We start from the raw sequence: 56,347 nt of genomic DNA on the forward strand, positions 1-56,347 counted from the left end.
ACCCCCACCTTCCCCAAAAACTTTTTATGGGGGGATGTTTGATTGGTCCTGTCGCCGTTTTCATGCGGCTTGGTCAATTGCTTCAGAAAAGTTGTCGCTCTCGACTTTAGAAAATGCGGCCCCGCTTCGGGGCCGCTGGCGAGTTGATTGTTGGATTTTGGGGTGCCGGGCCGGTCGCGGCTTCCGCGAGTGGCCCGGCACCCCAAAATCCAACAACCATTCTCTCTACGCCCACGCCCACCAACCCAACCCGCCCCCGCGTGCCTAACCCCATACCGGGGGGTCCGGGGGGATCATCCCCCAGACCCCACCAGGGCAGAGCCCTGGTGGGGTCTGGGGCAAAGCCCCAGCCGCCGGAGGCACCTACCGCGTAATTTCACCAAATAAATCGTCTGCCGCACAACGCCAGAGGTCGAAGGCGTGTCTGCCGTGCAGATAGAGGCGTATTTCGGCCACTGCCCCGGCCATAAGCGCCTCGGCCATGGTGCCAAGGGCGATGGGCGCGGCCAGTTCCACGGGATAGCCGTAGACGCCGGTGGACACGGCCGGGAAGGCGATGGTGGAAAGGTTGTTCTCTGCGGCCCGGGCCAGGGAGGCGGCATAGGCCGAGCGCAGGGCTTCGGGTTCGCCCTGATTGCCGCCGCGCCAGATGGGGCCGACGGTGTGGATGATAAAGCGGGCGGGCAGCTCAAAGCCGGGGGTGATGACGGCCCCGCCGGCCGGCAGGTGGCCGATTTGGGCGATAATTTCGCGGCAGGCGGCGGGCAGTTTTGGTCCGGCGGCGCGGTGGATGGCTCCGTCCACGCCGCCGCCGCCGGCCAGGGCGGCATTGGCGGCGTTGACGATGGCGTCGGCGTCGTCAAGGGTGATATCGCCTTCAATGAGGCGCAGCGTTCCGGGGCCGAGGGCGAAGCTGGCGGATTGGGGCATGGGGGCCTCCAAAGGGCGGCTAGGGAAGGGCGGCGGTTGGTCCCATGATGCACAGACCGGTATTGGGCTGGGTGAAGGCGGTCCGGGCGGCGTCGGCCACGTCGGCCACGGTCACGGCATCCAGGGCGGCGGCGGTTTCCTCGATGGGAATGTGGCGATGAAACAGCAAAATGTTGCGAGCCAGCCGCATCATGCGGTTTTCGGTGGATTCCGCGCCAAGATAGAGCAGCCCTTTTAGGTGCTCGCGGGTGTGGTCGAGTTCCTCGGCGGCCACGGCTCCGTCGGCCACGGCGGCCAGTTCGGCGGCGACGACTTTGAGGAGTTCGCCGGTGCGCTCCGGGTCCACGGCGGCCTGGATTTCCAGCAGTCCGGTGTCGGCCAGGCCGTTGACGCCGGCGTAGATGGAATAGGCCAGCCCGCGTTTTTCGCGCACTTCCTGAAACAGGCGCGAGGACATGTTGCCGCCAAGCAGCGTGGCCAGCAGCGTGTGGATGAAGCGGTCGGGGCTGGAGTTGCCCACGGACGGGTAGGCCAGGATGACGTGGTTTTGTTCCCAATCGCGGCGCAGGGCGATTTTGGGCGGCGTGTAGAGGCCGGCCGGCTTGGTCGGTGTGCTGGTTACGGCGGCAAGCGAGCCGAAGGCGGCGTCGGCCAGATCGGTGAGCGCCGCATGGTCGATGGCACCGGCGGCCACTACGGTTATGGCATCGGGGCGGTAGTGGCTGCGTCGCCACTGGGCCAGGGAGGCGGCTGTGACGGCGGAGACCGAGGCCGGCGTGCCGGTGATGGAATGGGCCAGGGCGGCGTTTTCCCAGGCAGCGGCCCAGAAATCCTCGTGGACCTTTTCTTCGGGCGTTTCCTCGACCATGGAAATTTCTTGCAGGATAACGGCCTGTTCGCGGCCGAGTTCCTCGGGGTCGATAAGCGGATTGAGGACGATATCGCTTAAGATATCAAAGGCGCGGGCCAGATGGGCGTCCATGACCCGGATATAAAAACAGGTGGCCTCACGGGAGGTAAAGGCGTTGGACAGGCCGCCCAGGGTGTCGAGTTCCTTGGCAATGGTCAGGGCGTCGCGCCGGGTGGTGCCTTTAAAGGCCATGTGCTCCATAAGGTGGGCCATGCCTTCCTGGCCCGGGGCTTCGTGGCGCGAGCCGGCTTCGATCCACAGGCCAAGGCTGATGGTCTTGGACTCGGGCATGCGTTCGGTGACGACGCGTACGCCGTTTGGCAGGCGGGTGACGCGGGAGTGGCTGTCAAATTCGGTAGTTTGGCGCATGGCCTGGGGCTACGGGGCTTTGGACGCGGCGTCAAGAGCGGCGGCATACTTGCGATATAGGCCCCGCATCTGGTGATAGGTCAGACCAAGAAGTGCGGCCGCCTTGCGCTGATTGCCACCGGCCCGGACCAGGGCACCGGCCAGCAGATCAATCTCGAACGCGGCGACGGCTTCGGTCCAGGTGAGGGGAATAGGAGAAGAAAGAGAAGATGCCTCTGGCGGCCGGGGGGGATAATCCCCCCCGGACCCCCTTGAAGGGAAAAAGTGGGTTGGGGGGAGGGGAGTAGAAGAGAAGAGAGAAGAGGCCTCCGGCGGCCGGGGGGATGATCCCCCCGGACCCCCCGAATGGGAGAAGTGGGGTAAGGGGAGGGGGGCGTGGGGGTGGGCGAAGGGGTCGAGGGTGATGTGGTCGATGCGGGCGGTGGTGGTATGGAGCACGGCGCGTTCGACGACGGTTTTGAGTTCACGGATGTTGCCGGGCCAGGGGTGGGCGGCGAGGGCGGCCTGGGCGGCGTCGGAGAAGGTGGGCGGCTCGGGGCGGCCGATGGCGGCGGCAAAACGGGCGGCAAAGCGTTCGGCCAGATAGGGGATATCGCCGTGGCGGTGGCGCAGCGGCGGGGCGAACAGCACGGAAAAGGCCAGCCGGTCAAGCAGATCGGGCAGCAGGCGGCCACGGCGCACCAGTTCGCGGGGATCGACGTTGACGGCGGCAACGATGCGCACATCCACGGCCACGGGCTGGCTGGCCCCCACCCTGTCGATGGACCCGTATTCCACGGCCCGCAGGAGCTTGCCCTGCACAGCCACGGGCGCGGCTTGGAGTTCGTCGAGAAACAGCGTGCCGCCATCAGCGGTTTCAAAGCGTCCGGGGCGGCGTTTAAGCGCTCCGGTGAATGCTCCGGCTTCGTGGCCGAAGAGTTCGGCTTCGATGAGTGTTCGCGGCAGGGCGGCCAGATTGACCGGCACATAGGGGCCTTCCCAGCGTGGGGAATGGTAGTGCAGGCGCGCGGCGGCCAGCTCCTTGCCGGTGCCGCGTTCGCCGATAAGCAGCGCCGGCCGGTCAACGACTGCGGCGCGGCCGACGTCTTCCATAAAGCCGAGGAAGGCGTCGGACTGTCCGAGTGCTTCGGCGAGCCAGGGTGCGTCGGGTGCCATGGCGAATTTGACCTCTCTTGCAGCGGAATATGCCAATAGTTGGCGCAATGCGCAACGATAACCCGGCCACTCTGCGCCAACCACCTAAAATAACACCGTCTCTTATTTGGCACGCTCTCTGCTTTACTGGCCGGCATGGCCGCACAGTCTGCGGCACGGAGGAACGCCATGGGAATTTTCAGCCGCTTCAGAGACATCATCCATTCCAACATCAACGCCATGCTCGACAAGGCTGAAGAGCCGGAAAAGCTCATTCGGCTCATGATCCAGGAGATGGAGGAGACGCTGGTCGAACTCAAGGCCGATTGCGCCCGCACCATGGCCCAGGCCGCCAAGATCGCCCGCGAACACGGCGCGCTGGCCGAACGGGCCGGGCGGTGGGGGCAAAAGGCCGAATTGGCCGTGGACAAGGGCCGCGAGGATCTGGCCCGGGAAGCGCTTTTGGAAAAGCGCGACATTGAAGCCCGGGCCGATGTTGTGGCCGGGGAATTGGCCGCCGTGGAAGGGCTGGTCGCAGCCTGCCGCGACGACATCGCCACCCTGGAGGACAAGCTCGTTTCGGCCAAGGAACGCCAGCGCACCTTGCTGGCCCGCCATCTGCGCGCCACCGGCAAAAAGCGCATGCGCGAAGACGTCTCCCGGGTCGATTCCGCCGACGCCCTGCGCCGTTTCGAGGAATTTGAAAACCGCATCGAGCGTATGGAAGCCGAAGCCGAACTGGCCGGAACCGCGACCTCGCGCCGCCCGGCCCAGGGCGACAGCCTGGACGCCCGCTTTGACCGCCTGGCCGCCGACGACGACGTCGAACGCGAACTGGCTCGTATAAAGGCCAAGCGGGTTGGCTAAGGGGCGCACGGGGGCGCGAGAGAGAAGAAGGCAGAAGAGTCTCCGGCGGCCAAAGGGGTGACCCCTTTGGAATCCCTCCTGGAAGGCAAGGGGTTAAGGGGGAACGGCGTTGCTCCGGCCGCCGGGGTGAGCACAAGCCCCGGCTCCTCCAAAACGGTTGCGGTGACGGCGTTGCCGCCGTCCCGGCCAAGCGAGACAATGATAAGGACGCAACGTGTTGGAACCTACCCTCTATATCGGCCACGTGCCGGGCATCATCAAAGTGCTGCTGGTGGTCGTGGCCATTGTCGCCCTTTACGAACTGCGCCGCCGCGACACCCGCAGCCGCAGCGCCGAGGACGCCGAGGCTCTGGCTGTCCTGGAAGACGTCCAAAAGACGCTGGTCCGGCTGGAAGAACGGATGGACAATCTGGAAACCCTGCTGCCGGGCACGTCCGGCCCAAACAGGGGGGCTGCCCGGCGTTCGGGCAGCCCGGGCGCGTCTGATCGGGATTCCCGGCATCCCGGGAGTTATGGCGCCAACGATACACAACCCCCGCAGTCGGGATATCCCGGCAAGAGAGGCCAATAATGAGACAGAGCGAAACGACTTCTTCCGGCCGACGGCTGTACCGTTCGCGTCGGGGACTGGTCCTGGGCGTATGCCGGGGACTGGCCGGTTACCTGGGCCTGCCGGTGCTGGTGGTGCGGGCTTTTACGGTGGTGTTGTGCGTGGCCACGGGCTGGGTGGGCGTGCTGGGCTATCTGGCCGGTGCTCTGCTTATGCGGTTGGAGCCGGTCGATGGCGAGACCTCCGGGCGTCTGCACCGCGCAGTGGGCAAGCTGTCCCGCCGGGCCAGGGATCTTGACGCACGCATCGCCCAGGTTGAATCCCATGTAACTTCGCGGGAATATGATTTTGACCGGCGTCTGCGGCGGTCGTGAAGCCGTCACGGCCCAGGATATTGTGATGATAGGAACTAAAAAGTAAGGAGAGGCGTTGATAATAGGGTATAAAATAGTGAAAAAAAGAACGAGCATGGACAGGAACGGCAGACGAAATCCAGAGGTGGCACTGCAAGGGCGTGTCGCTGAAAAGGTGTTGGCGCTGGCGGTTGTACCCCGGATCGAAGCCGCTAGAGGGCTTTGCGACGGGAAATAATAAAACAACGCCAGGTAAAAAAGCGGATGAATCCCGCAACATCTTCTGCAACAGAACAGATACATGCTTGTAAAATCCTGCTGCAAAGGCGGTCAATGTTCATGTAACAAGAGATAGTGTGGGGAATAATTACACAGTTAAACTGACACTTGCGTCCTTTGTGCGGTGTTGTTAGACAGACAGATACCAATAAGGCCACCCCTGCCGTGAGGCAGGTCCGGAAAGCCACGGGTCTCGGACGTTTGTCCCGAGACAGCCGGGCCGCTGGGCAACACCGAGGGGGACGTCATGCGGGTTTCCATCTCGACCAAAGTCATGACCTTGGTCATTGCTTCAGTCGTCGCGACCGTGGCCATCATCCAGTGCGTTGCCTTTAGCAGCGTGCGCAACGGATACAAGGCCATTACCAGCCAGGCTGTCCGCAGTTATCTCAATGTGTTCAATCGCCAAGTTGGGGACTACAAGGACACCTATCTGGACATGGCCCGCACCCAGGCGTCGCGGCCAACCATTGTTGACGCCATCCTGGCCGGCAATGCCGACCGCCTGCGCGAATTGGGACAAATGGTTCTGTCCGGCGGCAAAGTCGATCTGGTCGTTTTCACCGACGCCAAGGCCACGGTGGTCGCCCGGGCGCATACGGACAAGGCCGGGGACAACATCGGCAACCAGGAAGGCATCAAACGCGCCCTGGCCGGGGAGTCCGTCAGCCTGTTCGAGCCCGGCAACACCGTGGGTTTCTCCCTGCGCGCCTACGCTCCGGTCAAAAAAGACGGCGTCGTCGTCGGTGTGGTCATCATCGGCCAGGACGTGGCCAACAATACCGCCCTGGTGGACAGCGTCAAAAGGGATCTCGGGGCCGAGGCCACGATATTTTTCGGCGACACCCGCGTTTCCACCTCCCTTCTGATCGATGGCAAACGGGCCGTTGGCACCAAACTCGACAATCAGGCCATCCTGGAAGCCGTCCTGCGGCAGGGGAAAACCTTTTTTGGTGAAAACCGCATTTTTGGCCGCGAATTTCGCACCGCCTACGAACCGCTTAAAAACGGCGAAACCATCGTAGGCATGGTGTTTATCGGCCTGGACATCACCGAAGCCCTGGCCGCTCGCGACGCAATCATTTTGCAGATCGGGCTGGCTGGCCTGGGCAGCATGGTCGTCTTTGCCGTTCTGTCCTGGCTGTTTGCGCGTGTGCTGACCAGACCGCTTTTGGCCTGCATGGCGTTCGCCCGGGCCGTGTCCAAGGGGGAAACCAACCAGGTCCTGGACGTCTCCCGCAAGGACGAAACCGGCGTCCTGGCCAAGGCGCTTACGGCCATGGCCGGCGACATCCGCTGCCGTATGGATGAAGTGGCCCAGGCCAAGGAACTGGCCGAGGAAGAGGCCCAGCGCGCCCGGGCCGAGGCGGCCAAGGCCGACGAAGCCTGCCGGATGGCCGAAAATGCCAAGGTCGAGGGCATGATCCATGCGGCCGGGCGCATCGAGAGCGTGGTCGAGGCGGTGACTGCCTCGTCTGAGCAGCTGGCCGCCCAGATCGAACAATCCAGCCGGGGGGCCGAGGACCAGTCAAAGCAGGTGGCCGAAGCCGCCGGTTCCATGGATCAGCTCAATTCCACCGTGTTGGAGGTGGCCAAGAACGCCTCCCAGGCCGCCGATTCCGCCGACGCCGCCCGCACCAAGGCCGAGGAAGGGGCGGCCGTGGTCGATGCCGTGGTCAAGGGCATCGCCACCGTGGCCGATCAGGCCCGCACGCTCAAAGACGACATGGGCGCGCTTGGGCAAAAGGCCGAAGGCATCGGGGCCATCATGGACGTTATTTCCGATATCGCCGACCAGACCAATCTGCTGGCCTTGAATGCTGCCATTGAAGCCGCCCGGGCCGGCGATGCCGGGCGCGGGTTTGCCGTGGTTGCCGACGAAGTGCGCAAGCTGGCCGAAAAGACCATGGCCGCCACCAAGGAAGTCGGCGCGGCCATCAAGGGCATCCAGGACGGCACCCAGCAAAATGTGGCCGGATTTGACAAGGCCGTGCAAAACGTCGAGGCCGCCACCACCATGGCCCGCCGCTCCGGCGAAGCCCTGACAGCCATCGTCGGACTTGTCGAAGTCGTGGCCGATCAGGTACGCTCCATTGCAACTGCGGCCGAGGAACAGTCCGCTGCGGCCGAAGAGATCGGTCGCACCGTGGATCGCATCAACCGTATTTCCGGCGAAACCGCCCAGGCCATGCACGCGTCTGCCGACGCCGTGGACAGTCTGGCCGGGCAGGCCAAGAATCTGCACGGGCTTGTGCTCGACATGCAAAACGAGGGGTCGGGAAAAGCCCTTGCCTGATCCCGTCCCAAAGGACGCACATGATGGGATTTCTTTCGGTTCTGGTCACGGCCGGGGCCACGCTGATCGGCCTGATCATCCTTGGTGTCATCTTATTGCTTGGCGTGCGCCTGGTGCGGCCAGCCGCGCCGTCTGTGCGTGGCAATGATCCCGAAGAAGCCCAACTTCTCCAAGAAATCCACCGCAGCCTGGGCCGCCTGGAAGCCCGGGTCGAGACCTTGGAAGCCCTGGTCCTGGATTCCCGGGCCAAGGGAGACGGGCCATGCGACACCTAAGCGAACTCGATTGGCAAAAGCTCTACCGCTCGCGCTCCGGCATGGTTCTGGGCGTGTGCAAAGGGCTGGCAACCTTTCTCGACGTGCCCACCGGGGCCGTGCGTCTGGCCGTGGTCGCCCTGGCCCCGTTTACCGGCCTGTGGCCCATGATCGCCGCCTATTTGATCGCCGGTTTCGTCATCAAGCCTGAACCCGTGCTGGCCCCGGATTCCGACGAGGAGCGCGCCTTTTACGACGACTACGTGGCCTCGCGTACAAACGCCCTGGCCCGGGTCAAGCGCCGTTTCGAGCAGCTTGAGCGCCGGGTGCGCCGCCTGGAAGACCACGTCACCTCCCGCGAATACGACTTCGACCGCCGCCTGCACCGGTCCTGACCACGCTTGCCCCGGCGCAACCATCGGGAGCGCCGGGGCAAGCCCCCAACCGCGCCCGAGCGCGCCCCCCCTGATCCCTCGGCAAATTGCCTGCCACCGCTCCCAAGCGCACCCCAAACGCAACAAAGCCGGGCGCAGGGGACTCTCCCCGCGCCCGGCCGCAGTAATCACAGTGACCGGCCGGCTACCAGCGTCCCGGCATCTGCGCCAGCCAACTTTCCGGGACATGCTCCCGGAAATCCTTGCCCACCTGCCACAGCTTGGTCAGGCGTCCTTCGATGACGATGGCCCGGGGCTTGGGCCGCAAGGCCCGGAAGTGCCGGGGCAGTTGGAAGCGGTTGTTTTTTGACAGGACCACGTCAAGTTCGGCATCGCGGTCGCGCACCACCAGGGCTTCCGGGAAAAAAATGGTCTTTTTAAGGCGCGGCGACAAAGCCGAAAACAGCGCCGCATGAATCTGGCTGAACGGTTCGGCCGACAGCCGGGCCTTGGGAGCCGGCACATTCTCGTTGCCTACAAAAGCCAGCTGGCCGTCCGGCAAACCGGCATACAGCGCCGGTTCACGGGCATCGGCCACGATCACTTCGCCAATGCCCAGCGATTGGAGCAGTTCTCCCGTGCGCGCGCCGAGGACAGGATCAAGCTCCACCCCGATCAGCCGCGTGCGGGCCGCGCCGTTGCGCTTGGCCTGAAACCAGGCCGCCGCCAAAATGATGCCGCTACCCGTGCCCAGATCCAATCCCAGAAACGGGTCTTGCACCATATCCGGCGGCAAGGGCCGGTTGGCCACGGACCGGAAAATATGAGCCGTTCGCGGCAGATCGGCCAGCATCCGCATGGGAAAAGCGCTGTACGCGCCAGCCAGGGGCAGGTCCTGTTCCGCCGATTCTTCGCTCCACAAGTCGTAAAACTGGCCCAGCAGCGTGCTGATTTCCGCCAGCTTCACCGCATGATCCTGGGAGCCTGGATAGAGGCAAGCGTGGAAATACTTGAGTAAAAAGCTTAAGATATCGGCGTCGGCCATGGGCGTGGCCGGATTGGCCAGACGCTCGAAATCCGCCCGCAACGAACCGGTTCGATAGAGTTCCCGGGCAATAATGGTTTCCTGGCGACCGCCGGCCGGGATAACCTTGCGCGACGAAGTGGATGCGGCGTCAATGGGTCGCGTCATGAGCGCTCCTTCCTGAAATAATCGGTCCGAGCCCGACGGAAAAAAAAGCCGGGTCAGCGTAACCTATGCAGAATTAATGCCGTCGTTGCCGCCCTCGCCCGACCAGCGCCGCCCAACCCGTTGCAAACGCCTGTAAAATGACGTCTCCCCCGCCTGGGCACCCAGGCCCGATCCCCTGGCCGCCAACCAGTTGAGAAGCACTCTAAAAAAGCGTACTCGACCCGGCGTGCTCAACCATACCTTCCTGCACCTTCCCGGCCTTGGCCCGTCCACCGAACGCCGCCTGTGGGCCGCCGGCATCCTGACCTGGGACGATTTCCTCAATGCCCCGCAACCGCCCCTGGCTTCCGTCAAAGTCCCCCTGTGGCGCGACGAACTGCTCGCCTCCAAAGAGCGCCTGGACGCCGCAGACGCCGACTGGTTCGCCAGCCGCCTGCCCCCGGCCGAAGCCTGGCGGCTGTTCTACGATTTTCGCGACCAGCTCGCCTGCGTTGATATCGAAACCGACGGCACGCCCCAAAACGAAGTCACTGCCGTGGCCTTCTACGACGGCATAAATTGCGCCCGCACCTACGCCCACGGCAAAAATCTTCACGATTTCGTGGCCGATATCACCGCCAGCAAAGTCCTCGTCACCTTCAACGGCCGCTGCTTCGACGCGCCCATCCTCACCTCCCACCTCGGTGCCAGACTCCCCAAAGCCCATATCGATCTGCGAAACGTCTTATGCGGCATCGGCGTCAAAGGGGGCCTTAAAAAATGCGAGGAACGCTACGGCGTGGATCGCGGCGATCTGACCGGAGCCGATGGCTACCTGGCCGTACTCCTGTGGCGCGAATACGCCCGCCACGGCCACCCGGCCGTCCTGGAAACACTTCTCGCCTACAACGCCGCCGATGTCCTGGCCCTGCCCGTGCTGCTGGCCCACGCCATAAACGAACTGGTCGGCAAAACCCCCTTTGCCGCAACACACAGCCTGCCCATCCCCGCCCCCGGCGACAATCCGCACCGCCCCGATGCCGACGTGCTGCGCCGCGTCTGGCACGAACGCCGCCCCGGCGGCGGCTGGGGACGCTAGGGAAGAGAAGACTGGGGCGTTGCCCCAGACCCCACCAGGAGAGGCTCTGCCTCTGCCTTACCCTCTCCGCCGGGGGGATGATCCCCCCGGACCCCCCGATTGGGGCGCAGGGTATGGACGGGGGAAGGGGCTGCTGCGGGGGTGGGAGCGGGTGAAGATTCTGGGGCGCGTGAGCGCTGGCGGCTGCGCCGCATGGTTGGTCGCAATTGGGGCCGCCGACACTCCCCGCGAAGCGCGGGGAGCACGGCGGCCCCAATTGCGACCAACCGGTTCGCCCGGGAAAAGCAAAAGACAGGCTCGCTATTACAAAGCATATTCTCACGAACAAGCTTGAATTCACTTCAGAAAATGCGGCCCTCCGGGCCGCTGGCGCGCTGGGGTCTGGGATTTGGCGGTTGGTTCCGGTCGGCTTCCGGCCGGAACCAACCGCCAAATCCCAGACCCCATCTCCTGCCCGCACCCGCACCCGTCAACCAACCCAGTCGCCACCCGCTTGCCACACCCCATCGCAGGGGTCCGGGGGGATCATCCCCCCGGTGGGGTTCGGGGCAAAGCCCCGATTCTCTTTCCTTCCTTCCGTCACACACTCACTCTCCAACCACATACGCTCCCTGATAAAACGCCTCGCGCTCCATCCCGTCCGTGCCCTCCAGAAACCGCACCCGCTGGGCTGGGATCAGGCAGCTGGCAGCGTCGATGGGTGAGCCGAGGTTGCTGCGGTCGACGGGTGTTGGCGGCTGGTGCAGCGGCGAATCGCGGGCGATGACGCGCCAGCAGGGGCTGTGTTGGTAGACGGGCAGGCAGTGGGCGGTATTGGCGGTGGCGATGTAGCGCGGCGACCAGGTGTGGTCCTGGGCCGTGGGGTTTAGGAAATGGAGTTCGGGCAGATCGCTGACGAGGCGGGCGGTAAACAGGGGTGGGGCGGGTTTCTGGAGCACCTGCGGCGGTTGGCCCGGATCAGCCAGGGCTTTGGGGCCGAGCCAGTCCAGGAAAGCTTCGGGGTCGGTCCCAAGGGGAGTTTGCACGAACCAGGGACCGATGGTGTGGGTGGCGAGGGGCGTTTGGCGGTAGCTGGCTCCGGCCTGGATTTTTTGGGCCAGGGCCAGATCGGCGGCGGTGTCGATATCGATGGTTTCCGGCAGTCCGATATCGAGGCGGTATTCGCGTTCGCCCAGGCGGTAGCCCAGGTACATGGCGTGGCAGTTCGGGGTTTCGCGCCGCCAGAGCATGTAGCTGGTGGAGGAAAACCGCAGCAGATTGGGGAAGCCGGCAAAGACCGGGGCATAGCCGCCGTCGGTCGGATAATAGTAGTCGCGGTCCCAGTATTGTTCGGGGCGAACGGCCTGGACGCGCAGGGGGTAGCCGGTGTGGATGGCGGCGGCGGCTTCGCGCAGGCGGTCGCAGCGGCGAAAGGGGAAGGTGGGCATAAAAAGGCCGCACCAGTCAAGATCGGGGCGATTGTCCTGGTAGTGCTCGGCCACCTGGGTCAGGGGGGAGTCGTCGCCGGCCAGGGAGTCTGGGCGCATAAGGACCGAGACGCTGGACCCCGGGTAGCGGCTGCGCACAAGCCCGGCCACGACCGGACTTTCGGTGGACACGGTGACATCGCAAAAAACACCGCTTTCAAGCAGCACGTCCAGCGTCCAGCAGAGCAGCGGCTTGCCGGCCAGTTCGGTGATGTTTTTGCCGGGCAGGCGTTTGGACCCCATCCGGGCCGGGACCAGGGCTCCGATACGCATGATTTACGACTCCTTGGACGGGCAGAAAAAAGGCCGATGGCGGGTGAGGCTTTGGTGGACCTCGCGCAGGTACTGGTCGCGGCAAAGGATGGCCCGGTTGCTGCCGTGCTGCCGGTAGCCGCCGAGCAGTCGGTCGATGGTGACCAGCGGGGTGTGTTTAAAAAACCGCAGCCACAGGTCAAAGTCGCCGGCCAGGGGAAAATCCGGGTCAAAGGCGGCCCCGGCGGCCTGCCACAGTTCACGACTGAAAAAGGTGCTCTCCTGCTGGATAAAGGCCCGGAAATCGCCGCCGTAGAAGATCTCCGGGGTCCAGCGGGGCAGATCCGGGCGCACCCAGGTGACCTGGCCTGCCGCGTCGTAGGCGGTGGGGCGGCCGGTGAGCCAGCGGGTGTCGGGAGCGGCCAGGAAGGCATCGGCGATTTTAAAAAGCGCCTGGGGATGGAGCAGATCGTCGGCGTTGAGCCAGCCCAAAAGGGTGGCCGGGGCAGCGGCGGGGGCGGCAAAGCCTTCGGCCACGGCCGGGTAGTGGCCGGCGTCGGGCCGGCTGCGCCAGGCGCTTAGATGGTGCGAAACCCTGCGGATAAGGCGCTGGGAGCCGTCGGAACTGCCGCCGTCGAGGACCAGATAGGACAGGGCCGGGTAGTTTTGCGACAGGACGCTGTCCAGGGCGGCGGCCAGAAACGGGGCCTGATTGAGTGACGGCGTAACGAGGCACATGGCCGGCAAGGGCTGGCGCAAAAGGATTTCGGGCAGCCCCAGGCTGCGGGTGGCGTCGCGGGCCAGATGGACGGCCGGGGCATGGCCGGGAGCCTCGGGCAGATCCGGCGGCAGTTCTTGGGCGGTGAAAAAGAGATTCCAGGAAAAGGCCCGGCCGAAGGCGGCAAAGGGGACGCCGGTGACCGGCAGCCAGTTGCGCTCATAGGCGGCCTGGGACAGGTGGTGCCAGTCGGGATCGGCGGCAATTTCGTGAAATGGAATCAGTTCGTCGCGCCGGCCGAGCCGGGCCAGCAGATAGGGCAGAAAGCCGCAGGTCCAGGGGCCGTCCGGTCTGGCCACCACGTCGAACAGATGCAGATGCAAACCCCCGGGCCGGGCCAGCCGGGCCAGATCGGCCGTCAGGTCGCGCCAGCCGTCCGGGTCGTCGGGCACATTCTCCAGGGCTGAGACCGAAAAGACGGCGTCAAAGGAGGCGTTGGCCAAGGCGCTGGAAAATTCCCCCAGGGCGGCCCGCACCAGCCGGCCGGGGTATTCGGCCGGGGCGCTGGTGGGGCCGCTGCCGCAGCCGGCCAGGGGATCGAGGTTGGTATAGTCAAAGCGTGCGGCCAGGGCGTGGCCCAGGCGCGCGACGCCGCCGCCGATTTCCAGCACCCTGGCCCCGTCGGGCAGGGAGGCCGTGAGCACCTGCCAGGCGAGCAGATGCTGGTAGTATTTGAGATCAGCCAGGCCGGCGTCGCGAAAGGCCAGCGGCGGCGGCGGGGTAAACGCGGCAAAATGGCTTTTGCGGGAAGTGCGCCAAGGGAGAAAGTCCCGGCCCGAGGCAAAGGGCGGGCCTGGGTGGCCGGTTGCCGCCAGATGGCGCTGGCGGCGGGCCAGATTGACGGCTTCGGGCAGGGCGGCGGCGAAAAAGCGGGTTGCCGGCCGATCCAGGGACAAGGCCGGCTGGCGGCGCACGCTCCCGGGGTCGCGCAGGAGCCGCTCATAGGCTTCGACGTAAAAGGCCACCCGGGTCTTGGCGCTCCAATGGGCGTGCAGCCAGTCCCGCCCGGCCCAGCCGACAGCGGCGGCAGCGGCGGGATCGTCCAACAGCGCCGCAATGGCCGCACCGGCATCTTCCAGACGCACATTGACAAAGGGGCAGCGGGACGTGCCGGCAAAGGCGGCCAGCAGTTCCAGGCAGCGGCCGTCGAGAAAGGACAGGGTCGGTTTGGCCATGGCCAGCCCTTCCAGGCCGGTCAGGTGGTAGCTGCCGCTGGCCAGATCGTCGATGACGAGTCTGGCCCGGCGTTTGCGGGCCAGAGCCTGGGCCAGGGGCAGGCCGCAGACGCAGTCGCGGGCCAGGGTGTGCTTTTGGGCGAGGTCCGCCAACAGGGCCAGGGTTTCCGGCGCGCCCTTGGTGTTCCAGCGATCCTCAAAAGCTCCGGTGGCCTTGGTGTGGCTGAAAAAGACGTCCACGGTCGGGGGGCCGTCGCCGGGCTGGTAGTCGGCTTCGTCTTCGGGCACGAAATTGGGCACCACCAGGGCGTTGGGATAGAGCCGCTCGGGATATTGGGCGATGACCAGGGCGGGCAGGGGGTCGGCCAGCAGTTCGGCCACGGGGATACCCATGGTCCCGGCCACCAGTTCGGGGGTGCTGTGGAACTGGCGCACGACGGCCGCCCCCCGGCGGGCCAGGGCAGCAAAATCGATGGGGGCAAAGGCTGTGGAGCCAAGGCCCAGATAGTTGTGCAGATGGATGATATCGGCGGCCTCGGCCAGGGCCTGGGCCAGTTCGGGGGTTTCGTCAAAGACCACGTCCTGGCCGAAAAGGCCGAAGCGGCTGGCATCCACCAGCCGGGCTTCGATGCCGGCGTGGCGGGTGAGCGCGCGCACCAGACGCACGGGCATGCCGGCCAGCGGGGTGCGCGAAAAATGGACGACGCGAAGGGCGCGGCTCATGGAATGATCCCGGGATCAGGCACATGGATGCCGTGTTGCAGCAGGGCGGCGCGCAGCCGTCCGGCCGGGTCGGCCTGGGCCAGCCGGCGGGAGAAGCGGTCGAGCTGCCCCTGGGCGGCGGCGGCTTCGGCGGCGATGATGGCTTCCTCGATGCCGGGCTCGCGGCGAAAGGCGTGCAGATTGGTCAGCCCCAGTTCCAGGCCCAGCGACCAGTCGTTGCGGCGATACAGCGACAGGGTGGACAGCAAACCCACCCGCTCGGCCTGGGTTCCGGGCCGGCGGCGCAGCACAGCCGCCAGCCGGCGGTCGGCTTCCAGGGCGTCGGGGCGCAGGAGTTTGGCTGCCTGCAAACATTCCACTGCGTTTTCAGGCACATGTTGATCCGGGTCAAAGACCATCCCCGGAGCCCCGCCGTGGCCTTTGCCCTCCAGGGCGGCGGCGAAAAAGACCAGATAGTCGTAATGGGTATCCAGCCGGGCGGCCCGGGTCTTGCCGGCCGCGCCCACATAGGCGGCGTAGGCCCGTCTGGCCCCTTCCAGGTCGTTGAGGCGGCAGCAGGCCAGACAGGCGGCGGCAGCGGTCTGGACGTCGCCGGCCAGTTCTGGTCGGCCCAGGCACAGGCCGGCCAGATGGGCCAGGGCCGGCCGCTGGCCTGTCTGGCCGGCCAGACGGAGCATGGCGGCCGCCACGGCCGGGGTGATGGGTGCCCCTGCCAGCCGTTCCCAGACAGCGGCCTGGGGCAGGGCCATCTGGTCGCTGCGAAAAAGTGCAAAGAGGGTGAGTGCCGTGGCAGCGGCAGCGTCCGGCCCGGTGGCCGGACTGCCCGGGGCGTTGGCGGCCTGCCCGGCCAGGGCCAGCAGGGCGGCGGCGCGGTGCTCGGCCAGATGGCGTTGCCCCACGGCGGCGTGGGCGGCCTGGGCCATTTTTTCGATGACCCCGGGATGGGCGGCGGCAAAGGCCAGCTGTCCGTCGAGTTCGAGCACGTCGTCGTAATAAAGGGCTTCGCGGTCCGGGACGAACAGTTCGGCCACGCCCTCGGGGGTGCGTTCGGACAGCGGCAGGCAGCCGCTGCCGGCGGCCTCGAACAGGCGCTGGTTGACTTCGCCGGCGATACACTCGTTGGGGGCGAGGCGGGCGTCGTCGTACACGGCGGCCATGGCCTCGCCGTAGGCTGCCTGGCTGGGGACGAGGCCGTAAGCGGCCAGATGGTCGGCAAACCACTGGCGGCGGCGGCGGTTGGGGGTGAGGCGCCCGACAAAGGCCAGGGTGTTGCGGCGGCGGGCAAAGGGAATAAAGGGGCGCTTGTGGCCGTGCCAGGTGATCCAGGCGGTGTGCGCGGCTCCGGAGGCGGCAAAGGCTTGCGTCAGTTGCGGCTGGGTGCTGGCTGTGGCCGTGAACTGGCAGGCGTAGTGGCGCTGCCAGAAGAAGTTGAGATGGGGGTCGCAGGCCCAAAAAATCGTGGGGCAGGGGGCGGCGTCGATATCGGTGAGGATAAAGCGCTTGCCCAGGTGTTCCTGGTGGATGACGCAGTCGGGCGGTTCGGGCAGATCGGCCAGCAGGCTTGGCAGGCTGGCCGTGCCGGCGGGCGGGTCAAGGGACGTGACTGTCAGGCCAAGGCCGGCAAAAGCCCCGGCCAGGGAACAGTGAATGAGGCAAATGGTGCGTATCCGGGTGGCCATGGGCAGGCTGGGGGTGCTTTTTCCGCACAAGGGCTAACGAACCGGCGCAAAACCACCGGGCGTCGCCAGGGGGCTTACGGCTGGGGCGGCTGCGACAGGCCGGAACAGCCGGCTGCCGGGGTTAGACCGTGACCACGGCGTTTTCGCAATCGCCAAAGGGGCTGAAGGCGTATTTGTCGGCCTCAGGGTCGCTGATCCAGATTTCTCCGTTGATCAGGTAGCGGAATTGGTATTCGCGGCCTGTGTCCAGATCGAGGGTGGCGGTGAAGGAACCGTCTTTTTGCCGGCGCATGGGGGCGGCGTGGATATCCCAATCGTTAAATTCGCCAACGAGATGCACGCTGCCGGCACCCTTGGCCTGATCTTTGGTCAGGGTGAAGGACACTTTGCAGATGGGTTTGCTTTTGAGCGGCTTTTTCTTCAGCGACATATCCCCTCCTTGTTGTTACGGCCCAAAACGACGTTGGCGTTCGGTGGTCGTCCGGCGCATTTCAGAGTGATACCCACAAAATATCCCCTCTTTGCGGCGTTGTAAAATCATTTATTGGATAAAATGCCCTGCTGCGTCGGGGTTAGAGCACCCCTTCCTTGAGCAGGGTTTCCTGCATGGCCGAAAGGTTGAGCGGCTTGGTAAAAAAGCAGGTGACGTTGCCCCGGAAAAACGAGGTGGCCACGTTTTTCACGTCGTCGTGGCAGGTGATCATGACCGCCTTGGCCTCGCTGCCGGGCGGCGTGCCGCGCTCGCGTTCGATGGCCCGGATGGCGGTCAGGGCGGCCTGGCCGTCCATGACCGGCATCTGGATATCCATAAAGATCACCGAATAGGGGTCGCCATTATCCAGGGCCTGGGTGAAAAGGTCCAGCCCGTCGCGGCCGTTTTCGGCGCAGGTGCAGTGGCCGTACTTGGCCAGGGTCGCCTCCAGGGTCAGCCGGGAGAGTTTGTCGTCGTCCACGATGAGAATTTTCATGCGGGTTCCCCTTTGCATTGGCCCAGCGGCGTGGGTGCAGCCTCTGGTGTTGCCAAAAAAGGATACCCGAGGCAAGGGCGGCGGCCCGGGTGGCGACCCGAATCAGGGCTGGGGCGAGGCCGAGAGACTGGATTTTTTCGGCGCAGAACCCTAGTATGCGCCTCGGCCCGGCCGTCCCCGCTTGCGGAGGCGGCCCTAACCTGCGTGCAAACGGACGTGGCGTATGCGATCATTGTTTTTTAAGGTGGCGGTTGTGCCGCTGACCATTTTTTTCAGCAGCCTGTGCTGGCTGTTCGCCCGGGTGGGACAGCACGGCCGTTTCGCCCATCAGGTGGAATGTCTGTGGGGGAAAAGCCTGGTCTGGGCGGCCGGGGTGCGGATCGAGGCCGACCTGTCGGCCCTTGATCCCAAGGCCACGTATATTTTCATGGCCAACCACCAGAGCAACCTGGACATCCCGATCCTGTTTGCCGCCCTTAAGGGCTACAATTTTCGTTTTCTGGCCAAGGAGAGCCTGTTTGCCATCCCGGTGTTCGGCCCGGCCCTGCGCCGCATGGGCCATGTGGCCATTGACCGGGGCAACCGGCGCAAGGCCATGGAATCGATTGACGCGGCCGTCAATCTGGTGTCCGGCGGCGTTGGCCTGCTGGTCTTTCCCGAAGGCACGCGGTCCATGGATTTTACCAAGATCCAGGAATTCAAGACCGGTGGCATGATTGTGGCGCTCAAATGCCAGGCCATGGTCGCGCCGGTCATTGTGTCCGGTTCCGGCAACGTTTTGGCCAAGCACGGTCGGCGTCTGACGCCCGGCGTGGTGCGGATACGGGCCTTGCCGCCCTTTGATGCGGCCGCCGCCTATACGCTCAAACAGCGTGAAGCCTTTAAAAATGATCTTTGGGACCGCATGGACGCGGCCTATCAGGAGATGCGCTCATGAATTCGTCCTCCGCCGTGACCCTCTATCCCTTGGGCGGCCTCGGCGAAATCGGGCTCAACTGCATGGCCCTGGTGTCTGGCGATTCCATGATCGTCATCGACTGCGGCCTGATGTTTCCCGACGACTCCCTGTTCGGTATCGACGTGGTCATCCCGCGTTTCGATTTTATTTTGCAAAATCGCGACAAACTCAAAGGCATCATCCTCACCCACGGGCACGAGGACCACATCGGCGCGCTGCCCTGGCTCATGCGCTCCTGCGACGCGCCTTTGTACGGCTCGAAGTTCACCCTGGCCCTGGCCGGCAAGAAGCTCGAAGAGCATAATCTTAAGGAATTCACCCGCTGCGAGCCGGTGGTCGCTGGCGACGTGCTGACGCTGGGCGCGTTTCGCGTCACGTTTTTTCCGGTCTGCCACTCCATCGTCCACGGGTTCGCCTTGGGCATTGAAACCCCGGCCGGACGCATCGTGCACACCGGTGATTTCAAGATCGACCGCAATCCCCTCGACGGCCACGCCACGGATCTCCCCGCCATCAAGGCCTTTGCCGCGCCCGGGGCCATGCTGCTGCTGTCCGATTCCACCAATGCCGAGCGCGAAGGCTTTGCCCTGACCGAGCGCGAGATCAAGGCGGCTCTGGGCGACATTTTCGCCGACGCGACCGGGCGCATTGTGGTGACGCTTTTTTCCAGCCACATCCAGCGCATGCAGGAAATCTTCGACCTGGCCGAGGCCACCGGGCGCAAGGTGGCGGTGTCGGGCAAAAGCCTTTTCACCAACATCGAGATAGCCCGCAATCTGGGGCTGTTGCGGGTGCCGCCGGGAACCGAGGCCAGCCTGGACGAGCTGCCGGGCCTGCCCGACCATCAGGTCGTGCTGCTGGTCACCGGCTCCCAGGGCGAGCCCCTTTCGGCCCTGTCCCGGCTGGCCTATGGCGAACACCGGCAGGTGCGCATCCAAAAGGGCGACACCGTCTTATTGTCGTCGCGCTTTATTCCCGGCAACATCCGGGCCATCACCAAGCTGATCAACCGCTTGTATAAGCTCGGGGCCGAAGTGCTGTATGAGCGGGTCCAGGCCATCCATGCCTCGGGACATGCCCATGCCGAGGAACTGCGGCTTATGCTCAAAACCGTTGCGCCCAAGTTTTTCATCCCGGTGCACGGCGAATACCGGCATCTGGTCAAGCACTCCCGCATCGCGGTGTCCTGCGGCGTGGCCCCGGAGCGGGCGCTGGTCATCGAAGACGGCCAGCCCGTGACTTTTTCCGGGGGGCTCATCCGGTTGGAGGACACCATCCCGGTCGAGCACATCTATGTGGACGGCAAGGGCGTGGGCGATGTCGGGGTGACGGTGCTCAAGGAGCGCCAGCTGCTGGCCGGCGAGGGGCTGGTCATTGTGGTCATGGTGGTGGACGAAAAATCCGGCGAACTCACCTTTGGCCCCAACATCCTGTCCAAGGGTTTTGTCTTTGAGCAGCATTACAGCCATGTGCTGGAAGACGCCAAGTGCATCGTGCTGGACATCTTTGAAAACGTGCCCCCGGGCCAGTCCGATCTGCTCAAGGAGCGCATCCGCTCCGCCTTGCGACGGTTTTTCCGCAAGATCCTCGAACGTGACCCGGTGGTTGTCCCCCTGGTCATCACCCTGTAGGGGCCGTTCCATGAAGGTGCTTCGGGTGCGTCACGGCGACGCAACCTTTTATGCCCAATTGTCGGTGGAAGACAGCACCGTGCGCTGTCTCGACCGCGCCCTGGGCCTGGTCGATCCCCTGCCCCTGGCGACGGTGGCCGTGCTGCCGCCGGTGACCCCGTCCAAGGTGGTCTGCGCGGCCGGCAATTTTCGCAGCCGCCTGCGGGAACTGGGCCGGGACGCAACTGATGCCCCCTTGCTCTTTTTAAAACCGCCCTCGGCCGTCATCGGTTCCGGGCAGGCCATCGTGCAGCCCAGGGCCGCCACACGGCTGGAGGCCGAGGCCGAACTGGCCATTGTCATCGGCCGCCTCTGTCGCAACGTGGCCCCGGGCGACGTTGCCAAGCATCTTTTCGGCTATGCCTGCGCCGCCGATGTCACGGCCGCGGATCTGCGCACCCAGGACGAGACTCTCGGGCGGGCCAAGGGATTTGACACCTTTGCGCCCATCGGGCCGTGGATCGAAACCGGCGTGGAGGATGCCTCGGCCCTGGGCCTGCGCCTGCTCGTCAACGGCCGCCGCGTCCAGGACGGGAACACCGGCGACATGGTGGTTTCGCCCTTTGCCCTGGTCAGCTATGTCTCGACGATCATGACGCTTTTGCCGGGCGACGTGATCCTCTCCGGTTCTCCGGCCGGGCCGGGTCACATCGCCCCGGGCGACGAGGTGCGCATCGAGATCGACGGGGTGGGGGTGCTCATCAACACCGTGCGGGCCGAAGCCGACGCCGCGCCCCTGCAATAAGCCCCGACGCGAGGCTTGCCATTTCCTGTAAAGCGGTCTATACGCCGCTGTTCATCCAACACACACGCCCTGCCTGTTTATCCTGGGTGCCGGACGGTCCGGTCGCTCTGGCGGGGTGGAGGGAAAACCCAAGGAGTTTTCATGCCTTACGTATCCATGAAGCAGTTGCTGGAGACCGGCGTCCACTTTGGACACCAGACCCGTCGTTGGAACCCCAAGATGCGTCCGTTCATCTTCGGCGCCCGTAACGGCATCCATATCATTGACCTCCAGCAGACGGTGAAGCTGTACCAGAAGGCCCACGATTTTATTTCCGATGTCGTGTCCGGCGGCGGCCGCGTCATCTTTGTCGGCACCAAGCGCCAGGCGCAGGAGTCCGTCAAAAAGGAAGCCGAGCGTTCCGGCCAGTATTCCGTGACCAACCGTTGGATGGGCGGCATGCTCACCAACTTCCAGACGATTAAAAAGAGCATCGACCGCATGAAGCTGCTTGAGCGCATGTTCGAAGACGGCACCATCAAGCGTTTTCCCAAAAAGGAAATCGTCATGATGGGCCGCGAAGTCGCCAAGCTCAATGCCAACCTCGGCGGCATCAAGCATATGGACAAGCTGCCCCAGGCGGCCTTTATCATCGACCCCAAGCGTGAAGAGATCGCCGTCCAGGAATGCCGCAAGCTCGGCATCCCCATCGTGGCCGTGGTGGACACCAACTGCGACCCCGACGTCATCGACTTCGTGATCCCCGGCAACGACGACGCCATCCGGGCCATCAAGTTATTCGCCACCAGCATCTCCGAGGCCTGCCTTGAGGGCGCCGCCCAGAACAAGGACGTCGAGGAGATTTTGGACAAGGACGAAAAGCCCGAAGTTGTCGAGTCTGCCGCGCCGGCCGAACCGGTTGCCGCTGCAACTGAAGTCGTTACCGAAACCACTGGCGAGTAGGAGGATTTTCCCATGTCGGCTATTACTGCTGCGAGTGTAAAGGCCCTGCGCGACAAGACGGGCGCGGGCATGATGGATTGCAAGAAGGCCCTTGGCGAGTGCGGCGGCGACGAAGAAAAGTCCATCGCCTGGCTGCGCGAGAAGGGTCTGTCCAAGGCCCAGAAGCGGGCCGGCCGCGCCACCTCCGAGGGCGTTATCGGTTCGTATATCCACTCCAACGGCAAGCTCGGCGTCGTGGTCGAGATCAAGTGCGAGACGGACTTCGTGGCCCGTTCCGAGCGCTTCCTGGAGTTCGCCAAGAACGTGGCCATGCAGATTGCCGCGACCAATCCGGTGTGCGTTCTCCCGGAAGAAGTGCCGGCCGATCTTTTGGCCAAGGAAAAAGATATCTTTAAAAATCAGGCCATGGAAGAGGGCAAGCCCGAAGCCATTGCCGAGAAGATCGTCGATGGACGCGTTAAAAAGTTCTACAAGGAAATCTGCTTGATAGAACAGGCGTTTATCAAAGACGACAAGGTCACCATCAAGGATTTGATGAACGACTTGGTCGGCGTTATCGGCGAAAACGTCCAGATCGGGCGTTTTACCCGCATGGCCCTGGGCGAAGACGCCTAGGCGTCGCGCACCGACCAGCAAACGGGCCGCAAGGCCCGTTTTTTTTGCAATGCGGCAAGCGGGTCGGCCGCATGGCATTGGCATTTCCGCCCGACCCGGGCATGCTGGACAGGGACTGCGTTTGGCGCAGCCCTGTCCGCCCCGCGGACCACTTGTCTCCTTCCCTATCACGAGGTGCTCCATGTCAAATTTGCGGTTTTCCCAGGTTTTGCTTAAGATCAGCGGCGAGGCCCTGGCGGGTGGTCGGCCGTTTGGCATCGACAACCAGACCATCACCAATTTTTGCCGGGAAATCGTTGACGCCACCGCCCTGGGGGCCAGAATCTCCCTGGTCATCGGCGGCGGCAATATCTTTCGCGGCGTTTCGGAGCAGGCCGCCGGCATGGATCGATCCTCGGCCGACTACATGGGCATGCTGGCCACGGTCCTAAACGCCCTGGCCGTTCAGGAAGGCCTGGAGAAGCAGGGACTAGCCACCCGGGTCATGTCGGCCATCACCATGCGCGAGGTCTGCGAGCCCTATATCCGCCGCCGCGCCCTGCACCATCTGGAAAAAGGGCGGGTGGTGATATGCGCCGCCGGCACCGGCAATCCGTACTTCACCACGGATACGGCGGCTGCGCTGCGGGCCATGGAGCTGAAAAGCGAAGCTATCCTCAAGGGAACCAAGGTTGACGGCGTCTACGACAAAGACCCGGCCAAACATGCCGATGCCGTCAAATTCGACGAACTGACCTATATGGACGTGCTGGAAAAGCGGCTGCGGGTTATGGACACCACGGCCATCAGTCTGGCCATGGACAATGCCATGCCCATTGTGGTTTTTAACATGTTTACCGCAGGAAACCTGAGCCGGGTGCTTCTGGGCGAGCCCGTTGGCACCGTCGTCAGAGGAGGCGAATAACATGCAAGCAGTGCTCAAAGATGCCGAAGAACGGATGAAAAAGGTTCTGGCCACCCTGGACAAGGAATTTTCCCGGTTGCGCACCGGCCGGGCCTCTTCCTCGCTCCTCGATGGCCTTCGCGTGGACTATTACGGCACCATGACCCAGCTCGACCAGCTGGCCTCGGTGGCCACCCCCGACAGCCGGTCCATCACCATCCAGCCCTGGGACCGCAAGGCTTTTTCCGAAATCGAGAAGGCCATCATGAAGTCCGACCTGGGCCTGACCCCGGTCAACGACGGCAAGGTCATCCGCCTCAATATCCCGCCCCTGACCGAAGAGCGCCGCAAGGATCTGGTCAAAATGGGCAAAAAGCACGCTGAGGAAGCCAAGGTGGCCGTGCGCAACATCCGCCGCGACGCCAACGAGCTGCTCAAAAAGAAGAAGAGCGACAAGAGCATCAACGAAGACGACCAGCACAAGGGCCAGGAAGACGTGCAAAAGCTGACCGACAGCTATATCGCCAAAACCGATGAGGCCTTTTCCAAGAAGGAAAAGGAAATCATGGAGATCTAGCCCTGGACAGCAAGAAATTACCGCTGCCGCGCCATGTGGCCGTCATCATGGACGGCAACGGGCGTTGGGCCACCATGCGCGGGCTGCCCCGCAGCGAGGGACACCGGGCCGGCACCGAAGCCGCCCGGGCCATTGTCACGCGCTGCCGGGAGTTGGGTGTCGGCCATCTGACCCTCTACACGTTTTCCAAGGAGAACTGGGGGCGGCCCGCTGACGAGGTCAAATTCCTCTTCGATCTGCTGGTGCGGTTTCTCACGCGCGAACTGGACACGCTGCTGACCCAATCCATCCGCTTTGTCGTGCTCGGCGAAATGGGCGCGCTGCCCCTGGCCACCCGCAAGGTGTTGGGTCATGTCATTGCCAAAACAGCCGGCTGCACCGCCATGACACTCAATCTGGCGCTGAATTATTCCGGCCGCGACGAGATTTTGCGGGCCTGCCGCCGTCTCGTCGCCACGGGCGCGCCCCCCGAAGCCATCACCGAAGAAGCCTTGGCCGCCGAACTCTACACCGCCGGCCAGCCCGATCCGGACCTCATCATCCGCACCAGCGGCGAAATGCGCCTGTCCGGCTATCTGCTGTGGCAGTCGGCCTACAGCGAATTTGCCTTCCCCGAGACGCTGTGGCCGGATTTTTCCCCGGCCCATCTCGACGCCATTCTGGACGACTACCAAAACCGCACCCGCCGCTTCGGCCTCACCGGCGAGCAGATCGGCTCCTGACCGGCGCGCGCGCGAGCGAGAGCGAGAGCGAGAAAGAAGTAGCGAGAAGAGAAGAGAAGAGAAGAGAAGGCAGAAGATGCCTCCGGCGGCCGGGGGGATGATCCCCCCGGACCCCTGCACTTGGAGAAGTTTTTAAGGGGTTGCGACGCTAGCTTGTACGGTGTCGGTTGTGGGTCGGGACAGCCGGCCCCTTTACCTCTTGCCTTCCAGGAGGGATTCCAAAGGGGCCACCCCTTTGGCTGCCGGAGGCTCTCCCTCTCTCCCTTCCGTCAGCAGCACGCGATAATCGCAGCCAAGGTGCCTGTGCCGGCTCGCTTCCTGGTAGGCGGGACTGCAATAAAAGGCCCTGGCTTCTTCCCGAGAGGCGAATTCAAGGACAACGACGCCCTGGGCGTCAGGGCCTTCCAGCGTCTCGCAGGGACCGTAAACGACATGGGGCGTGAAGGCATGCCCCTGCATGGCTTCTGGAGCGAGTTGCTTGTAACGGTCGTACTCGGTTGCATCCCGCATTTTTTCGCGAATAAATATCAGATAAGCAGCCATTGATTCTCTCCTGAGCCTGGTTTCTGGACGGTTTTTGCAGTGTCGTGCGCGCTGATGTAAAGAGAATTCAATCTTGGTTTCGGTTCTCTGTCTGCGGTAAGGGCAATTGCCGAACGCAACATATTCTAGACGACCGGAATCGTTCCGCCATCGATGACATACTCCGTGCCGGTGATCATTACCGCCCGGGGAGAGGCCAGGAACGCAATAAGCTGTGCCACCTCAAGCGGCGTTGCGGGGCGTCCAAGCGGAATGCCGCCCAGGGAATCCATAATGATCTGCTTGCCGCCGTCATAGTCCGTGTCGGCTTGGGCGGCGATCCTTTTGACGAAAGAAACCGCCGCTTCTGTTTCCACCCAGCCGGGCGCGACGCGAACGACTCGAATGCCTTTGGGTGCAACCTCCTTGGACAGGCTCTTGCTGTAGGTCGAAAGCGCTGCCTTGGCTGCGGCATAGGCCGTTGTGGACTCCGGGAGCGGCAGTCGAGCCTGAATCGAGGTGATATGGATGATAACACCGGCACCCTGGGCGATCATGCCGGGCAGCAAAGCGCGATCCAGGCGCACGGCGGGAAACAGGTTGAGGGACAGTTCCTTGTGCCATGTCGCGTCGTCAAGGGCGGCAAACCCGCCTGCCGTGGCCACCGACCCTCCCAGCACATGCACGATGCTGTCCACGCCGCCGAGTCGCTCACCAACAGCCCGTACGACGGCGTCGCATCCCGCAATGGTGGTGAGGTCTGCGGCAACAAAGGCGTCCGGCGAAAGCTGTTCCGGTTTCACCCGGGCAACAGCCAGCACGTTGGCCCCGTGTTGGCGAAATAATGCCGCGACGGCACCGCCGATGCCTTTTGTCCCGGCTGTGACAAGGACGCGCTTGCCCGTAAGCTCAAGATTCATGGACATGGCTTGATCTCCAAATATGCAGCGACCGCATTCGGGAATTGTGTGTGCATTGCCGATCCATCCTTTGTTGCAATGTATTTGCGGCAAAGAGTATCTCCAGACGGGCCAAGCTTCAAGAACGCACGGAAAAGTGAGGGACTTCCCTTGAGGAAAGCATATACGCCCGAAACGGCTGCGGCAGATGTGGAGAAAACGCTGCATGTGCTTGGGGGGCGCTGGAAGCTGATTATTTTGTTCCACCTTTTTGGTGGAAAGCAGCAGCGATACAGCGAACTTGAGCGGCTTATTCCGGGCATTTCGCCCAAAATGCTGGCCCAGCAGTTGCGGCAGTTGGAGGGTGACGGCCTTGTCGCGCGAAAGCTGTATCCGCAAGTGCCGCCAAAGGTGGAATATCGTTTGACCGATTGGGGCCAAGCCCTCTGCCCGGCCCTGGATGCCGTGCTGCAATGGGCGGAGCAAAAGCCGGAGGCCGGCGCGCCTTGCGAAGAGGCCGGTTCCTAGCCACGGCTGCCGCGAGCCCAGCCACAGGCATCCTTTCTCTCCAGCACACCCCCCAGGTCCAGGCCCGGGACCGGGGATATTGACTGCGTCGGGTGCCGGGCAGTGTCCTGGTGCTTACGCCAGGGCCGCCGGTGCGCTGGCGCGGGCTCCTTCGGTTTCCAGCTCCTGCATCAGCAGCGTCAGTTCCCGGGCTTGCCGGGTCAGCTCGGCCACGGCCCGGGAGGCTTCGCCCATGGCCTGGGAGGTGGCGGCGGAAATGGCACTGACCGCATCCACGGACCGGTTGATCTCGTCGCTGGTGGAGGATTGTTCTTCGGCCGCTGTGGCGATGGAGCGGACCTGATCCGAGGCCCGTTCCACCAGCCCCACGATCTGGCCCAGGGAGTCGCCGGCGGTGGCGGCCAGGGTGGTCGCTTCGGCCACGGCCCCGGCCGCCGCGTCCACGTTGTCCACGTTTCGCCGGGCGGCCTGCTGGATACCGTCGATGGCGGTGCCGACTTCCTTGGTGGCGGTCATGGTTTTTTCGGCCAGCTTTCGCACCTCGTCGGCAACGACGGCAAATCCGCGTCCGGCATCGCCGGCCCGAGCGGCCTCGATGGCGGCGTTTAAGGCCAGCAGATTAGTCTGGTCGGCGATATCGGAAATAACGTTTAAAATGGCGCCAATATCCTGGGCTGAGCGGCCCAGGGTGTCCATGTCGGTTTTCATGACCAGGGCCTGCTCCTGCACCTTGGCGATGGCCGCCACCACCTTATCGACCACGCCGGCACCCTCGGCCGCCCTGCCCCGGGCCGCATCGGTGGTGGCGGCGGCGTTGGCGGCGTTTTTGGCCACTTCCAGCACGGTGGCGTTCATTTCTTCCATGGCTGTGGCCGTCTCGGTCATGCGCTGGGACTGCTCTTGCGCGCCTTGGGTGGACGTCTCAATGCGCTGGGAGAGTTCGGTCGAGGCTTCGGTCACCACAGACACCACCCCGCCCAGGCGTTGGGCTGCCTGGGACAGGCCCTCGGCTTTGGCCAGCTCGGCCTTGGCCGAGGCTTCCTGGGCCAAGGCCGTGGCCTGCTGGGCTGCCTGGGCCTTGTCCTGGGCCTCGGCGGTCTTGGCCTCAATAGCGGTGATGTTGTCCCGCAGGGTGACCACCATGGTGTTGAGCGCCGTCTGCATCTGGGCGGCCTCGTCGTTGCCGACGGCGTCCAGGCGCACGTCCAGGTCGCCGCCCGCGCAGCGCCGGGCCGCGTCGGTGGCTTGGCGGATGGGGCGGGTGATGGAGGCAATGATGAGCCCGCACAGACCGATCAGCACGGCCAAGGTTGCGACGCTGCATCCGGCAATGACGGCCAGCGTATCCCGGATGCGCTTTTCGCTGTCCTGGCGGATGGCGGCCTTGGCCCGTTCCACATTATCGATATAGACGCCGGTGCCGATCCACAACTCCGTGCCCGGGATCATGGTGGCATAAGCCAGTTTGGGCTGCTCGCCCTGGCCGGGTTTGGGGAAGACGTAGGTAACGAACCCGCCGCCGGCCTTGGCCCGGGCAAGGAGTTCGCGTACGAAATAGACGCCGCCGGAGTCTTTGAGATCGCCCAGATCCTTGCCTTGCTTGTCCTTGGCCGGCGGCAGGGCGATGTTGGTTGTGCCTTGGTAGACGAAGAAGTAGCCGGATTGGTCGTCTTCAAAGCGGTAGGCGTCAACCATGGTTCGGATGATGGTCTGGCGCGCCTGGGGCTGGGGCACGTCCTTGACCATGGCTGCGATGGCTGCGGCCATGGCGTCGGAGGCGATTTTGAGTTTTTGGCGTTGGCCGTCCAGCATCAAGGCCTGGGCCGCAGCGACATTGTGTTCCAGAAGCTGTTGCAGGCCCAGATGGAAGGCCAGGAGCATGCCGGCGGCAAACAGGGTGATCAGTGTCAGGAGCAGGGCGAACCGCCACGTCAGGTTCACACGGCGCAGCAGGGAAGGCGAGCCACTTACAGTCGTGTCGGTCGCAGCCACGGGAGCACCTCCGCCGGGTGTTTGAGGACAGGCAGCAGGATAAGGAATTTGGTTTCGACGATAGGATATCTCCAAAGCCATGACAATACGTTCCTGGGCTTTGGGAGAAAGGTGGAACAAAAAAATGGCCCCCGCCGGGGAGCGGGGGCCTGGTCAAGGAGGGAGGAGTGCGTCTGCCATGGTGTCGCCTGGGGTGTCGCGCGCACCCTGAAGGCGGCGCAAACGACGTTCTGGTCCGAGGGGAGAACCATTGCGCCACCATACAGATAGGCAGCGAGGATGACAGGGCCATGGATGGGGCATGAACGTTGGGATGGATTTGACGCAGGGGGGCACCTCCCTTGAAAAAGCGAAATCCCCGCCGGGGAGCGGGGATTTCGCTTTTTCAAGGGAGGAGGAGAGACTGTGTTGCCTGCCGGCGGGGAGGGGACCGCCGGAGGTCTGGGGTGTTGCATCATCAAGGCCGGGTCGGCCGGAGGGGGTGGCCGCTTGCCGGTAAAGACAATCTAAGGCCGGTCCATGAAGCGGCCATGGCCGCCGCATGAATTCTAATTAGGAATTGCTGGCCCCAAAGAAGAAGCCCCCGCCGGGGAGCAGGGGCTTCGTTCAAGGAGGGGGAGAGTGACCTTGGTTGCGCCTGGGATGGGAGGGGCCATCCGGTGCGGCGAAACAAGGCAGAGGGTTCGATTTTGCTTCTGGTCACAAACGGGGCTTTGGCCCCATCCGATGCCTCCCGTATAGGGGGCGGAGATGAAGCGTGAATGTCGGAAAAATGAACGAAAGTTTAGCTTTTTGTCCGACTGGCCGGGAAGAGCAGCGTGACGCACAAACCAGGGGCGTTATCGGACAGGGTCAGCTCGGCCTGATGCAGCCCGGCAGCGGCGGCCACCAGGGACAGGCCCAGGCCGCTGCCGGGGGTGTTGCGGCTCGATTCCAGGCGGGTGAAGCGTTCCAGCACCAGCTCCCGGTGCTCGGCCGGGATACCCGGGCCGGTATCGGCCACAGCCAGGGCCACGCCGAGCGGGCCGCTGGTGAGCGTTAGGCTGATGGAGCCGCCGGCCGGGGTGTATTTGACGGCGTTGTCCAGCAGATTGGCCAGGGCCTGGGACAGCAGGTGGCGGTTGCCGGGCACGGTCAGGCCCGGGGCCAGATCAAGGGTGAAGGTCAGGCCGGCTTCCTCGGCCACGGGCTCGTAGAGTTCGGCGGCGTCGGCGGCCAGACTGGTCAGGTCGATGTCGGTGAAATCCTGGCGGCGCGCCCCGGATTCGGCCTGGGCGATGGTGAGCAAGGCGTTAAAGGTCTGGAGCAGCCCGTCGATTTCGGTGATGGTCTGTTCCAGGACCGCGCGGGAGGCTTCGGGGCTTTCAACGCGGGTGAGCGACATTTCCAGGCCCGAGCGGATTCGGTTTAGGGGGCCGCGCAGATCATGGGCGATGTTGTTGGAGACCTGCTTGACCCCTTCCATGAGCCGGACAATCTGGTCGAGCATGGCGTTTAAGTTTTCCGCCAGCCGGTCGAATTCGTCGCCGGCCCCCCGGGTGGGGATGCGGCGGGTGAGGTCGCCGTTCATGATTTCGCGGCTGGCCTTGGTGATGACATCGATGCGCTTGAGCATCCAGCGGCTGGTCAGCACGCCCCCGGCCCCGCCAAGGACCACCGTGAGGAGCAGGCCCCAGAACAGCGCGTCCATGATCAGGCGTTCCACCTTGATGCGCTCGGACACGTCGCGTCCGACCACGAGATGGAAATTGCCCGGCAGCAGGAAGTAGCGCATGCGCACGCGGTGGGGCTCAAAGCCTTCGGTGTCTTCCAGGGTGGCGTCGAACCAGCCGGAGCCGGTGTCCTTGAATTTGGGCCATTCCGGCAGATTGCCGGCCAGGGGATTGAATTTCCAGTCGGTGAGCAGATAGACGCTCGAACCGTTTTTGTCCTTGGCCACCCGGGACTTGATGACCCGGATAAGGCCGGTCAGCCCGAGCTGGCCGTACTGTTCGGCCAGCCCCTGGATTTCGGCGTTTATCGTCTCGTCGGTCTGGCGCTCCATGAATCCGGCCGTGGAGCTGTAGATAAACCACAGGAGCACCAGCACCGACAGGCCAAAGGCGGCCATGTGCAGGATGGACAGGCGAAGCGTGGAGGAGCGCAGCAGCTTAGTTGGAATCACGCAGGCTGTATCCGGCACCGCGAATGGTGGAGAGCAGGGGCTTGTCGTGGCCCTTGTCGATCTTGTGCCGCAGGCGGCTGACGTGGACGTCGATGACGTTGGTTTGCGGATCGAAGGAATAGTCCCAGACGTTTTCGAGCAGCATGGTGCGGGTGACCACATGGCCGGCATGGCGCATCAGGTATTCGAGCAGGGCGAATTCCTTGGGCTTGAGCTCAATGGTCTGGCCGGCCCGGCGCACCGTGCGGCCCACCAGATCCATTTCCAGGTCGGCGACCTTGAGCAAGGTGCCCGGGGCGTCGGAACGGCCCCGGCGCAAGAGCGCTTCCAGCCGGGCCAGCAGTTCGGCAAAGGCGTAGGGCTTGACCAGATAGTCGTCGCCGCCGGCCTTGAGCCCCTTGACCCGGTCGTCCACATCGCCAAGGGCCGAGAGGATGAGCACCGGGGTCTGGTTGCCGGCCGACCGCATGGTTTTGACAATGGTCAGGCCGTCGACGCTTGGCAGCATCCGGTCCACCACCACCACGTCATAGGCTTCGGCGGCCACCCGGTAGAGCGCCTCGCGGCCGTCGGCCACATGTTCCACGACATAGCCGGACTCTTTGAGTCCCTTGACCATGTAGGCGGCGGCTTCCTGGTCGTCTTCCACGATGAAAACGCGCATGGCAGGCTCCTGGGGCGCTTGGGCGGCGGTCAGGGCCGGTCCGTCCGACTGCCCGCCCCGTTGGCAATGCGGGTCAGGGCCGCATCGAGTTCGTGCATGTCGATGGGCTTTGGCACGTAATCGTCAAAGCCGGCCTCAACCATGCGTTCGCGGTAGCCCTTGAGGGCATGGGCCGTCAAGGCCACCACCGGCGTCTGGGCGGCCTCGCCGAAACGGGCGGGATCGCGCAGTTGGGCCAGGGTCTCAGGCCCGGACAGCCCCGGCATTTCCACATCCATAAGCACGCAATGAAAGGGTGTTGTGGCCAGCAGTTCCAGGGCGGCCGCGCCTGAATCCACGGCCGTGACCACATGGCCGCGCCGCTCCAGCAGCCGTTTGGCCACGATCTGGTTGATGAAATTGTCCTCCACCAGCAGGATGCTCATGGGCGGGACGGTGGCGCCGGCTGTGGGGGCGGTGGCGGGTGTTTGCCCGTGCTGGGGCGCTTTTTCGGGGAGGTCGAAGGGGGCATTGAAAAAAAAGGTGCTGCCCTGGCCCGGGGTGGACTGGACCCAGAGGCGCCCGCCCATGAGTTCGACCAGGCTTTTGCTGATGGACAGGCCAAGGCCTGTGCCGCCGGCACCCCGGTTGAGGCTGGCGTCGAGCTGGGTGAAATAGTCGAAAATGCGCTCCTGCTTGTCCGGGGGAATGCCGATGCCGTCGTCGGCCACGGAAAAAAGCAGGCCCACGGGAGCTGCCGGCTGCCTGCCGTCGGTGCCGGGCAGGGGCATAACCGGGGCCACGGTGACGCGCACGGTACCCTTTTTGGTGAATTTAAGGCCGTTGGAAATGAGGTTGCCCACCACCTGGGCCAGCCTTCCGGGGTCGCCGATCAGGATTTTGGGCACAGCCTGGTCCACGGCGAGCACTAAGGAGTTGCCGTGGCGGGCGGCCAGACCGTCAAACAGACGCAGGCATCCTTCCAGGGTAGCGCGCACGGCAAAGGGCCGACGGGCCAGTTCCATGCGGCCGGCCTCGACGCGCGAGAAATCGAGGATGTCGTTGATGATCTCCAGCAGATTCTGGGCAGACTGGCGGGCCAGATCAATGTATTCGTGCTGCTCGGGGGTCAGCTCCGTGGCCGTGGCCAGTTCAAGCATGCCCATGATGCCGTTCATGGGGGTGCGGATTTCATGGCTCATGGTGGCCAGAAACTGCGATTTGGCCCGGTTGGCCGTTTGGGAGGCCTCCATGGCCTTGGTCAGGCGTTCCCGGGTGCGCATCAGCTCGGTAACGTCGATCATGGCCTCGATGATATAGGGCGCGCCGGGCAGCTTGCGGGCGGTCTTGTACATGATCCGTTCGCCGTCCAGGGTCGTTACGGAGCATTCCCGGTCGCGCACCAGCCCCGAGGCGTCGGTGAGCACAGGGCAGGTCTCTTTGTTGCAGAGATAGGCTTTGCAGGATTTGCCCAGGTTCATCGGGCCGAAAATGCGTTCGGCGGCCGGGTTCTGGTATTCGAGGATGCGGTCTCCGCTCTCGGCCAGGCGCACCTTGACGATGGGGATGGGGGCGCTGTCCAGAACCGTTTCCAGATCGCGCCGGGCCAGCACACTTTCGGTGACGTCCAGGACCAGTCCCTGGACATCGATGACGGCACCGGCGGCGTTGCGGGTGAACTGGACGCGGTCGGTGACGTGGCGCACCTGCCCGTTTTTGGTCAGGATACGGTAGTCCAGGGCAAAGGCGTTGCGCCCGGAGGCGGCCTGATCGCGCAGGGCCGCCTCGACCCGGGGCAGATCCTCGGGATGGACCAGACTTCGGGGCGAGCGCTCCCCGGAGAGGAGGTCTTCGCGGGAAAAGCCGAAGCGGGCGATATTGGAGGAGACAAACGATACCGGGCCGGGGTCGCCGTCGATGACGGGATAGCGGATGAGATAGGCCGGGCTGGCCTCAAGGATGAGGCTGGCCTGGCGCATGGTCTCGTTGGCTTCGCAGCGCAGGCTGACGTCCGCGACCATCATGCGCAGGGTCGTTTGGGCCGGGGGCAGATCCTGGCTGGTGCAGATTTCCGTCGTCAGTTCAGCGTAAAACCGGCTGCCGTCGCGTCGGGTCAGGCGCACTTCCAGGGTCTGGGGGAGACCGGTGTCCAGGGTGCGGCCGATGCCGGCGTGAAAGGCTGTCTGGTCCAGGCGGGCCACACGCACCCCAAAGGGCTTGCCGATCAGTTCGGTCCGGGGGATGCCGAGCATGGTCGAACCCTTGAGGTTGGCCTCCAGGATCACTCCCCGGGTATCCAGGGTGAAATAGCCGGCCGGAGCGAAATCGTAGAGATTGGCATAGCGGTCGCGGGTCTGGGCCAGTTCGGACTGGGTGCGGCGCAACTCTTCGTTTTGCAGCTCAAGTTCGATCTGGTTGACCCGCAGTTCATGCACCAGCCGGGCCAGTGCCTCCGCGGACATGGCCGCAGCTTCCGCCGGCAGTGCGTCCGTCGCCAGGGATTCGGCCTTGCGGCGCAACGTGGCAAGCATCTCGTCCGAGTCAGGGTCATGCATGGCAATACTTCCCGGGTGGGATAAACCGGCAAATCCCGGCGGTCCGCGCTTAAAGTACAGTATATGTCAATGGACGCTGCTTGCAAAGAGGGATGCAGGCCCGGGGCAGGGCGGACACGCCTGATTTTGCAAAAAAACGGTGGCCTTGTCCTCCCGTGGCCTTTCTGGGACCGGCCGGGGCCAGCCCGCCAGCCCCGGGGAGCACGCGCCCCGTCAACCGTTCCGGCCTCCCGCGCGCCAACCGGCCAGCCCCGGAGGCACGGCTTGACGGCCGCCGCTAAAACCGTACACTTTGGGGCAGCGTCGCCGCATACGCTGCCTGGAGAATTTCCCAAATGAAGGATATCCCTCGTTTTCTGGCTGGTTTCAAAAATTTCCAACGTACGTACTTTTGCGATGGAAGCCCTTCTTTTTCCGATCTCAAACAAGGGCAGGCACCCAAGGTGCTCGTGGTCGCCTGCTCGGACTCCCGGGTTGACCCGGCCATCCTCACGGGATGCGAACCCGGGGATATGTTTGTCATCCGAAACGTTGCCAATCTCGTGCCGCCGTATGAAAAAACGCCCGGCAACCACGGTGTCAGCGCGGCCGTGGAATATGCCGTCACCGTCCTTAACGTGGAGCACATCATCGTGCTGGGGCATTCGTGCTGCGGGGGCATTCAGGCGCTCATGAACCCAAAGACCGAGCAACTCGGCGAATTTATTGCCCCCTGGGTCAAAATCGCCGAGCCGGCCCTGCGCGAGGTCAACGCCCAACTTGCCGGCAAGGACGCCGCCTTGCGCCAATACGCCTGTGAACAGGCGGCGGTGCTCATTTCCCTGGAAAACCTGCTGACCTTTCCCTGGGTCTTTGAGCGCGTCATGCGGGGCGAGGTCTACCTGCACGGCTGGTATTTCGATTTGGAAAAAGGCGAATTGTTAAGCTATCTGCCGGAAACAGGCGCGTTTGAGTCCCTGGTCGGGCGGTGTGAGACCGACGCCGCGCGCTGACCCGCCGGTCGGCTCCCGGCGCGGGAAAAAGGCCGGGCCAGGGCCTTAGACCCCTTCGGTGCGGGCCATGGCCTCCCGGGCTTCCTCGTCGCGGCCCTGGGCGGCGAGCGCCCGGGACAGTTCGGCCCAGAATTCCTTGCGATCCGGGCGAAGGGCCACGGCCTGGCGGGCCATGGCCTCGGCAATGGCCGGGTCTTCGCCTTCGGTGAGGTAGAGCCGGGCCATGAGTTGCAGGGAAAAGGCGTCCTTGGGATCGAGCAGCAGGGCCTGATGCAGGTGTTCCCGGGCCTCGTCCAGGCGGCCCCGGGTCAGGGCCAGCCGGGCCAGATGGCGCAGGGTCAGCGCCGGGGCATTGCCGGTGGCGCTGGCCCGGCGGTAGTATTTGAGGGCTGCTTCCAGGCGTCGGCTCTCCTCGGCCATGCGGCCCAGGCGCAGCAGGCTGGAGACGTGGCCCGGGTTGGCCCGCAGGCATTTCTGGAAGGCGGTGCGCGCCCCGGCCGCCTCGCCCAGGCGCTGGCGCACGCAGCCGAGGTTATAAAGGGCCATGGTGTTTTTGGGCTCGGCCGTGATGACGCGCTCGAATTCCGCCCGGGCCTGGGCCAGCCGGCCCAGGCGGGCCAGACAGATGCCGAGTGAATTGCGGGCCAGGACGTTGGTCTCGTCACTAAGCAGGGCCTGCTTGTATTCCTCCATGGCGGCATAGATGTCGCCATGGGCGAAATGGCGGTCGCCGCTGACCGTCAGCGACAGGGTGTCGAACACGGCCAGACGCGGTTCCTGCGGCAGGAGCAGGGCATGGTCGAGGGCCTTGCGGCAGTTTTCCGGCACATCGGTGCGGGCGTAGTTGAGACAAGGATAGCCGGCGATGCCCACGGCGGCGGTCAATCCCAGGCGCTCGGCCAGGGCGGCGATCAGATCAGCGCCCGCTTCAGCCAGTTGCCCGGGGCTGCGTTCGGGCAGGAAAAAGACCAGCTTGGAAGCGCTAAAGCGCCCCCCAACGGCAGCAGGGCCGAAAAATTGGCGGCACACACTGCCCACTTCGGCCATGTCGGCTTCGGCCGGCCGTCCCGGACGGCGCTGGGTGGCCACCTCGGGCAGGACTACCAGGGCCAGGGAAAAAACCGGCCGTTTTTCCCGGTCAGCAGCAGTTGCCCGCAGAAAGTCGCGATGGGCGAAAAGGCCCGAGGCCGGGTCTTTGCGCGGCGCACCGACCGGGCAGCTTGCACCCGGCGCTTCGTCCTCGGTTTCCGGGATAAGGGCCAGCCGGTCGCCGGGCTCCAGAGGCAGATGGGGGTCGCTGACGTTGAGCGTTTCGGCAAAGGCCATGTCCTCGCCCACTTCCACCAGGACGATTTCGCCCTTGACCATGGCCGGCGTGCGGCCGCTTAACCGCTGGCCGTCGGCTGTGCGCACATCCACCGTGCGCTCCAGCCGCGGCGACCAGACCAGAAACCGCTGTCCCGGTTCGGCGTCCACCCAGCGGCCAAGGCTGACGGCCAGCCGCGACAGGGGCAAAATCTCCAGCACCGCACCGCCCTCGGCCAGGATGCGGTTGTAGGGCATGGCCTGATTGCGGCCGAGATCCTTGGCCACAGCCAGGCCCTTTTTGGCCTTGCGCAAAAGCAGGCGCGCCTGTTCGGCCGGGGCGGCGGCGAACTGGCCGCCGCGCACGTCCTGGGGATAGGTGACGCAGCCGGCGCTGGCGGTAAGGGTCAACGACTCGCCCGTGGCGGCCAGGGGGAAGGCGGTGCGGGAAAGCTCCCCAAGCACCAATTCGGCGGTTTCCCGGCAGCGCGCTGCCGAGGCCCCGGGGAGAAAAAGGGCGAACAGGTCGTCGGTAAGGCGCGCCGCCAGCCCGCCTTCGGGGCACAGCCGGCCGATGACCGCCGCAGCCCCGACCAGGACATCCTCGGCAACCATAAAGCCGAACCGGCCGGCCACCCGGCTGAAATGGTCAAGATCCAGGACCGCCAGGCCAAAGCCGCCGTGGCAGCCGGACAGCCCCGGGTCCACGAAACTGGCTGCGCCAGGGAGGATGCGGTCCTGGACGCATTCGATCTCCCGGGCGATTGCAGCGAGCAGCGCCTCGCCCGAGCCAAGGCCGGTGAGCCTGTCGGCGTCGGCGGCCAGCAGCAGGCCGAGCTGGGTCAGCGCCATGGCCCCCAGGCGCGGCAACAGCGGGAGCAGGGTGCGCGGCGCGCCAAGGCTGGCCCCCCGGGCCACGAACACCCCGAGCAGCCGGCCGTCGGCGCACAGCGGCGTCATGACCTTGCGCTCGGCCGGCAGATGGACGGCGGTGGCGCATTGGGGACCAAAGCCGGCGGCCAGGGCGTCGTCCTCGGATTTGGGGAAATACAGGCTGTGGGTTTTAAAGGTGATGAAGCGGGAGAAGACGTCGCGCAAAAAAAGCTCGTGGGCGATAAGGTCGCGTTGGGTCAAGGCTGGCGCGGACATGGCGTTCTCCCATTTTATCGATTGGCGCGGCAACCTGTAGCGCCCCCGGGCCGGGAAAACAAGGGCAGGCCGGCCCTTGACGCCAGGGGGCCTGACGCGGCAGACCGGAGATGCGGTGTGCCGGCTGCAGGCGCGCCAGTCCCGCAGCGTTTCCCTGGAGGCTTTGATGGATATTGTTTCTTTTCCCCTTGGACCCCTTGAGACCAATTGTTATCTGGCCGCAGCGGGTTCTCTGGCCGTGGCCGTGGATGTGGGCGGCGATCCGGCCCCGGTGCTGGCCCACCTCAAAACCCACGGCCTGACGCTGACGGCCATTTGCTTAACCCATCTGCACTGCGACCACCTCTACGGCGTGGCCGCCCTGGCCCGGGAGACCGGCTGCCGGGTGCTGGCCGGGGCCGAGGACGCCATGCTCATGGACCTGGATCTGGGCCGGGGGGGACTTATGGGCCTGCCCCTGGTCGAGCCGTTTGACTGGGAACCTGCTCCCCCGGGCGAGACGGCTTTTATGGGCCAGGCCTGCCGGGTGCTGGCCACGCCGGGCCATTCGCCGGGCAGCCGGTCGTTTTATTTTCCCGAAGCCGGGGTGGTCTTTGTCGGCGATCTGCTCTTTTACCGCTCCATTGGCCGCACGGATTTTGCCGGCGGCGATTACGACACCCTGATTCAATCGGTCGCGACGCAGATTTTCACCCTGCCGGATGCGACGCTGGTCTATCCCGGCCATGGCCCGGCCACGACGGTGGGTGATGAAAAGCGCCACAATCCGTTTTTCTCGGAGTTCGCCCGGTGATGTCCGGGGCACCGGTCATTTTTTTGTGCGGCCCGCGGGCCGGCGGCAATTCCGACACGGCCGGACTGGCCTTTGCCGACGGGGTGACCCGGTCCGGGCGCGTGCCCCGGGTGATCGCCCTGCGCGAACTGGCCGTGGCCCCCTGCCGGGGCTGCGGGGCGTGTGCCGGGGCCGGGCACCGCTGCCCCCTGGACCGGGAGGGCGACGCTGCCGCCAGCGTGTTTGCCGCCATGGATGCCGCACCATTTGTGGCTTTTGCCGCACCGATCTATTTCTACCATCTGCCGGCCCTGTTTAAGGCCCTTATTGACCGGGCGCAGCGTCGTTACGAGATTCGGGTGGCCACCGGGGCCACGCCGGCGTCCGGTGGCGCGGGCGAGACCACGCGCCCGGCCTATCCGCTGCTGGTGGCCGGGCGGCCCCAAGGCGAGCGGCTCTTTGAAGGAGCTCTTTTAACGCTTAAATATTTCCTGTGGCCCTTTGGCTTTGCCCTGGCCCGGCCGTGGTTGCAGCGCGGCCTGGACGCGCCTGGTGATCTGGCCGGCCAGACCGAGGGGCTGGCCGCGCTGGCCGCGCTGGGCGCGCTGGGCGAGGCGGCCGGGCGGTGAGGCCGCTTTGGGCCGGCCTGGGGCATCTGGCCGGGCGGCTGGGGCGGGCGTTGACCCCGCTGTGCGACCGCTGCCAGGTCTGCCGGGGCCTGCTCCCCGGGGGCGGGAGCCATCCGGTCTGCCCGGCCTGTGCCACCGGGCTGGCTGCGCGATTGGGCGGCTTTTGCCCGCGTTGCGGGGCGTTTGCGGCGGATGCTGCCGCGCCGGTGGCCCTGTGCCTGGACTGTCGCTGCCAGGGGCGGGCCTGGGACGGCTTTGCCTTCCACGGCCGCTACGAGGGCCATCTGCGCCAGTTGGTGCTGGGCTTTAAATTTGGCGGGCGTCTCGGCCAGGGGAGGCTGCTGGCCGGTTTTTTGGCCGAGGCCTGGCAGCGGGCCGCCGGGCGCAGCGGCGACGGGGCCATGGACGCCGGCGTGCCGGCCTGTCTGGTGCCGGTGCCGCTGCATCCCAAACGCCTGTCCTGGCGGGGATTTAACCAAAGTCTGGAACTGGCCCGGTTTCTGGGCCGGGAGCTTGCCCGGCCGGTATGCGCCGAGGGGCTGACGCGTGTGCGCAACACCACGCCCCAAAGCCAACTGCCGGGGCGGGCGCGCCTGAGCAATCTGGCCGGGGCGTTTGCCGGCCAGGAGCGGCTGGTGGCCGGCAGGCACGTGCTGCTCGTGGACGATGTCATGACCACCGGGGCCACGGTGGATACGGCGGTTCGGGCTTTGCGCGCGGCCGGGGCGGTCCGGGTGGACGTGGTGGTGGTGGCCCGCTGAAGCGGGCGCGCTCAGGTGGCGTCGTACAGGTCGGGTTCCAACGGCAGGCGGACCCGAAAGACAATGCCTTCGCCCGGGTTGACGGTAAACGACGCCCGGCCGCCGAGATAGCGCTCGGTCAGCAGTTTGATGCTGTAGGTGCCAAGGCCCCGGCCCAGGCCCTTGGTGGAAAACGACCGGCTAAAGATGCGCATTTGGACGCTGCGCGGGATCTCCCCGGCGTTTTGCACCCAAAATTCCACAGCATCCGCCAGGGGCGTGCAGCCCAGGCGCACCAGACCGCCCGGGGGCGTGGCCTCCAGGGCGTTTTTGACCATGTTGCCCAGCACCCGGCGCAGTAGCACCGGATCGGAATGAAACACCACCTGGCTGCAGCCGTCGTGGCGTTCGAGGCGTTTTTGCCGGGCTTGTTCACCGTTTTGAAAAGTGGCTTCCACCACGTCGAGGATGTCCACGGACCGCAGCGGGGTGATGTTGGTTTCCAGTTCGTTGGTTTCGGCAGCCAGGAGCTGCTTTTGATAGGTGATCTCGTCGGTGAGCTGGGAAACGGCCCGGTGGATGAGTCTGGCGTCGGCTTGCAGCGATTGCGGGGCCTCCTCCACCAGAAATTCCATCAGTCCCTGGACACCGCCCACGGTATTGAGCATGTCGTGGAAAAAAAGCCGTTCAAGGGTGCGCCGACGTTTCTCGTGGCTCACGTCGGATATGGAAAAAATCAAATAATGTTCTGCATTTAAATGGATAGAGGCCGAGGACACGCGCAGGTCCAGGGCTTCAATGCCGGTTCCGGCGTCGCGGTTGATGGCGCATTCCTGGATGTTGTCCTGGCCGGCCAGACCCAGCAGGATGGAGCGCACTGCCCCGCATTGGGCGCAAAATTCGCTGGAACCGCAGCCGCCCGGGTGTTCGGCGGCATGGACGCAGCGAAAGGCCTCTCCCGGACGTTTGCCAAGGGCCTCGCGGATGTCGCCGATGCCGATGACGTCTACGAACTTGCGGTTGCCGTGGACCACCTGGCGCTGCCGGTTGAGCACCATGGCGATGATGGGGATGGCGTTTAAGACACCGGGGATGGCGTGGTTGGCGAGAATCGAGAATTGTCGCTGGATTTCATCGCTGCAAGCCCGTTCGGACGGGGCAAAGCATGTCGGGTCGGGCTCGTCGGCCATGGCGGCTCCTGGCGTTTGATCCGTGAAAAAGGACGCCATAAATCATTAAGAAGACTGCGGGGAATGTAAAGACCCAAAACAGACCCCGGGCCGCTGTCTGGCGGGTGCGGGGCGGGGATAATGCGTATTCGTCTTGGCAGGGCGGGCAGGGCGGTCTGGCCCGGGCGTGGATAGTTTTAGGTGGTTTCCGTGCCCTGGCTGGCGACCAGATAGCCGATCAGCGCTGCGTTAAGGATCATCCCGGGCGTGCCGCCGGCGGCCGCAGTGGTCGTGGCGGCGGCAAAGGCCGAGGTGGCGGCCGCGGTTGGCTGCAGGGCTGTGGTGTCGGCTGTTGTTGCGGACAGGGCGGCAGTTTGGGCATCCGTCGTGGTGGCCGTGGACGTTGGTATGGTGACCTCGCCCAGGGTTGTCAGCAGGCTGTCCGTGGCCGCCTGGCGTTCCTTTTCGGTGGTGGCGCTGCCCAGGGCGGTATTGTAGCTGGAATAGGCGTCGAAATACTGGAACTGCACGCTGGTCTGGGCCTCTTCGGGCACGAGGCTCTTCATGGTGGCGTTGAAGCTGGCCTGGGCTGTGGTGATGTCCTTGCTGCGCGTGGCCGACGAGCTGGCCCCGTTCTGGGCGCTGGTGAGCTTGGCGCAGGCCAGGTTGTATTGGTACGCCCAGTTAACGACTTCGCTGGTGTCAATCGAGGTGGCCATGGGTGCCTCCAGGCGGCAAGTTCGGCCCTCCTGCGGCAGGAGGGAACCGTGTGGCCTGGGAAAAAGCAAGAAGCCTGCCACCGGATAATCGGGCTTAACACCAAGCAATCATAGGCGTTGTCTCTGACAGGTGGCGGCAGATTTTGCCGCCGGGCCAAAGCACCCTTGGCCGGGCGTCACGCAGTCTCCACACAGCCGTCACCACCCTTTCAAATCTCCCGGGCAAAAAGCGAGCATACGGTTCCTGCGGGATGGCCCGCGCCACGCAGTCATTACAACCGAGGCCAAGGGAGAACGCGCCATGGGACAGCTCGACGTGGAACGGATCAGCGAAGTGTTGTGCGACATGCTCGAAACCCTGAAAGGCAAATCGCGTGAGTCGCTGGATATAATGGCCAGGGAAGAGACGGTCTATGCCGACGTGGCCGACCGGGCGGCTGTTGAGTCCGACCGGCACATGGCCCTTATCATGGGCGAGCGCGACCGTCGCTGCATCAGCGAAATCCATGAAGCCCTGACCCGGGTTAAAGACGGTGAATACGGCATCTGCCAGGAATGCGGCGAAGACATCGGTCTGGCCCGGCTGCGGGCCAAGCCCACGGCTTCGTTGTGCGTCCACTGCCAGTCGCTGCTCGAAGACAGTGGCCGGCCGTATTTGCAGGGCCTGCGGGGCGAATCGGCTTTTCTGGAAGAATAGGGGGCGCACGCATCCACGTACGTGTGTTGTGGTGGCAGGAGAGGCAAAATACGGGGTGTTTAATCCCGGCAAGTCCTCTCGTGCATTGCCGAGCCCGCCACGAGACGTTTTGGATTGGGGCGCAGTGGATGCAGCCGCGCCGCTGGCTGACGCAGCGGGCCGGCCCTTAAATGGTCGGCTGGGCCGGTAAAACGAGCCGGGCCAGCCCGCCCCCCTGTGCGCCCCGGGCCAGGGTCAGGCTGCCGCCCATGTCCTCGGCCCGTCGCCGGGCCATGGGCAGCCCCATACCGACGCCCACGGCTTTTGTGGTCGCAAAGGGGTCAAAGGCAAAGGCCAGGACGGCTTCGTCCGGTCCTGGCCCGTTGTCGGTCACGGTCACGGACACGGCGGTGTCCAGCCAGGCAAAGGTCAGGCCCACCACCCCGTTCCCTGCCGCCGGGCCGTTGGGGCCGCACAGGGCTTCCAGGGCGTTGGCGCACAGTTCGGTCAGGATTTCGGTGACAAGCGATGCATCGGTGAGCAGTTGCCCTGTGGCCACGGTGAGGGCCAGCCGGGCCGTTGCCCCGGTGCGAAGTGCTGCCGCCCCAAAGGCCCGGGTGGCCAGGTCGGCCGGATCGCACAGCGCCGGCGTCGGTTCCCGCCGCCGGGCATAGGCCGAGACCGCCTGCACCACCGCTTCCAGCCGTTTGGCACCATCCAAAATCATGGTCAGGGCTTCGGCCTCGGGATCGTCGGCCGCCTTGCCCCGCAGCAGGCGTCCGGCAAAGCCGCCGACGACCATCAGCGGGTTTCGGATCTGATGGGCCACGGCCAGGGAAAACTGGCCAAGGCTCTCGATGCGCTCCCGCTGGACGGCCTGGATGCCGAGCAGCATGGACCGTTCGCGCTCGTGGAGACGATAAATTTCGGTGACGTCGGTGATTTCGATAAGAATGCCAAAAATCTTGTGGTTTTCCAATAAAAGCGAACCCGACAGGCGAAAGCGGCGCAGGCTGCCGTCGGGATGGGCATAGGCGATGCCCACGGGCTCGGGTTTGCGGCTGTGCTTGAGCGGTGCGGCCAGAAACCGGGCCACCCGCCGGGGTGCGTCGACACGGGCGATGATGGCGGCGGACAGTCCCGGATCGGCCAGTTCGCCGGCGCTGTAGCCCAAAAGGGCCGTGGCGGCGTCATTGGCGGCGTAGCAAAGGCCCTGGCTGTTGAGAATGACCACGCCGGCGGAAAAGCTGCCGAGCAGATCGTGAAAATAGTTGGAATTGGCAAAGATCAACATACGGGCCTCGCAGGGTATGGATTGGCCGTGCGAGTATGGGCCGGGCGGGTTACGGCCCGGTGACGCGGCGGGAAACGACGTTTTTGTCGGGTGAGAAGACGCTTTTGTCCGGCAGCGGGTGACCAAGCGTTGGCAACAGGCCGGAAAAATTGTGGAAGGCAAATGGACCGCAATTTGCTAAAGAGCCGTTATGGACACCCTTGATACCCGCTACGGCTCCCTGTCGGCTGACGGCCCGGTGGAACGCCACCCGGACGGCGGCCTGCGCGCAGCCTTCCTCGTCGCCCCATTCGCCCTGGACACCACCGCCGGCCGGCTCACTCCGCAACATTCCAGTGACGACTCCCGGCGCATGTTCAAGCCGCCTTTGACCTTTCATCCCAACGGGCAGGTCCGTTCCGTGCCGCTGGAAACCCGCACCGTGGTGCATACCCCGGTCGGGCCGCTGCCGGCCGAACTGATCACCTTTCACGAAAACGGGGCGATTGCCCGGGTGTTTCCCTTAAACGGCAAGCTGTCCGGCTATTGGACCGAGGCCGACGAGGGCGGGCTGGCCGAGCCCCTGCGCATCGCCACCCCCATCGGAACCCTGGCCGCCAAATTCGTGGCCGTGGCCTTTGACCCGGCCGGCCGGCTGCGCAGCCTGACCCTGTGGCCCGGGGAGGAAATCGTGGTGCGCGCGCCGTGCGGCAACGTTCCGGTGCGCCTGGGTTTGTCCTTTCATGCCGGCGGCACGGTGTGCTCGCTGGAACCGGCCCGGCCCCTGGAGGTATCCACCCCGGTCGGCTCGATCTGGGCCTATGACCCCGATGCTGTCGGCATCAGCGGCGATGATAATTCCCTGGTCTTTGATGGCGACGGGCAGGTGGTGCGGGTGGCCACCGTGCGCTCGAGCGTTCTGGCGCAGTTGCCGGACGGTTCGCGCCAGGAGCTTTCCCCGCTGGTGCGCGACAGCATCTGCGGCGACGGCGACCAGGAACTGACAGCGCTTATCCTGGAATTTGCCGCCGACAGCCTGACCGCCCGCCACGGGGTTGCCGCGCCCGTGGCCGTTTTCCCCCGGGCCGGCGTCCATTATGCGACCCGCCCCTTCGTGGCCGCCTTTGCCCTGAGCTTCGCGCCTAAACAATGTTCCATGTAGGCCGCTTTCCCTTGACGCCCCCCCCTTTCGGACTGATATAAGAAAGCATCCAGAACCGAAGCCGGCCGCAAGCCTTCTTGGGCTGCGGCTGCGGCGCGGGCAAGGCCTGCTTCCCTGGCGATGTGCACGGAATCCTTCCGTTGCGCTGACGCTGGCGGGGCCGGCGCACTGCATCTTTCGGGCGAGCGCACCGGGATGCACCAAGGAGGTCTTTCGTGGGTAAAACCACAAGCGTCTTGCTGGCTGTGTTTTTTTTGCTTTTTGCAAGCGTGGAGTTTGCCGCAGCCAAACGGCTCGGCGGGGGCGGCTCCATGGGCAACCGGCAGTCGTTTAGTTCATCCACCACGCCTCGTCCGTCCATGGCCCCGCCAGCGGGCGGGTTTACCTCGCCGCAATCGGGCGCAGCCAATCCGGGCGGCGGCTTTTTCTCCCGTCCGGGGATAGGCGGCATGTTCGGCGGTCTGCTTGTGGGCGGGCTTTTAGGCTCGATGCTTTTTGGCGGCGGCCATGGCGGCGGCGGTCCGGGCCTGCTCGATATGCTGCTGATTGGCGGCGGGTTATTTTTGCTGTTTAAGTTCCTGCGCGCCCGTCGCGCGGCCACGGCCGGCGGGCCGGGCGTTGGCCAGCCCATGGCCCGGTCCTACGAGTCCGAGCCGTTGGGGCAGGCGAGGCAGGCGGCGGCCGGCGGCTGGAGCAATCTCGGGGCAGACCCGAGCGGCCCGGCTGGCCCGACGGGGCCGGATCTGCCGCCCGGCTTTGACACCGAGGAGTTCCTGGCCGGGGCCAAGGCGCTGTTCGCCCGGCTGCAACGCTCCTGGAGCAGCCGCAATCTGGCTGACATCGAAACCTTTGCCACCCCGGCTTTTATGGCCGATGTGCGTAAGCAAGCGGCAGACGACCCGACGCCGACACCGACCGACGTCTTGCTGGTGGACGCCAAGCTGTTGGAAGTGCGCAGTCAGGGCGGAATGACCATCGCTTCGGCCTATTTCGATACGCTGCTGCGCGAAGACCCCAAGGCCGGGCAACCCGAGCAGGTGCGTGAAGTCTGGCATTTCGTGCGCCGCGAAGGTGTTGCGGGCGACGCCTGGAAGCTCGACGCCATCCAGCAGATGGACGCGTAACGGGCACTGCGGCCGACTGGCCGCCGACGCCAAAAGGGAGGGGGACGGCCCCCTCCCTTTTTTTGTGCCCGCGCCGCAGCAACGGTGATGTCCGTCAAGTGCAAACAGCGTTTCCCTATCCATAGCCGACCAGATTGCCAGCCAGCGCCAAGAACCCCTTAAAAACATCTCCAGTTGGGGGGTCCGGGGGGATCATCCCCCCGGCCGCCGGAGGCTCTTCTGCCTTCTGCCTTCTGCCTTCTATCTTCTGCCTTCTTCTCTCTCTCGCCCCCTGGCCGCCGGGCGGGGCTTAATAGCGCGAATAGGTCACAACATCCTCCTGGAACTGGGTCATCACTTCGTCGGTCAGGGAGGGACGGACCAGCGTGATCTTTTCCAGGATGCATTCCGTGGTCACCACAAAGTCTTTTCCGGTCTCGTATTCCCGGTCAAAGGCGTATTGGGCGATGAGCTGATACAGGTGTTCCAGATCAGCCGGTGTATAGTGCCGCGTCTGTTTGACAATGCAGTCCAGGTCGATATCCCCGACATTGATCCGGGCGTTGTGGTGTTGCAGGATCGTCCGCCGCCCATCGTCGTCGAGGACGCCCACCGGGATGATGCAGTCAAAACGGCCGGGCCGCAGCAGTGCCGCGTCCAATTGCCGCACATAGTTGGTGGCGCACACCAGGAGCACCTTGTTGCCCTGACTCTTGAGCAGGGGAACCTGCTTGAGGAATTCGTTGGTGATGGAGCGGTCGATGCGGTCGGCCTCGTCCCGGCTGGCCGCGAGTTCCTCGAATTCGTCAATAAAGATGACGGCTTCCTCAAGGCGACGGGCCTTTTCCATGGTGGCGCGCAAGTTGGCACCGATTTTGTCCACGCCTTCGGCCATGAGCATGCTGGGCGCGATTTCGATGAACCACCAGCCGAGAAACCCGGCCATGGCTTTGACGAAATGTGTTTTCCCCGTGCCCGGAGGGCCGAAGAAGACGATGGCTTTGGGGGTGACAACGCCGTGTTTCTTGGACAGGCCTTCTTCCTGAAGCGGTCGGATGATGCGTTTCTGGACGAGTTGCTTGGGCGGTTGCGAATCGGAGATGGTTTTCCAGATGTCGCGGTCGATGTATTGGGCACCCATTTCGCCGAGAAGGTCGGCCTGGCGTCCCAGCCGCAGATCCTGCCCGGCCACGAAGTTGTCCAGGAAATCGATACAGGCGGCCCGAAAGCCCACGTCCCGGCCGAGTTTTTCGGACAAGACCCATTTGTGGTCCATGATTTTCTGCCACAGGTCGGCGGCAATGGCTTCATCGAATTTAATGCCGCTGGCCTCAAAGATGTCCGTACTGTAATCTGTCGGCATAACGCTATTAACTGTCTGCGTTTGCATAGGGTATCCTCCTCAATGGCAGAGACAATTCATTTCAAAAATGAATCTGCCTTGGAATGCGTCGGAGTGGAATAGTGGGTGGAGCGTGCGAAGTGGAGCGTAGAAGTGTCTTGGACAATGGGCGTGATGCCTGTTGCTGTCAACTGTTTTTTTGACAGCATTGTTTTTCAGGGCGGCGAGCGGTTGGTGTTTGCCCGGTCAGGGCGTTCCCGCAGCCGGCTTATGCGTTCGGTTCGGGGGCGTTGGCGGTCCGCTCGCGCCCCAAGGCGACAACCGGGTCAGCGCAGAGGGGAGCTGCGCCGCCCTGCCCTGGAGAGCCCGGCCGCCCCGACCACGCCCGCCCCGGCCCCCGCTGCATGGCATGGACTCCGGGCGCGGCATCGGGTAAGCAGGCTGGCGGCCCCAGGCGTCCTGTTCCCGTGCGGATTGGGCTTTGGGAAACGGCTGCAGACGATGGCCGCGACCACGTTTTGGACGCGGCAGCGGTCCGAACAAGCAGGCTTTGCCCTTTCGGGCCAGCGACCAAGCACCTCTTTTAGCCCAGGCGCACCATGAAGACCAACACCCTGTCGGCCCGATGCCCCTTGCCCAAAGTGCGCTGCACGCTCCCGGCGCTCCTTGTCCTCATGCTCGCGGTGGGGGTCTTTGTTTCCGGCTGCGCCAGGGTTTCCATCCGGGAAGTCCCCATTGCCCAGCGCTACGACGCCCTGGACCGCTCGGCCATTAATTCCGACCGGCCCAGCGAATTGACCCTGGCCTTTTTAAAGCAGCGCGACCTGGACGGGCAATGGAAAAGCGATCCCGACAGCCTTATCACCGCCCTGGACGCCAAGTATCAGGCCGATCCGGGGCCGGGGACGCTGTTTGCCCTGATCGAACTGACCCACCTGCAAGCCAAGCGCTACGCTGCCCAGCCCGAACAGTCTGCGCCCTTTGACCTTTCCTGCGCCGTTTATTCCTATCTGTTCCTGTTTGATCCCAAGGTCGCCCCGGACAAGGGCTATCTGCGCCCCAACGCCCGGCTGGCCGCAGAGTTTCACAACCGTTCGTTGTCGCGCTATCTGCTTTACGCCCGCGCGGCCGGCATTGGCTTCAGTCCGGGACAGACCCTGGCCACGGCCAACGCCTCGGTGGAACTCAAGGATCGGGAATATGGCCTGGCCTTTGCCCCGGACGAGATCAGCAGCTACCATCTGGCTTACGAATACGCCGTCTCCGGCCTGGACGTGACCTATACCGTGCCGGGCCTGGGCGTGCCGCTGATTCTCGTGCGCGAGGCTGGCGCGGCCCGGGACGACCGGCCGGAAGAACGATTTCTCACCCGGGTGCGGCAAGTGCTGGCCGCAACGCTCTTTTTGCGCATCGAGACGGAACCGGCGACCGGTCGCGGCGGGCGGCGGGTCTACCGCAGCCGCCTGGAACTCTACGACCCCATGCGGGTCAATACCGTGGCTGTTGATGGCATGACCGTGCCCCTTGAGACGGACATCTCCACGCCGCTGGCCTGGATGGCCGCCCATGCCCCGGCCCCCCAGGGCATCAAGGGACTCATGGACCCCCAGGCTTTCCAGTCGGACCAGGGCCTGTACATGCTCCAGCCCTACCAGAAGGACAAGATTCCGGTGGTGTTCGTCCACGGCCTCATCAGTTCCCCCATGACCTGGCTGCCCATGATCAACGGGCTTATGGGCGATCCGAAACTGCGGGAACGCTACCAGTTCTGGTATTTTTCCTATCCCACCGGCAACCCGGTGCTGTACTCGTCCATGCTGCTGCGCCAGGCCCTTTTAAGCGCCCAGGCGACCTTTGATCCCACCGGGTCCAATCCGGCCTTTAACAACATGCTCATTGTCGGCCATAGCATGGGCGGGCTTTTGACCAAGGACATGGTGCAGGACTGCGGGGACCTGCTGTGGAACACCATCTCCAAAACGCCCGTAGCGCAGTTGGCTTTGCCCCCGGACATCCAGGAGCAGGTAGAAAAATTGTTCTTTTTCAAACGCTTGCCGTTTGTGACTGAGGTCATATTTATTTCCACGCCCCATCGGGGATCGGAAATGGCCCTGGGGACTATCGGAAAGATCGGCAAGGCCCTGGTCACCTTGCCGCTGACCCTGGTCAAGGCCAGCGCCACGCTTTTTACGTCCCTGGCCCGGCACGGCATGCATCTGCCCATCACCGGCGTGCCCACGGGCATCGACGGGCTTTCGCCGAAAAATCCCCTGCTGGAACTCACAGCCGCCATGCCCGTGGCCGTGCCCTTCCACTCCATCATCGGCAACGAGGCAAAGGGCGGCGTGGCCGGCGGTTCCGATGGTGTGGTGCCTTATCGAAGCTCCCATCTGGACGGGGCCGCGTCCGAACTGATCGTCAAATCCGGCCACGGTGCCCACGAGCATCCCCTGGCCATCCGCGAGGTGCGGCGCATCATGCTGGAGCACATGCGCACGACCGATGCCGCCACGTCAGAGGCGACGGTCGCGCCTGACGTGACAACCGCGCCGGCAAAGCCAAACGGGCGAGGGAAGCCGGCCGTGCCAGCAAAACAGAGTGAGCCGGCAAGACCGACTGCACCAAAGCAGGCCGTGCCGGCTCAACGGAACGCGCCCGCCGCTCCGGCCGCCGCAATCCCCCCGGTCCCATGCGCCGTGCCGCCAGCGGCAACTGCCGCAACGGCCCCGACTGCGCCGTGAGCCGCCGGGCCAGCCTGATCCGCGTGGTCCTGACGGTGCTGGCGGCGCTGGCCGTGGCGCTTATGACCGCCTGGGCCGCCCTGGCCGTCTACTGGTCGGATATCCCCGGCCAGACCCTGCGTCTGGTCCTGGCCGCCGGGGTGGTCCTGGCCACGCTTGCGGCCTTTGGCCTGACCCGCCGCCGGGGCTGGACGCTCCTCGCCTTTCTTGCGGCCTTTGCCTGCTTTGTGGTGTGGTGGTCCGGCATAAAGCCCGCCAATGACCGGGACTGGCAGCCCGATGTGGCCGTATTGCCCTATGCCGACGTTTCCGGCGACAGTGTGACCGTGCACAACATCCGCAACTGCGACTATCGCAGCGAAACAGACTATACGCCGCGCTACTACGACAAAACCTTTGATCTGGCGCACTTGGACTCTGTTGATCTCATTGCGGTCTATTGGATGGGTGACGCCATCGCCCATGTGATGCTCAGCTTCGGCTTTGCCGGGCAGGACTATTTGTGCTTCTCCATCGAGACCCGCAAGGAGCGCGGCGAAGACTATTCCTCGCTCAAGGGCTTTTTCAAACAGTACGAGCTCATCACCGTGGCGGCCGACGAGCGCGATCTGATCCGGTTGCGCACCGAGTATCGCCGGCCGCCGGAAGATGTCTATCTGTACCGCACGCGCCTGAAACCTGACGTTGGCCGCAAACTTTTTCTGGAATACGTCAAGGAGATGAATCGGCTGCGCCAAACGCCGGAATTTTACAACACCCTGACCACCAACTGCACCACCAATATCGTGCGGCATTTTCGGGCTTTTGGCGATCTGGTGGGCTACAACTGGAAGATTCTCTTTTCAGGCTTTGCGCCGCTCTACGCGTATGAATTGGGCGGGCTGGACGATGCTTTGCCCTTTGCAGCGCTTCGGGCCAAAAGCCTGATCAATCCGGTGGTCCATGACGCCGGGGACGGATCGGATTTTTCCCGGCGGATTCGGGCGGGGTTGCCGGGAATTGATCCGGCCCAGGCGCGGCAGCCGGCTGCCGTCAGCCCTTGACCACGCAGGAAAGGTCGTTCGGGCTGGTGAACAGGGGCTTGTCAAAGGCGATGCCGAATGCGTCGTCTTCCACCCAGCGCACCGTGGCCATGCGAAATTCGCCCAGCGGCCCCACCGGCTGGAGTCCGGCGTTAAATAGGATTTTGTCGTGCTCGGCCACCGGGAAGCCCTTGGCCTCGACAAAGCGCAACCGCGCGCCAAGCTCGCTCAGGTCAATGATATGCACCTCGGCGGCCTGATGGCGCGTCTGCACATGCCCCCGGTGCAAGGCGTCGTCGGCGCAGAAGGACACGCGTTTGGCCGACCGGCGATCCCCGCACTCCCGGCAGCGCCAATAGCACGGCGCGGGCGGTCCGCGATCGACCAGCTCGTGCCAGGCCGACTTGCCGCAGGCCGCGCATTTTCGAAGTTCCACCAGCGGCATGGCGAGTGTCCTTTGGCTGCGGGTATTTATTATCTGAATCTGTTATCAGGTTACGTGGTTAACCCGTTGCCGTAAAGACCTGCAGACGCCGGGCCGCCGGTCGTGTGCCAACAGCCGGACGCGTTGGAGTGTACGGGCCGGGCTTGCGGCGCTAGCGGTCGCGGTCCTTTCAAAGGTCTGCCCAAGCCAACTGCGGCTGCGTACCGAGCGTCCCCTCGACGCCGCCTGCCCGGCGTGGTAGCCCCTCTCCCGTCGCCTCCGCCTGCCATAAACCTGCCAACCGGACGAATCTATGGCCTCTGAAATCTTTGGCAACCGGGCCTTTACGCGTTTTTGGACTGCGCGCAGCGCCTCCGGCTTTGCCTACCACATGACCGCCGTGGCCGTGGGCTGGCAGGTGTATGACCTCACCGGCAGCGCCTTGATGCTCGGGCTGGTCGGGCTGGTGGAATTTTTGCCCCAGTTCCTGCTCACCCTGGTGGTGGGGCAGGTGGCCGACCGTTTCGACCGCCGCCGCATTGCCGGCGTGTGCCAGTTGGTGGAAGCCGCCGCCCTGCTGTTGCTGTTGGCCGAGGCGGCCGGCGGCCTTCTGGGCCTTGGCGGCATCTTCGCCTGCGTGGCCCTTATCGGTGCGGCCCGGGCTTTTGAGACGCCGACCCTTCAGGCTTTGTTGCCAAGTCTCGTTGCCCCGGAGTCTTTGCCGCGCATGCTGGCCTGGAGCGGCTCGGTCTGGAAGACGGCCATGATCCTCGGGCCGGCGGCCGGCGGCGTGCTTTTTATGCTGGGGCCGGGCGTGGTCTACGGTCTGGGCGCTCTGGTCTATGTCCTGGCCAGCTTGGCGGTCCTGTCCATTCCGGCGGCGGCCAAGGTACCCGCGCCGGCCGGGAGCTTGTGGAGCACGGCCCTGGACGGGCTGCGCTTTATCCGTCGCCGGCCGATCATTTTCGGGGCCATCTCCCTGGATCTGTTTTCCGTGCTCCTGGGCGGGGCCACTTCGCTGCTGCCGGTCTTTGCCCGCGACATCCTGGCTGTGGGGCCGGGCGGGCTGGGAGCCTTGCGGGCCGCACCGGCGCTTGGAGCCCTGGCCATGTCGCTCTATCTCACCCGTTTTCCGCTTAAGCGCCGGGTGGGGCGCACCATGTTCGCGGCGGTGGCTGTGTTCGGCCTGTCCACCATCGTCTTTGGCCTGTCGCGCTCCTTTCCCTTGTCCGTGGCCGCCCTGGCCGTACTGGGGGCCGGGGACATGATCAGCGTGGTCATCCGCTCCACCCTGGTGCAGATCGACACACCCGATGCCCTGCGCGGCCGGGTCAGCGCTGTCAACGCCGTCTTTATCGGCACCTCCAACCAGCTTGGCGATTTCGAGTCCGGGCTTATCGCAGCGGCGCTCGGCGCAACCGGGGCCGTGGTGGTCGGCGGGCTGGGGGCCTTGGTCGTGGTGGCCCTGTGGATGCGCTTTTTCCCGGAACTGGCCCGGCGCGACCGGCTGGTTCCCCATGTTCCCGCCGTCGGCCGGCCGGGGGAGACATAGGCGAGGCAGGAGCGCAACGAAAAGGACCGAACGCGCCACCCGGCCAGCCGCCGTCAGGCCGGCCGGGCTGGAGCCATGCCTTGTCTTGGGGGCGGTTGCCCCGTATCGAAAAGGCGGCGCGCCGCAGTATCGGCAGCCCGGGGAGGCATTATGGACATACAGGATTGGCGTGGGGAATTTGCGGTTACGGCCGATACGGTGTTTTTTAACCACGCAGCGGTGTCGCCGCTGCCGCGTCGGGCCTGTCTGGCCGGGCACGAAGTCTTTGCCGAGCGCTGGCGGCGGGCGTCCAAGGACTATATGCGCTGGCTGGCGCTGGTGGCCGAGGCCAGGGACCGGGCCGCCCGGCTGCTTGGCGCTGCCGCTACCGACGTGGCCTTTACCGGCAACACCTCCTGCGGCCTGTCGCTGGTGGCGGCCGGCCTTGCCTGGCAGCCCGGCGACCGGGTGGCTGTGACCTGGCCGGATTTCCCGTCCGTGCGGTTTCCTTTTGACAATCTGGCCCGGCTTGGCGTCACGGTGGTGGAAATCCCCAAGCACGACGGCGTGGTGGACATGGAGGCCGCGGCCCGCCTTATTCCGGGTTGCCGGCTGGCGGTTGCTTCCACGGTGGACTGGATGACCGGCGCGGCCCTGGACTGCGCCGCCTTTGTGGGGCTTTGCCGGCAATCCGGGGCGCTTAGCTGCCTGGACGCCATCCAAAGCCTTGGGGCGCTGCCCTTTGACGCCTCGGCCCTTGGCGTTGATTTCGTGGCCGCCGGCTGCCACAAATGGCAGCTTGGCCCCATGGGGCTGGGCATTTTTTACGTGGCCCCGGCGGCCGCCCCGACCTTGGCCACGGTGCTGGCCGGCTGGCGCAGCATGCGCGACGAGGAGCGTCTGGGCGAGGCGTTTTGCTTAAAAGACGGGGCCGGGCGCTTTGAGCCGGGCACCCAGGACATTACGGCCATTGCGGCCTACGGCGAGTCCCTGGCCTTACTGGAAGAGGTCGGAATGGAGCGCGTTGGCCAGCGTATTTTTGCCGTAACACGCGGGCTGGCCGAGGGACTGGCCGAACGCGGCCTGACCGTCGTCTCGCCCCAGGGGGCCGGACAGTGTTCGGGCATCCTGTCCTTTGCCCATCCCGATCCGACCGGGCTTTTCACCCATCTGGAAGCTGCCGGCGTGGCTGCCTCGCCCCGGGGCGGGCGCATCCGGCTGTCGCCGCATTTTTATAACGACCACACCGACGTGGCCCGGTTTTTCACCATCCTCGACGCTTTCGACAGGCGGTAAACGACCGCTTGTGCCGGGGCTCGCCCGACTTTGGGCGCGGGCGGGCCATAGTAAAAGGGCTGGGGCAAGCGGGAGTGGCGCGGGCTTGGTTGCGGGCCAAAAGCGGTGAGTGCTTTATTGCTGTAATCAGACGGATGGCGGCAAGATACTTCTAGGGTGCAGCCTGTCGATTTTTGAGGCTGTTAAGTATTCTGAATGAAAGACTTTCACAACGTTCCAAACCGTTGTCAATACCATGGCATAGCAACGCACCGCCCACTTTGCCGGCAAGACTTCTTCCCCTGAGTTCCAATACAGTGCTACAAGGCACCATGGAATCCGCGTTTAGCCCCCGGCATGCAGTTGCGTGGAGGACTCTTCAGGGTTGCCTTCCCTTCAAAGCATTCCGGCAACGCCTCAAAACCACCAAGGAACTTTTCCCATGAACGAAGTCACCCGTCGCAAATTCCTCGGCGTCGCCCTGGGCGCAGGGTCCATGGCCATGCTTCCCGGGCTGGCCTTCGGGTCGGCCAAGGCCGCAAAGACCGCAGCCAAACAAACCAGCCTGGCCACCGGACAGGCCATGGCAAGTATCAAAGCGCTTATTGACGAACTGCGCGCCGAAGGCCGGGCCTTTGCCGCCGACACCCTGGCCAGCGACAACAACGCCCAGTGGGATCGTCTTCTGGAGCACTATTTTGACCGCAAAAAATTCGCGTCCATCTCGGTCAACGCCGCCAATCTGTGCCCGTCCCTGCGGCCGGTCAACCGTATGTCCGCCCTGGTGCGCGACATGCTCGAAGCCGACATCTCCTTCCCCATGCGCGGTGAACTGGCCCAGGCCAGCCTTGGCTATGGTCTCAGTGCGGTCAAGGACTGGTTCGGTCTGGGCGGCTCGGACGCCAAGGCCGATTTCCTGCTGGCCCTGACGGCCAATTCCACCATGGGTAACAACTTCGTCAACAACGGTTTGGTGACCTCTGGCTTTATGGACCCGCAAAAGGACAACATCGTGGTCTGGGACGTCAATCATCCCACCAACTACGATGCCTGGATGTATCGCAAGGCCACCCAGGGCTGGGGAGCCGACTCCATCAGGATACTTAAGACCAAAATGTTTTCAAGCACCGTGACCGATGCGGAACGCAAAGCCGGCACCATCCCCTCTGACCCGCAAAGCGAGGACGAGATTATCGCTGCGCTGCTCGCCCTGGTCGACGAGCGAACCAAGCTGGTGACCCTGTCCTGGCAATCCAACGAATGCGGCATGGTGTTGCCCATGCAGCGCATCGTCCAGGAGCTGCGTGCGGTCAATAAGAACATCCATATCCACGCCGACAGCGCCCAGACCTTCGGCGTCCTCGACCTCAAGCTCGGGCAGGTGGACGTGGACAGCATCGCCGGCAGCTTCCACAAATGGCCCTGTGGACCCAAGATGGTCGGCATCCTGTACATGAACAACAAACACGGCGCGGCCGAGCGATTCACCCCAAGCATCTGGGGATACGACGAATACATCAACACCCCGGCTGATTATGGCTTTGCTGCAAATACCGGCACTATCGACCCCAATGCCAAGCGATTTTCCTATCTCGGCCAGCAAAATGATGCCACGCTGGTCGGCTCCTGGATGGCTGCTCTCTTTCACACCGGCCAGATTCATCCGGGAGTCACCGCAGCCAGGATTGAGGCCCGCATTCACTATCTCGGCGGGCAGGTCAAGAATTCTCTATTTAAGCATTTGCCGAAGATATTTCCAGATTTCACCCCAAAAACGGCGGCCCAATGGATCGCAACGCCGACGAGCAACGACAAGTTGCGCAGCTCGGTGTATCTCTTCAAGGCCCCTGAGGGTATCGTCGCTGGCGACGTCATGAAGCATGTGTACGAACAGCATCGGTTTGCTATTGCCAACCTCAAGGTCATGGGCCACGATCTGCTGCGGATTTCGCCTACCATCTGCAACAGTGCCAAGGACGTCGATGACGTGGTGGCAGCTGTGGTGGATGTCGTTTTGGCCATGAAAAAGAAGACTCTTGCCAATAACACCCATACGCGGTCCTACGCTTAGGGGAAATCACGCATTCGCCCGAGTCTGCCATTGCACGCGTCGGAGAACCGAAAAAAAGCCGGGGAACCATATGGTTCCCCGGCCTTTTGGCGTGGCGCGGTTGTCTAGGCCGGAAACGAGCGGGCGAACAGATCGGCGATGGCGGCCAGGGCTGCCTCGTTGGGAAAGCGCGTGCCCGTGCCGGTGAAATGGGTCTGGGTGATGACCGGG

At 64.4% G+C, this 56,347-nt stretch carries 50 protein-coding genes and 1 riboswitch (1 of these 51 cut by a window edge); of the genes, 28 read left to right on the plus strand and 22 right to left on the minus strand.

Going from position 1 to position 56,347, the window contains the following annotated elements; translation table 11 throughout:
• Nucleotides 1-363: 363 nt before the first annotated feature.
• From GTA51_RS09535 to GTA51_RS09545, 3 genes are read right to left on the minus strand one after another with little or no spacing between them, the layout of a single operon-like run.
• Complete coding sequence (locus tag GTA51_RS09535) at nt 364-930, minus strand: O-acetyl-ADP-ribose deacetylase (RefSeq protein ID WP_160960585.1); 567 nt, start codon at nt 928-930, stop codon at nt 364-366.
• Nucleotides 931-949: 19 nt separating this feature from the next.
• Nucleotides 950-2,209 (minus strand): M16 family metallopeptidase, encoded by a 1,260-nt coding sequence (locus tag GTA51_RS09540; protein ID WP_160960587.1) that lies wholly within the window; start codon nt 2,207-2,209, stop codon nt 950-952.
• A 9-nt stretch (nt 2,210-2,218) separates the two neighbouring features.
• Complete coding sequence (locus GTA51_RS09545) at nt 2,219-3,364, minus strand: sigma 54-interacting transcriptional regulator (protein ID WP_160960589.1); 1,146 nt, start codon at nt 3,362-3,364, stop codon at nt 2,219-2,221.
• 168 nt (nt 3,365-3,532) lie between these two features.
• Between GTA51_RS09545 and GTA51_RS09550 the strand changes: the two genes are divergently transcribed.
• The 6 genes from GTA51_RS09550 to GTA51_RS09575 all read left to right on the plus strand — a co-directional run bounded on the left by GTA51_RS09550 (nt 3,533) and on the right by GTA51_RS09575 (nt 8,337).
• The gene (locus tag GTA51_RS09550) at nt 3,533-4,210 is read left to right on the plus strand and encodes a PspA/IM30 family protein (RefSeq protein WP_160960590.1); all 678 of its coding nucleotides are present in this window, start codon (nt 3,533-3,535) and stop codon (nt 4,208-4,210) included.
• A gap of 214 nt (nt 4,211-4,424) precedes the next feature.
• The gene (locus tag GTA51_RS20720) at nt 4,425-4,781 is read left to right on the plus strand and encodes a hypothetical protein (RefSeq protein ID WP_211922513.1); all 357 of its coding nucleotides are present in this window, start codon (nt 4,425-4,427) and stop codon (nt 4,779-4,781) included.
• Nucleotides 4,781-5,134, plus strand: a complete 354-nt coding sequence (locus GTA51_RS09560) for a PspC domain-containing protein (protein WP_160960592.1) — start codon at nt 4,781-4,783, stop codon at nt 5,132-5,134. Before GTA51_RS20720 ends, GTA51_RS09560 begins: the two co-directional genes overlap by 1 nt.
• Nucleotides 5,135-5,535: 401 nt before the next feature.
• A riboswitch (cyclic di-GMP riboswitch) is annotated at nt 5,536-5,620 on the plus strand.
• A 19-nt stretch (nt 5,621-5,639) separates the two neighbouring features.
• Nucleotides 5,640-7,688: a methyl-accepting chemotaxis protein gene (locus GTA51_RS09565; RefSeq protein WP_160960594.1), complete on the plus strand. Its 2,049-nt coding sequence runs from the start codon at nt 5,640-5,642 to the stop codon at nt 7,686-7,688.
• Nucleotides 7,689-7,708: 20 nt separating this feature from the next.
• Nucleotides 7,709-7,963 (plus strand): hypothetical protein, encoded by a 255-nt coding sequence (locus GTA51_RS09570; RefSeq protein ID WP_160960596.1) that lies wholly within the window; start codon nt 7,709-7,711, stop codon nt 7,961-7,963.
• Complete coding sequence (locus GTA51_RS09575; RefSeq protein ID WP_160960598.1) at nt 7,951-8,337, plus strand: PspC domain-containing protein; 387 nt, start codon at nt 7,951-7,953, stop codon at nt 8,335-8,337. Before GTA51_RS09570 ends, GTA51_RS09575 begins: the two co-directional genes overlap by 13 nt.
• Before the next feature lie 184 nt (nt 8,338-8,521).
• Here GTA51_RS09575 and GTA51_RS09580 read toward each other — a convergent pair whose 3' ends face one another.
• The gene (locus GTA51_RS09580) at nt 8,522-9,508 is read right to left on the minus strand and encodes an SAM-dependent methyltransferase (RefSeq protein WP_160960599.1); all 987 of its coding nucleotides are present in this window, start codon (nt 9,506-9,508) and stop codon (nt 8,522-8,524) included.
• A 226-nt stretch (nt 9,509-9,734) separates the two neighbouring features.
• Here GTA51_RS09580 and GTA51_RS09585 point away from each other — a divergent pair, with 226 nt between their 5' ends.
• Nucleotides 9,735-10,586, plus strand: coding sequence for a ribonuclease H-like domain-containing protein (locus GTA51_RS09585; RefSeq protein ID WP_160960601.1), 852 nt, complete (start codon nt 9,735-9,737; stop codon nt 10,584-10,586).
• 587 nt (nt 10,587-11,173) lie between these two features.
• Here the strand turns inward: GTA51_RS09585 and GTA51_RS09590 are convergent.
• From GTA51_RS09590 to GTA51_RS09610, 5 genes are all read right to left on the minus strand, one after another.
• Nucleotides 11,174-12,325, minus strand: coding sequence for a cytidylyltransferase domain-containing protein (locus GTA51_RS09590; protein ID WP_160960603.1), 1,152 nt, complete (start codon nt 12,323-12,325; stop codon nt 11,174-11,176).
• A gap of 3 nt (nt 12,326-12,328) precedes the next feature.
• Nucleotides 12,329-14,980, minus strand: coding sequence for a glycosyltransferase (locus GTA51_RS09595; protein ID WP_160960605.1), 2,652 nt, complete (start codon nt 14,978-14,980; stop codon nt 12,329-12,331).
• Nucleotides 14,977-16,689, minus strand: coding sequence for a glycosyltransferase (locus GTA51_RS09600; RefSeq protein ID WP_246198071.1), 1,713 nt, complete (start codon nt 16,687-16,689; stop codon nt 14,977-14,979). Before GTA51_RS09600 ends, GTA51_RS09595 begins: the two co-directional genes overlap by 4 nt.
• 91 nt (nt 16,690-16,780) lie before the next feature.
• Nucleotides 16,781-17,089: an isoamylase early set domain-containing protein gene (locus GTA51_RS09605; protein ID WP_160960606.1), complete on the minus strand. Its 309-nt coding sequence runs from the start codon at nt 17,087-17,089 to the stop codon at nt 16,781-16,783.
• Nucleotides 17,090-17,231: 142 nt separating this feature from the next.
• A complete protein-coding gene (locus GTA51_RS09610; protein WP_160960608.1) occupies nt 17,232-17,627 on the minus strand; it encodes a response regulator in 396 nt (131 codons plus the stop codon).
• Between the two features lie 223 nt (nt 17,628-17,850).
• Here GTA51_RS09610 and GTA51_RS09615 point away from each other — a divergent pair, with 223 nt between their 5' ends.
• From GTA51_RS09615 to uppS, 8 genes are all read left to right on the plus strand, one after another.
• Nucleotides 17,851-18,564 carry a lysophospholipid acyltransferase family protein gene (locus GTA51_RS09615; protein WP_160960609.1) on the plus strand — a complete coding sequence of 238 codons (714 nt, stop codon included), beginning with the start codon at nt 17,851-17,853 and terminating at the stop codon, nt 18,562-18,564.
• Nucleotides 18,561-20,216, plus strand: coding sequence for a ribonuclease J (locus GTA51_RS09620; protein WP_160960611.1), 1,656 nt, complete (start codon nt 18,561-18,563; stop codon nt 20,214-20,216). The genes GTA51_RS09615 and GTA51_RS09620 overlap by 4 nt, the downstream gene beginning before the upstream one ends.
• A 10-nt stretch (nt 20,217-20,226) precedes the next feature.
• Nucleotides 20,227-21,000, plus strand: a complete 774-nt coding sequence (locus GTA51_RS09625; RefSeq protein WP_160960612.1) for a fumarylacetoacetate hydrolase family protein — start codon at nt 20,227-20,229, stop codon at nt 20,998-21,000.
• A 141-nt stretch (nt 21,001-21,141) separates the two neighbouring features.
• Nucleotides 21,142-21,942: a 30S ribosomal protein S2 gene (gene rpsB / locus GTA51_RS09630; RefSeq protein WP_160960614.1), complete on the plus strand. Its 801-nt coding sequence runs from the start codon at nt 21,142-21,144 to the stop codon at nt 21,940-21,942.
• A 12-nt stretch (nt 21,943-21,954) separates the two neighbouring features.
• On the plus strand, nt 21,955-22,557 hold the full coding sequence (gene tsf / locus GTA51_RS09635) for a translation elongation factor Ts (protein WP_160960615.1): 603 nt from the start codon (nt 21,955-21,957) through the stop codon (nt 22,555-22,557).
• 181 nt (nt 22,558-22,738) lie between these two features.
• The gene (gene pyrH / locus GTA51_RS09640; protein ID WP_160960617.1) at nt 22,739-23,461 is read left to right on the plus strand and encodes a UMP kinase; all 723 of its coding nucleotides are present in this window, start codon (nt 22,739-22,741) and stop codon (nt 23,459-23,461) included.
• 1 nt (nt 23,462) lies between these two features.
• Nucleotides 23,463-24,017 (plus strand): ribosome recycling factor, encoded by a 555-nt coding sequence (frr, locus tag GTA51_RS09645; RefSeq protein ID WP_160960619.1) that lies wholly within the window; start codon nt 23,463-23,465, stop codon nt 24,015-24,017.
• A 23-nt stretch (nt 24,018-24,040) separates the two neighbouring features.
• Nucleotides 24,041-24,739: a polyprenyl diphosphate synthase gene (uppS, locus tag GTA51_RS09650; RefSeq protein ID WP_160960714.1), complete on the plus strand. Its 699-nt coding sequence runs from the start codon at nt 24,041-24,043 to the stop codon at nt 24,737-24,739.
• A 192-nt stretch (nt 24,740-24,931) separates the two neighbouring features.
• On the opposite strand, the gene GTA51_RS09655 is transcribed toward uppS, so the two are convergent.
• Together GTA51_RS09655 and GTA51_RS09660 are read right to left on the minus strand one after the other, a co-directional pair.
• Entirely contained in the window at nt 24,932-25,282 is a 351-nt protein-coding gene (locus GTA51_RS09655) for a DUF1330 domain-containing protein (protein ID WP_160960621.1), read from the minus strand.
• Nucleotides 25,283-25,407: 125 nt separating this feature from the next.
• Nucleotides 25,408-26,187, minus strand: a complete 780-nt coding sequence (locus GTA51_RS09660) for an SDR family oxidoreductase (RefSeq protein WP_160960623.1) — start codon at nt 26,185-26,187, stop codon at nt 25,408-25,410.
• 3 nt (nt 26,188-26,190) lie between these two features.
• Here GTA51_RS09660 and GTA51_RS09665 point away from each other — a divergent pair, with 3 nt between their 5' ends.
• Nucleotides 26,191-26,688: a winged helix-turn-helix transcriptional regulator gene (locus GTA51_RS09665; RefSeq protein ID WP_246198073.1), complete on the plus strand. Its 498-nt coding sequence runs from the start codon at nt 26,191-26,193 to the stop codon at nt 26,686-26,688.
• 114 nt (nt 26,689-26,802) lie between these two features.
• Here GTA51_RS09665 and GTA51_RS09670 read toward each other — a convergent pair whose 3' ends face one another.
• The 4 genes from GTA51_RS09670 to GTA51_RS09685 all read right to left on the minus strand — a co-directional run bounded on the left by GTA51_RS09670 (nt 26,803) and on the right by GTA51_RS09685 (nt 34,042).
• The gene (locus GTA51_RS09670) at nt 26,803-28,680 is read right to left on the minus strand and encodes a methyl-accepting chemotaxis protein (protein WP_343039502.1); all 1,878 of its coding nucleotides are present in this window, start codon (nt 28,678-28,680) and stop codon (nt 26,803-26,805) included.
• A gap of 784 nt (nt 28,681-29,464) precedes the next feature.
• A complete protein-coding gene (locus GTA51_RS09675) occupies nt 29,465-30,844 on the minus strand; it encodes an ATP-binding protein (RefSeq protein WP_160960627.1) in 1,380 nt (459 codons plus the stop codon).
• Nucleotides 30,831-31,508: a response regulator transcription factor gene (locus tag GTA51_RS09680; RefSeq protein WP_160960629.1), complete on the minus strand. Its 678-nt coding sequence runs from the start codon at nt 31,506-31,508 to the stop codon at nt 30,831-30,833. Before GTA51_RS09680 ends, GTA51_RS09675 begins: the two co-directional genes overlap by 14 nt.
• Before the next feature lie 29 nt (nt 31,509-31,537).
• The gene (locus GTA51_RS09685) at nt 31,538-34,042 is read right to left on the minus strand and encodes an ATP-binding protein (RefSeq protein ID WP_160960631.1); all 2,505 of its coding nucleotides are present in this window, start codon (nt 34,040-34,042) and stop codon (nt 31,538-31,540) included.
• 335 nt (nt 34,043-34,377) lie between these two features.
• Between GTA51_RS09685 and GTA51_RS09690 the strand changes: the two genes are divergently transcribed.
• Entirely contained in the window at nt 34,378-35,034 is a 657-nt protein-coding gene (locus GTA51_RS09690; RefSeq protein WP_160960633.1) for a carbonic anhydrase, read from the plus strand.
• A 45-nt stretch (nt 35,035-35,079) separates the two neighbouring features.
• On the opposite strand, the gene GTA51_RS09695 is transcribed toward GTA51_RS09690, so the two are convergent.
• Nucleotides 35,080-37,488, minus strand: a complete 2,409-nt coding sequence (locus tag GTA51_RS09695) for a tetratricopeptide repeat-containing diguanylate cyclase (RefSeq protein ID WP_160960635.1) — start codon at nt 37,486-37,488, stop codon at nt 35,080-35,082.
• A gap of 166 nt (nt 37,489-37,654) precedes the next feature.
• Here GTA51_RS09695 and GTA51_RS09700 point away from each other — a divergent pair, with 166 nt between their 5' ends.
• Genes GTA51_RS09700 through GTA51_RS09710 form a run of 3 tightly spaced genes read left to right on the plus strand, consistent with a single transcriptional unit; the run spans nt 37,655 to nt 39,650 of the window.
• Nucleotides 37,655-38,281: an MBL fold metallo-hydrolase gene (locus tag GTA51_RS09700; protein ID WP_160960637.1), complete on the plus strand. Its 627-nt coding sequence runs from the start codon at nt 37,655-37,657 to the stop codon at nt 38,279-38,281.
• Nucleotides 38,281-38,889 (plus strand): NAD(P)H-dependent oxidoreductase, encoded by a 609-nt coding sequence (locus GTA51_RS09705; protein WP_160960638.1) that lies wholly within the window; start codon nt 38,281-38,283, stop codon nt 38,887-38,889. Before GTA51_RS09700 ends, GTA51_RS09705 begins: the two co-directional genes overlap by 1 nt.
• On the plus strand, nt 38,886-39,650 hold the full coding sequence (locus GTA51_RS09710) for a phosphoribosyltransferase family protein (protein ID WP_160960640.1): 765 nt from the start codon (nt 38,886-38,888) through the stop codon (nt 39,648-39,650). The genes GTA51_RS09705 and GTA51_RS09710 overlap by 4 nt, the downstream gene beginning before the upstream one ends.
• Before the next feature lie 11 nt (nt 39,651-39,661).
• On the opposite strand, the gene GTA51_RS09715 is transcribed toward GTA51_RS09710, so the two are convergent.
• Both GTA51_RS09715 and GTA51_RS09720 read right to left on the minus strand, forming a co-directional pair.
• Nucleotides 39,662-40,819, minus strand: a complete 1,158-nt coding sequence (locus GTA51_RS09715) for a sensor histidine kinase (RefSeq protein ID WP_160960642.1) — start codon at nt 40,817-40,819, stop codon at nt 39,662-39,664.
• A 176-nt stretch (nt 40,820-40,995) separates the two neighbouring features.
• Nucleotides 40,996-41,517, minus strand: coding sequence for a hypothetical protein (locus GTA51_RS09720; protein ID WP_160960644.1), 522 nt, complete (start codon nt 41,515-41,517; stop codon nt 40,996-40,998).
• A 301-nt stretch (nt 41,518-41,818) separates the two neighbouring features.
• On the opposite strand from GTA51_RS09720, the gene GTA51_RS09725 reads away from it, so the two are divergent.
• Nucleotides 41,819-42,214: a TraR/DksA family transcriptional regulator gene (locus GTA51_RS09725; RefSeq protein ID WP_160960646.1), complete on the plus strand. Its 396-nt coding sequence runs from the start codon at nt 41,819-41,821 to the stop codon at nt 42,212-42,214.
• 166 nt (nt 42,215-42,380) lie between these two features.
• On the opposite strand, the gene GTA51_RS09730 is transcribed toward GTA51_RS09725, so the two are convergent.
• The gene (locus GTA51_RS09730; protein ID WP_160960647.1) at nt 42,381-43,487 is read right to left on the minus strand and encodes an ATP-binding protein; all 1,107 of its coding nucleotides are present in this window, start codon (nt 43,485-43,487) and stop codon (nt 42,381-42,383) included.
• 190 nt (nt 43,488-43,677) lie between these two features.
• Between GTA51_RS09730 and GTA51_RS09735 the strand changes: the two genes are divergently transcribed.
• Both GTA51_RS09735 and GTA51_RS09740 read left to right on the plus strand, forming a co-directional pair.
• Nucleotides 43,678-44,628, plus strand: a complete 951-nt coding sequence (locus tag GTA51_RS09735; RefSeq protein ID WP_160960649.1) for a hypothetical protein — start codon at nt 43,678-43,680, stop codon at nt 44,626-44,628.
• A 215-nt stretch (nt 44,629-44,843) separates the two neighbouring features.
• On the plus strand, nt 44,844-45,752 hold the full coding sequence (locus tag GTA51_RS09740) for a TIM44-like domain-containing protein (RefSeq protein WP_160960650.1): 909 nt from the start codon (nt 44,844-44,846) through the stop codon (nt 45,750-45,752).
• 289 nt (nt 45,753-46,041) lie between these two features.
• Here the strand turns inward: GTA51_RS09740 and GTA51_RS09745 are convergent, their stop codons facing one another.
• Nucleotides 46,042-47,121 (minus strand): ATP-binding protein, encoded by a 1,080-nt coding sequence (locus tag GTA51_RS09745; protein ID WP_160960652.1) that lies wholly within the window; start codon nt 47,119-47,121, stop codon nt 46,042-46,044.
• Nucleotides 47,122-47,672: 551 nt separating this feature from the next.
• On the opposite strand from GTA51_RS09745, the gene GTA51_RS09750 reads away from it, so the two are divergent.
• Complete coding sequence (locus tag GTA51_RS09750) at nt 47,673-49,814, plus strand: esterase/lipase family protein (RefSeq protein WP_211922515.1); 2,142 nt, start codon at nt 47,673-47,675, stop codon at nt 49,812-49,814.
• Nucleotides 49,763-50,857: an Lnb N-terminal periplasmic domain-containing protein gene (locus GTA51_RS09755; protein ID WP_160960653.1), complete on the plus strand. Its 1,095-nt coding sequence runs from the start codon at nt 49,763-49,765 to the stop codon at nt 50,855-50,857. The genes GTA51_RS09750 and GTA51_RS09755 overlap by 52 nt, the downstream gene beginning before the upstream one ends.
• On the opposite strand, the gene GTA51_RS09760 is transcribed toward GTA51_RS09755, so the two are convergent.
• Nucleotides 50,847-51,281, minus strand: a complete 435-nt coding sequence (locus GTA51_RS09760; protein ID WP_160960655.1) for a PilZ domain-containing protein — start codon at nt 51,279-51,281, stop codon at nt 50,847-50,849. The genes GTA51_RS09755 and GTA51_RS09760 overlap by 11 nt on opposite strands.
• Before the next feature lie 292 nt (nt 51,282-51,573).
• On the opposite strand from GTA51_RS09760, the gene GTA51_RS09765 reads away from it, so the two are divergent.
• The 3 genes from GTA51_RS09765 (at nt 51,574) to GTA51_RS09775 (ending at nt 56,137) form a co-directional block, all read left to right on the plus strand.
• Complete coding sequence (locus tag GTA51_RS09765; RefSeq protein ID WP_160960656.1) at nt 51,574-52,812, plus strand: MFS transporter; 1,239 nt, start codon at nt 51,574-51,576, stop codon at nt 52,810-52,812.
• Between the two features lie 150 nt (nt 52,813-52,962).
• A complete protein-coding gene (locus GTA51_RS09770) occupies nt 52,963-54,087 on the plus strand; it encodes an aminotransferase class V-fold PLP-dependent enzyme (RefSeq protein WP_160960658.1) in 1,125 nt (374 codons plus the stop codon).
• Between the two features lie 421 nt (nt 54,088-54,508).
• Nucleotides 54,509-56,137 (plus strand): aminotransferase class V-fold PLP-dependent enzyme, encoded by a 1,629-nt coding sequence (locus tag GTA51_RS09775; RefSeq protein WP_160960660.1) that lies wholly within the window; start codon nt 54,509-54,511, stop codon nt 56,135-56,137.
• A gap of 104 nt (nt 56,138-56,241) precedes the next feature.
• Here GTA51_RS09775 and GTA51_RS09780 read toward each other — a convergent pair whose 3' ends face one another.
• Nucleotides 56,242-56,347 carry the end of a hypothetical protein gene (locus GTA51_RS09780; protein ID WP_160960662.1) on the minus strand. It continues 449 nt past the right edge of the window, so the window shows 106 of its 555 coding nt (coding positions 450-555); its start codon lies beyond the right edge, outside the window; its stop codon occupies nt 56,242-56,244.

Origin of the sequence: Solidesulfovibrio aerotolerans (assembly GCF_009856865.1) — a bacterium.
Lineage (GTDB): Bacteria > Desulfobacterota > Desulfovibrionia > Desulfovibrionales > Desulfovibrionaceae > Solidesulfovibrio > Solidesulfovibrio aerotolerans.

What these genes read in the sequence shown, in the direction of transcription:
- GTA51_RS09535 (WP_160960585.1), bottom strand. Translation starts at nt 930, where the DNA reads ATGCCCCAATCCGCCAGCTTCGCCCTCGGCCCCGGAACGCTGCGCCTC.
- GTA51_RS09540 (WP_160960587.1), bottom strand. Translation starts at nt 2,209, where the DNA reads ATGCGCCAAACTACCGAATTTGACAGCCACTCCCGCGTCACCCGCCTG.
- GTA51_RS09545 (WP_160960589.1), bottom strand. Translation starts at nt 3,364, where the DNA reads ATGGCACCCGACGCACCCTGGCTCGCCGAAGCACTCGGACAGTCCGAC.
- GTA51_RS09550 (WP_160960590.1), top strand. Translation starts at nt 3,533, where the DNA reads ATGGGAATTTTCAGCCGCTTCAGAGACATCATCCATTCCAACATCAAC.
- GTA51_RS09560 (WP_160960592.1), top strand. Translation starts at nt 4,781, where the DNA reads ATGAGACAGAGCGAAACGACTTCTTCCGGCCGACGGCTGTACCGTTCG.
- GTA51_RS09565 (WP_160960594.1), top strand. Translation starts at nt 5,640, where the DNA reads ATGCGGGTTTCCATCTCGACCAAAGTCATGACCTTGGTCATTGCTTCA.
- GTA51_RS09570 (WP_160960596.1), top strand. Translation starts at nt 7,709, where the DNA reads ATGATGGGATTTCTTTCGGTTCTGGTCACGGCCGGGGCCACGCTGATC.
- GTA51_RS09575 (WP_160960598.1), top strand. Translation starts at nt 7,951, where the DNA reads ATGCGACACCTAAGCGAACTCGATTGGCAAAAGCTCTACCGCTCGCGC.
- GTA51_RS09580 (WP_160960599.1), bottom strand. Translation starts at nt 9,508, where the DNA reads ATGACGCGACCCATTGACGCCGCATCCACTTCGTCGCGCAAGGTTATC.
- GTA51_RS09590 (WP_160960603.1), bottom strand. Translation starts at nt 12,325, where the DNA reads ATGCGTATCGGAGCCCTGGTCCCGGCCCGGATGGGGTCCAAACGCCTG.
- GTA51_RS09595 (WP_160960605.1), bottom strand. Translation starts at nt 14,980, where the DNA reads ATGAGCCGCGCCCTTCGCGTCGTCCATTTTTCGCGCACCCCGCTGGCC.
- GTA51_RS09605 (WP_160960606.1), bottom strand. Translation starts at nt 17,089, where the DNA reads ATGTCGCTGAAGAAAAAGCCGCTCAAAAGCAAACCCATCTGCAAAGTG.
- GTA51_RS09610 (WP_160960608.1), bottom strand. Translation starts at nt 17,627, where the DNA reads ATGAAAATTCTCATCGTGGACGACGACAAACTCTCCCGGCTGACCCTG.
- GTA51_RS09615 (WP_160960609.1), top strand. Translation starts at nt 17,851, where the DNA reads ATGCGATCATTGTTTTTTAAGGTGGCGGTTGTGCCGCTGACCATTTTT.
- GTA51_RS09620 (WP_160960611.1), top strand. Translation starts at nt 18,561, where the DNA reads ATGAATTCGTCCTCCGCCGTGACCCTCTATCCCTTGGGCGGCCTCGGC.
- GTA51_RS09625 (WP_160960612.1), top strand. Translation starts at nt 20,227, where the DNA reads ATGAAGGTGCTTCGGGTGCGTCACGGCGACGCAACCTTTTATGCCCAA.
- rpsB (WP_160960614.1), top strand. Translation starts at nt 21,142, where the DNA reads ATGCCTTACGTATCCATGAAGCAGTTGCTGGAGACCGGCGTCCACTTT.
- tsf (WP_160960615.1), top strand. Translation starts at nt 21,955, where the DNA reads ATGTCGGCTATTACTGCTGCGAGTGTAAAGGCCCTGCGCGACAAGACG.
- pyrH (WP_160960617.1), top strand. Translation starts at nt 22,739, where the DNA reads ATGTCAAATTTGCGGTTTTCCCAGGTTTTGCTTAAGATCAGCGGCGAG.
- frr (WP_160960619.1), top strand. Translation starts at nt 23,463, where the DNA reads ATGCAAGCAGTGCTCAAAGATGCCGAAGAACGGATGAAAAAGGTTCTG.
- GTA51_RS09655 (WP_160960621.1), bottom strand. Translation starts at nt 25,282, where the DNA reads ATGGCTGCTTATCTGATATTTATTCGCGAAAAAATGCGGGATGCAACC.
- GTA51_RS09660 (WP_160960623.1), bottom strand. Translation starts at nt 26,187, where the DNA reads ATGTCCATGAATCTTGAGCTTACGGGCAAGCGCGTCCTTGTCACAGCC.
- GTA51_RS09680 (WP_160960629.1), bottom strand. Translation starts at nt 31,508, where the DNA reads ATGCGCGTTTTCATCGTGGAAGACGACCAGGAAGCCGCCGCCTACATG.
- GTA51_RS09685 (WP_160960631.1), bottom strand. Translation starts at nt 34,042, where the DNA reads ATGCATGACCCTGACTCGGACGAGATGCTTGCCACGTTGCGCCGCAAG.
- GTA51_RS09690 (WP_160960633.1), top strand. Translation starts at nt 34,378, where the DNA reads ATGAAGGATATCCCTCGTTTTCTGGCTGGTTTCAAAAATTTCCAACGT.
- GTA51_RS09695 (WP_160960635.1), bottom strand. Translation starts at nt 37,488, where the DNA reads ATGTCCGCGCCAGCCTTGACCCAACGCGACCTTATCGCCCACGAGCTT.
- GTA51_RS09700 (WP_160960637.1), top strand. Translation starts at nt 37,655, where the DNA reads ATGGATATTGTTTCTTTTCCCCTTGGACCCCTTGAGACCAATTGTTAT.
- GTA51_RS09705 (WP_160960638.1), top strand. Translation starts at nt 38,281, where the DNA reads ATGTCCGGGGCACCGGTCATTTTTTTGTGCGGCCCGCGGGCCGGCGGC.
- GTA51_RS09715 (WP_160960642.1), bottom strand. Translation starts at nt 40,819, where the DNA reads ATGGCCGACGAGCCCGACCCGACATGCTTTGCCCCGTCCGAACGGGCT.
- GTA51_RS09720 (WP_160960644.1), bottom strand. Translation starts at nt 41,517, where the DNA reads ATGGCCACCTCGATTGACACCAGCGAAGTCGTTAACTGGGCGTACCAA.
- GTA51_RS09725 (WP_160960646.1), top strand. Translation starts at nt 41,819, where the DNA reads ATGGGACAGCTCGACGTGGAACGGATCAGCGAAGTGTTGTGCGACATG.
- GTA51_RS09730 (WP_160960647.1), bottom strand. Translation starts at nt 43,487, where the DNA reads ATGTTGATCTTTGCCAATTCCAACTATTTTCACGATCTGCTCGGCAGC.
- GTA51_RS09735 (WP_160960649.1), top strand. Translation starts at nt 43,678, where the DNA reads ATGGACACCCTTGATACCCGCTACGGCTCCCTGTCGGCTGACGGCCCG.
- GTA51_RS09745 (WP_160960652.1), bottom strand. Translation starts at nt 47,121, where the DNA reads ATGCAAACGCAGACAGTTAATAGCGTTATGCCGACAGATTACAGTACG.
- GTA51_RS09750 (WP_211922515.1), top strand. Translation starts at nt 47,673, where the DNA reads ATGAAGACCAACACCCTGTCGGCCCGATGCCCCTTGCCCAAAGTGCGC.
- GTA51_RS09755 (WP_160960653.1), top strand. Translation starts at nt 49,763, where the DNA reads ATGCGCCGTGCCGCCAGCGGCAACTGCCGCAACGGCCCCGACTGCGCC.
- GTA51_RS09760 (WP_160960655.1), bottom strand. Translation starts at nt 51,281, where the DNA reads ATGCCGCTGGTGGAACTTCGAAAATGCGCGGCCTGCGGCAAGTCGGCC.
- GTA51_RS09765 (WP_160960656.1), top strand. Translation starts at nt 51,574, where the DNA reads ATGGCCTCTGAAATCTTTGGCAACCGGGCCTTTACGCGTTTTTGGACT.
- GTA51_RS09770 (WP_160960658.1), top strand. Translation starts at nt 52,963, where the DNA reads ATGGACATACAGGATTGGCGTGGGGAATTTGCGGTTACGGCCGATACG.
- GTA51_RS09775 (WP_160960660.1), top strand. Translation starts at nt 54,509, where the DNA reads ATGAACGAAGTCACCCGTCGCAAATTCCTCGGCGTCGCCCTGGGCGCA.